Below are 54,138 nucleotides of genomic sequence, written 5' to 3' on the forward strand. Positions count from 1 at the left end.
AAGACACTGCTCGAGACCGGGCAGACATTCGCGATCACGGCGCGGCGCTGGGAGCACCCGCCCGAATAAGCGGCGTCGCGGCCGTATAATGCCGGCATGGATACCCTCGCCCCGCCGTTCGCCGGCCTCACGCCCGACTGCCTGCTCACCGCGCTGGAGACGCTCGGCCTGCCGGTCAGCGGCCAGCTGTTGGCGCTGAACAGCTACGAAAACCGCGTCTACCAGGTCGGCGTCGACGACGCGCCGCCCGTCGTCGCCAAGTTCTACCGCCCGGCGCGCTGGACGGATGAACAGATTCTCGAGGAACACAACTTTGTTCTTGAGCTCGCCGAGCGCGAGATCCCGGTGGTCGCGCCGTTGTCCTTCTGCGGCAAGACCTTGTCGGAACATGCGGGTTTCCGCTTCGCCGTCTATCCGCGGCGGGGCGGCCGCGCGCCCGAAACCGACCGCCCCGACGTGCTCGAATGGCTCGGCCGTTTCCTCGGCCGCATCCACGCGGCAGGCGCCATAAGGCCGTTCGCGACTCGGCCGACCTTGAACATCGACAGCTTCGGCGCCGAGCCGATCGCCTTCCTGGAGAACAGCGACTTCGTGCCGCAAGAATTGCGCGAGGTCTATTTCGGCGTCGCGCGCCAGGCGCTGGACGGCGTCGCGCGCGGCTTCGAGCGCGCCGGTGACGTAAACACGCTGCGCCTGCACGGCGACTGCCACGCGAGCAACGTGCTGTGGACCGACGCCGGCCCGCACTTCGTCGACTTCGACGACGCGCGCATGGGCCCGGCGGTGCAGGATCTGTGGATGTTGTTGTCGGGCGAAAGGGACGAGCAGAGCCGGCAGTTGGCCGATTTGCTCGCCGGCTATGAGGACTTCTGCGAATTCGACACGCGCGAGCTGTACCTGGTCGAGGCGCTCAGGACGCTCAGGCTGATCCACTACAGCGCGTGGCTCGCGCGGCGCTGGAACGACCCGGCCTTCCCGGCCGCCTTCCCGTGGTTCGGCACGCAGCGCTACTGGCAGGACCGCATTCTGGAACTGCGCGAGCAGATCGCGCTGATGGACGAGCCGCCGCTGTGGCCGGTGTAAGCCCCTGAAACGACGACGCCCTGGAAACCTCCGGGGCGTCGTCGCATTCGACGTTGGCTGAGCCGTCCTCGCCGGGCTCGGCCAACGTTCATTCCGGACCGGACAGCCGGTCGCGGTGCGCCAGCGATGGGAAGCACTTCATCCAGATCGCCACCACCGCCAGCGTCCCCAGCCCGCCCGCCACCACCGCCGGCACCGTGCCCATCAGCGCCGCGGTCGCCCCCGACTCGAATTCGCCGAGCTGGTTCGACGCGCCGATGAACAGCGAATTGACCGAGCCGACGCGGCCGCGCATCGCGTCGGGCGTTTCCAGCTGCACGAAGGATGCGCGGATCACCACGCTGACCATGTCCGACGCGCCGAGGATGACGAGCACCGCCATCGACAGCCAGAACGACGTCGACACGCCGAACACCACCGTCGCGACGCCGAAGACACCGACCGCAGCGAACATCACGCGGCCAACGCGGCGCCGGATCGGATGCCGTATCAGCCACGCCGACATCGCCAGCGCGCCGAGGGCCGGCGCCGCGCGCAACAGCCCCAGCCCCCACGGCCCGGTGTGCAAAATATCGCGCGCGTACACCGGCAACAGCGCGGTCGCGCCGCCGAGCAGCACCGCGAACAGGTCGAGCGAGATCGCGCCGAGGATGTCCGGCCGGCTCCTGATGAAGCGCACGCCGGCGAACAGCGAATCGAGCGTCAACTTCTCGTCGCGCGGCGTCTGCGGGCGCGCGGAGATGTTCAGCACCAGCAGAGCCGCGATCAGATAGACGACCGTGCCGACGCCGTAGGCGACCGGTGCGCCAGCCGCGTAGAGGAAGCCGCCCAGCGCCGGCGCGATGATGGTCGCCGCCTCGGTCGCCGCCGCCGCCGCGGCGATCGCCGGCGAGAGCAGCTTGGGTGGCACGACGTTGGGCAGCAACGCCTGCATCGTCGGCATGTCGAACGAGCGCGCGGTGCCGATCACGGCGGCCAGAAAGAAGATCAGCTCGCGGCTGACGCTTAAGCCCGCGCTGCCCGCCGCGAGCCAGAAGGCCACCGCCGCCTGCACCAGCAGGCTGACGCCGAGCACACGGCGCCGGTCGAAACGGTCGGCGACGTCGCCGGTCACCAAGACCAGCAGCACGCGCGGCAGGAACTGCACCAGGCCGACGAGGCCGAGGTCGAGCGCGCTGCCGGTCAGCGCGTACATCTGCCAGCCTATCGCCACCGACAGCATCTGGAAGCCGCCGGTGGTGAACACGCGCGCGAACCAGAAGGCGAGGAAGGGACGGTGGTGACGCAGCGCGGGCGTGTCGGCGGGGAGTTCGGCGGTCATGGCTTCGAGGCCTGGACGGAAAAAAGCGGCCGCATCGAGCTTACGCCGAAAACGCGCGTTCCGCCTTCGGGGCGACCCGCCCCGACTTATCATGTAAGCATCGTCCCCCCCGCGAGAGCGTTCGCCATGTCCCCTCTTCTGCTCGCCATCGACCAGGGCACCACCAGCACGCGCGCGATGGTGTTCGACAATACCGGCCGCGTGATCGCGCGCGCTCAAGAAGAACTGCCGCAGTTTTTCCCGCAACCGGGCTGGGTCGAGCACGACCCGAACATCATCTGGCAGCACACGCTCGAGGTGTGCCGCGCGGTGCTCGCGCGGCCCGAGGTCGGCGGCGCGGGCCAGATCACCGCGATCGGCATCACCAACCAGCGCGAGACGACGGTGCTGTGGGACCGCACCAGCGGCGCGCCGCTCGCGCCGGCCATCGTCTGGCAGGACCGGCGCACCGCCGCGCGCTGCGCCGAGTTGTCGAGCCCGGCCAACGCCGCGCTGGTCGCCGAACGCACCGGCCTCGTCATCGACCCGTACTTTTCGGCCACCAAGCTCGCGTGGCTGCTCGACACCGTGCCCGGCGCGCGCGACCGCGCCGAGCGCGGCGAGCTCGCGTTCGGCACGATCGACTGCTTCCTGTTGTGGCGGCTGACCGAGGGGCATGTACACGCTACCGACGCGAGCAACGCCGCGCGCACGCTGCTATTCGACATCCGCCGCCAGCAATGGGACGACGAGCTGCTCGCGCTGTTCGACATCCCGGCGAGCCTCTTGCCCGAGGTGTTCGACAACGCCGGCTACTTCGGCGAAACGACGCTGTTCGGCCAGCCGATACCGATCACCGGCATGGCCGGCGACCAGCAGGCCGCGACCGTCGGCCAGGCGTGCTTTTCGCCCGGCGACATCAAGTCGACCTACGGCACCGGCTGCTTCGTCGTGCAGAACACCGGCAGCGAGCTGATCGCATCGCGGCACAAGCTCTTGTCGACCGTTTGCTACCGGCTCGACGGCCAGACCACCTACGCGATCGAGGGCAGCATCTTCGTCGCCGGCGCGGCGGTGCAGTGGCTGCGCGACGCGATCAAATTAATCAACAACGCCGGCGACACCGAGGCGCTGGCGCGCGAGGTGCCGGACACCGGCGGCGTGTATCTGGTGCCGGCGTTCACCGGACTGGGTGCGCCGTACTGGGACCCGCTCGCGCGCGGCGCCATCCTTGGGCTGACGCGCGACTCGGGCATACGCGAGATCGTGCGCGCCGCGCTCGAATCGGTGTGCTACCAGACGCGCGACCTCCTCGACGCGATGCAGGCGGACGGCGCGCCGAAGCCCGCCGCGCTGCGCGTCGACGGCGGCATGGTCGGCAACGACTGGCTGATGCAGTTCCTCGCCGACGTGCTCGCGGTGAGTATCGAACGGCCCGAGGTCACCGAGACGACGGCGCTCGGCGCGGCCTATCTGGCTGGCCTCGGTGCGGGCGTCTACGGCGGGCTAGACGAGCTCGCCGAGAACTGGCGGCTGAACCGGCGCTTCAAGCCGCAGATGGACGAAGCAAGGCGGGACGCGCTCTACGCCGGCTGGCACGCCGCCGTGAAACGGACGCTGAGCCACGGATAGCCCCGCACCGTCGCGGGGCTATCGGCGCATCGCCGGTTCGGGACCGGACACGGCTTCAGCGAGCCGCCGGCAACAGCCTCAGCGCTTCGTCCAGGCTGACGTGCCCCATGAATCCACCGCTACCCACCGGCTGCACCTGCTTTTCGATCGCGTGCGCGAACTTCACGGCGGGATCGGCTTCCAGCCTGTCGTAGAGCCGCTGCAGCTTCGGATAATCGCGGCGATCGAGAACGGCATGGTATTTCGTCCAGCGCGCGATGCCGATGAAATAGGCGTCGGCCAGCGTCTTGTGCTCGCCGAGCAGCCAAGGGCTCTCGCCCAGCATGGCCTCCAGCTCGGCGTGCACGTTCACGACCTCCGCAGCGCCGTATCGGGTGAGCGCCGTCTTGTCCGCGCCGTCGGCGCCATGCTCGAGCGCGTACCAGAGCGGGGCGAACGCGCCGAAGAAGCTGGTGTTGAGGTAGGCCAGCATCTGGTTCAGCCGGTCGAAGTCGCGGCTGCCCTGCGCGAAGCCCAGTTTCTTGTCGATGCCGCGGGCGCCGATGTGGTTGAGGATCGCCAGGCTTTCGCTGATGAGCTGGCCGTTTTCGTCCATCAGCGTCGGGGTTTCGCCGACCGGGTTGATGCGCCGGTAGGCATCGCCGGTCACGACTTCGGGCATCTCGATGCGGCTGAGCCGGTAGGGCGCGCCGAGCCATTCGAGCGCGACGATGGAACCGAACGAGCAGCCGGACGGCACGCCGTAGAAGAGGATGGGATGCATGGTGTTCTCCTGGTGGGACCCGTTCAATCGGGCACAGGCGAACTATAGGTTTGTGGACTTTAGCCGAGTAGTCGGCAAAAATTGGACTCATCATCCACAAATGTAGACTTTGCTGCGCGATGCTGAACCTGAACGATCTCCGCTTCTTTGTGGCCGCCGTTTCGCACGGCGGCTTTGCCGCCGCCTCGCGCGGCCTGGGCGTGCCCAAGTCGACCGTCAGCAAGCGCGTGGCGGAACTGGAAGAGAGCCTAGCGGCGCGGCTGATCTATCGCAGCTCGCGCAGCTTCACGCTGACCGATGTCGGGCGCGATTTCTACGAACACGCCCGCGCCGCGCTGATCGAGGCGGAGGCCGCCGAAGACGCCGTGCACAGGCGCGTCGCGGAGCCGAGCGGCACGGTGCGGATGACCGCCTCTGTGCCGACGGCGCAGTGGTACCTGGCCGAGCACCTGCCCGCGCTCGCGCGCGCCTACCCGCGGCTGCACATCCAACTGGAAGTGTCCGACCGGATGGTCGACGTGGTGCAGGAGGGTTTCGATATCGCGGTCCGCAGCCATTTTGCGCCGCTGCCGAACTCGGGGCTGGTGCAGCGCCAGCTCGCGGTGGAACCGATCATCCTGGTGGCCGCGCCGGATTATCTGAGCCGGCACGAGGAAGTCCGATCCCCAACGCAACTGGCGACGCACAACGGTCTGATGACCGGCACGGCGGCCGGCACTTGGCAGCTGACCGGTCCGGCGGGCGCGACGTTTCGGGTTTCGCCCGTCGCCCGCATGACGGTCAACGAGTCGATGGTGCTGACCGGCGCGGCCATCGCCGGCCTCGGCATCGTCCCCTTGCCCGAGAAGATGTGCCGGCCGGCCTTACAGGCCGGGCAATTGATCCGCGTGCTCCCGGACTGGACCGCAGGGACGGTCACGACCACGATGTTGATGCCCGCGCGCCGCGGCCAGCTCCCCAGCGTGCGGGCGACCGTGGAATTCCTGGTGCAGTGCCTCGGTAATCCGTGAGGAACAAAAAAAGGGCCGGTCGTCGACCGGCCCATCAATCACACAACACGGAGAGGAGAAACTGCAATCGAACAGGGTGCTACGGGTAATGCGGGACTGACTTCGGTGGGGATCAGAAGCGCGCGGTCACGCCGACGTTGTACGCGTTCATGTCGGTCTTCAGCGCCTTGTCGCCGACGTTCATGATGCGGTCGTAGCCGGCGCGCACGCCGACGCGGTCGGTCAGCTTGTAGCCGACGCCGACGCCGACGCCGGGTGCCCAGTCGTTGGCGGTTCTGGACACGCCGTTCACCGTGCCCTTGGTATGGACGTAGTTGGCCGACGCCGAACCGTACACGTCGACCTTGTCGTTCAGCGGCAGGATGCCGAGCGCCGCGACCCGCGCGCCGTCGCGCTTGATCTCGCCGTTGTTCGCCTTGGTCTTGCCGTAGTTGGCGTAGCCGCCTTCGACCGCGAAGTTGTCGTTCACGCGGTAGCCGAGGCCGAGGCCGCCGGAGCCGTCGCGGTCCTTAGCATTTTTCAGGCCTTCCGGCTTCTGGTCGGTGTGGCCGAGGTTGCCGTAGCCGTACAGGCCGGTGTCGGCCGCCTGGGCGGCGCCGGCGGCGGCGATGAGCGTCGATGCGATCAAGAGGGTGCGAGTCAGTTTCATGGTCGTGTCCTTTGCTTAAGGTTGACTGCCAAGGCTGGCTGCCCGTGACGAGAGCGCCTTGTCGATGAATGCCAGTCTAGGGGGCGACGACCAGCGGATCTGTGGGCGCTGTGTGCGCGAAAGGTGGGACTTATATGACCTTGTGTGACGGTCTGTGACGAGGGCGGGGGAAGCCGTTAACGGGTGTTGCGGTTTAACGGGCGGTTAACAGACGAAGGGCTCGGCCAAGCCCGCAAAGGTTGGCCGAGCCCTGCTCGTTGGGGTCGATGCGGTTCAGGCGTCAGGTTCGGACCGCGTGGCGGCCTTACGCTTTTTCGCGACCGGCCGTGCCGCCAACCAGTCGAGCACGCCGCGCGCGGCGGCACGGCCGGTCGCAAAGCACGCGGTCAACAGGTAGCCGCCGGTCGGCGCCTCCCAGTCGAGCATCTCGCCGGCGCAGAACACGCCGGGCAGCGCCTCGACCATCAGCTTCGCGTCGAGCGCGCCGAAGGTGACGCCGCCGGCGCTGCTGATCGCCTCGTCGAGCGGCCGCGGCGCGGCGAGCGTCAAGGGCAGCGCCTTGATCGCGGCGGCGACGCGGGCCGTGTCGTGCATGCCGTCCTTGCCGAGCACTTCCCACAACAGCCCGACCTTCGCGCCCTTCAGGCCGAGCCGGCTCTGCAGGTGGCTGGACAGCGAGCGCGATCCGCGCGGGTGGGCGACCTCGGCGGCGACCCATTCGGCCGTGCGGTCGGGCGCGAGGTCGAGCGTCAGCGTCGCGCGGCCCTTTGCGGCGATTTCGTCGCGCAGGCTCGCCGACAGCGCGTAGACCAGGCTGCCCTCGACGCCGCCCGCCGTCACGACGAACTCGCCGCGACGCGACAGCGTGTTGCCGTCTGTGTCGGTGCAGCTCGCGATCACCGCCTTCAGCGGCTCGCCGGCGAACTTGGCAGAAAAGTGCTCGCTCCAGCCGATGTCGAAGCCGCAGTTGGCCGGGGCTAGCGGTGCGATGTCGACGCCGCGCTCGGCCAACGTTGTCACCCACGCGCCGTCCGAGCCGAGCTTGGCCCAGCTGCCGCCGCCCAGCGCCAAGAGCACCGCATCGGTCTTGGCGGTTTTCCTGCCGGCGGGGGTCGCGAAGCGCAAGGCGCCTCTGCTGTCCCAGCCTAGCCAGCGGTGGCGCACATGGATGCGTAAGCCCGATTCGCGCAGCCGCGCGAGCCACGCGCGGAGCAGCGGCGCCGCCTTCATCTCGGCCGGAAACACGCGGCCGGACGAGCCGACGAAGGTCTCGATGCCGAGGCCGTGCGCCCAGTCGCGCAAGTCGGGGCCGCAGAACTCGGCCAACATCGGCTGCAGTTGACCGCTTTTCGCGCCGTAGCGCGCGAGAAAAGGCGCGAACGGCTCGGAATGCGTGAGGTTCATGCCGCCGACGCCGGCGAGCAGGAACTTGCGCCCGACCGACGGCATCGCGTCGTACAGGTCGACCTGCAAGCCTGCTTCGATGAGCACCTCGGCCGCGGTCAGGCCGGCCGGCCCGCCGCCGACGATGGCGACGCGGGGTGTATGACGAGGTGCGGGCATGGGGACTCCTGGGGCGGGTGGGCAGCCGGCGATGTTAGCAAGAATGACGGCGTCGCGCGGCACCGATGCGGATCAGGACTTGAACGCCTGCCGGTATTGCTTAGGCGTGTAGCCGGTCAGCTGGCGGAACGCGCGGCGCAGGCTCGATTCGTCGGAAAAGCCGAGCGCGTCGCTGATCCGGCCGACCGAATCGCCCGTCAGCAGCAGCCTCTCGCTGACCTGGTTCATCTTCACCAGCCTCACCTGGCTCGCGACGCTCTCCCCGGTTCCCTCCTTCACGCGCCGCGACAGCGTGCGCGGAGACGTCGCCAACAGGCTCGCAACGCGCTCTACGGTCGCCTCGCGCGCCGGCAGCCGCTCGACCTCGAGCTGCAGCCGGCGCAACAAGGGCTGCTGCTGGAACAGAAGCTGCAGGCCCTGGAACACGGGCAGCGTGTGTGAAGGGCGCGGCAACACCATCCACTGCCGGATGTCCTGGAAGACCTGCGCGCCGCAATGCCGCTCGACGAAGGCGCGCACGATCGCCAGGTGGCCGTTGGCGCCGGTCGCCGTCGCCAGCGTCGGCGTGAAGAGCGCGTTGTGGTGGAACTGCCAGTCGACATCGCCGAAGCGCTCGCGCATCGCGTCGGCCAGCCACCAGGTCGTCGTCGCGGCCGCGCCGTCGAGCCTTCCGGCGCGCGCCAGCAGCGCGACGCCGGTGCAGTAACTGCCCAGCGCGACGTGCGCCGGCAGCCGCGCGAGCGTCGCCGCGAGCGCCGCGTTCGCGTCGAGCACGCGCCACACCTGCTTGATCGTATAGGCCCAGAAGTCGGGCACCAGCACCGCGTCGCAAGCGGCCTCGGCCAACGTCTGCTCGGGCGTCAGCGTGACGCCGTGCGCGCACACGACGGGCTCGCGGCTCTCGGCGACCCACACCGTCTTGAACAGCTCGCGGCCGCAGCGCAGGTTGGCCGCGTGCAGGATGTCTGCGACGGCGAACAGGCCGGACGGCATGCAACCGGGGACGAGCAAAAGACCGACGCGCAACGTTGGCATGATTTGTCCGGAAATTGTCGATTCCCGCCAGTGTAGGCGGCCGCGCGCGCGACGACAATCGTGTTGTCATATCACGGGACACCGCCATGAAGCTCACCCAATTACGCAACGCGACCGTCGTCGTCGAGGTCGGCGAATCCGTCATCCTCGTCGACCCGATGCTCGCGCGCGCCGGCCGCCTGCCGCCGCTCAGGTGGCTTGCGCGACACCGCCGCGCCAATCCGCTCGTCGAGCTGCCGGACAGCGCCGATGCCTTGCTCGACCGGGTCACGCACTGCCTGGTCACCCACTGCCGCAAGGGCCACTTCGACCACCTCGACCGCGCCGCCGTGCGCTGGCTGCGCGAACGCAACACCCCGGTGATCTGCATGCCCGACGACGCAGCTTATCTCGGTCGCCGCGGCCTCAACGTCAAGCCCTTGAACGTCGAGACGGTGAACCACGAAAAAATCGCCGACTTCCTCGACGGCACGATCCGGCCGGTGCCGTGCCGCCATGGCCACGGCTGGGTCGGCCGGCTAATGGCGCACGGCCACGGCTACTGCATCGAGCTGGCCGGCGAACCGCGCGTGTACCTGGCCGGCGACACGGTGCTGACCGACGAGGTCAGGCAGTTCCTGACGCGACACCAGCCCGACGTCAGCGTGATCCCGGCCGGCGGCGCGCGCTTCGACGTCGGCCGGCCCATCATCATGGGGGCCTGCGACGCGATCGAGGTCGCGCGGCTGACGCGCGGCGTGGTCGTCGCCAACCATCTGGAGGCGCTCGACCACTGCCCGGTCGGGCGCGACGAACTGCGGGTCGCCGCCCGCCTCTACGGCGTCGCCGAGCGGCTCCGCGTGCCGCAAGACGGCGAGACGCTGGTCTTCGCTTGGGGCTCGGCCGACCTTGCCGACGACGACGTTGCGCCGCGCACACAGCCCGCCGTCGCTTTCGCATAAACCTATTGCGCCGCAACAAAAGCCGCGTAGAGTGGGCCGACTGACTCGTCTTCCCCGGAGGTCCGCATGTCGTCGCAACCCGCCGCTTTTCCGTTCATCCCGACGCCGATCCAGCAGGCGCTCGACTACTGGACCGACGCCTGGCAGCGCGGCGTCCTGTTCATCGACGTGCTGCGCGAGCGCGGCAACGTCTATCTCGAGCACTCGCGCTCGGGCAAGCCGCCGGTGCTCGTGTTCGACTATGAGATCATCGTCGACGGCCGCACGCTCGAGCGCCCGGTCAACTACGCACTGGCGGCGATCCAGGCGCCGGCCGGCTGCCCGGCGACCGACGCGAAAAAGCGCCCGTTCGTCGTGATCGACCCGCGCGCCGGCCACGGCCCGGGCATCGGCGGCTTCAAGATGGACAGCGAGATCGGCATCGCGCTGCAACAAGGCCACCCGTGCTACTTCGTGATGTTCTTCCCGCAGCCGGTGCCGGGACAGACGATAGAATGCGTCGCGCGCGCCGAGGCGGCCTTCCTCGCGAAGGTCAACGCGCAGCACCCGGAAGCGGCCGGCAAGCCGTTCGTGATCGGCAACTGTCAGGGCGGCTGGGCGCTGGCGATGCTCGCCGCCGCCGCGCCCGAGTTGGTCGGCCCGCTGCTTCTGGCCGGCTCGCCGCTGTCGTACTGGGCCGGCGAGCGCGGCAAGAACCCGATGCGCTATTCGGGCGGCCTGATGGGCGGCACCTGGGGCGCGTCGTTCGCCGGCGACCTCGGCCACGGCAGCTTCGACGGCGCCTACCTCGTCAACAACTTCGAGCAGCTCGACCCTTCCAACACCTACTGGAACAAGCTCTACCACCTGTACGCCTCGGTCGACACCGAGCGCGAGCGCTTCCTCGAATTCGAGCGCTGGTGGGGCGGGCACTATCTGCTCAACAAGGCCGAGATGGAATGGATCACGCAGAAGCTGTTCGTCGGCAACCGGCTGACGGCCGGCGAGGTGACCACCGAGGACGGCTCGGTACGCATCGACCTCAGGAACATCCGCTCGCCTATCGTCGTGTTCGCGTCGTGGGGCGACAACATCACGCCGCCGCAACAGGCGCTGAACTGGATCCCCGACCTGTACGACAGCGCGGAGGACATCCGCGTCAACGAGCAGACCATCGTCTACTGCCTGCACGAGCAGGTCGGCCATCTGGGCATCTTCGTGTCGGCCGGCGTCGCCAATAAGGAACACAGCGAATTCGCCAGCGCGCTGGATCTCATTGACGTGCTGCCGCCGGGCCTCTACGAAGCGGTCATCGAGGACACGCACCCGGAAACGCCGGGCCTCGAGTACGTAGAAGGCCGCTACGTGATCCGCTTCGAGCCGCGCGACGTCGCCGACATCCTCGCGCTCGACGACGGCCGCGATGACGAATGCGCGTTCGAGGTGGTGCGCCGCGTCGCCGAGATCAACCAGAGCGTCTACGACGCCTTCGTGTCGCCGTGGGTACGCGCGTTTTCCAACGACTACAGCGCCGCGTTCTGGCGCCACCTGAACCCGGCGCGTTTCGAGCGCGCGTTCTTCTCCGACCTCAACCCGGCGGTCGCGGCAGTCAAGCCCTTGGCCGAGTCGGTGCGCTCCGCGCGCGCGCAGCTAGCCGACGACAACCCGCTCTTGGCCGCGCAGCAGCAGGTATCAGACGCCGTCGTGCGCACGCTCGACGCCTGGCGCGACGCGCGCGACGCGGCCCAGGAACGCACCTTCTTCTCGATCTACGATGCGCCATGGCTGGCTGCGCTCACGGGCCTCAAGCCCGCCGCCGAGCGCGCGCTGAGGGCACGCGAAAAGGACTGGGACCAGGAAGAGCGGCTGCGCCTGAAGCACGCGGCGCTCGACGCCTACTACGAAAAAGGCTCGCCGGTGGTCGGTTTCCTGCGGCTGTTGATCTACGTCGCGATCGGCACCGGCGTCGTCGACGAGCGCGTGTTCAACGGCATCCGCCGCGTGATGCGCGACGTCGGCCTCGAGGAAAAGATGACGCTGGCCAAGCTCAAGGACATCATCAAGCGCCAGACCTTCCTCGTGCGCCAGGACGAGGAGCGCGCGCTCAATGGCCTGCCCTCACTCTTGCCCGAAGCGCACTATCGTCGCCAGGCGCTCGATCTGGCGCGCGAGTTGCTGGCGCTGCCGGGCAAGATCAGCGACGAGAAGGAGGCGCGGCTCGCGCGCGTCGCCGACGTGCTGGGGCTGACGGCGGTAGAAGCGCCGGCCACCGAAACGCCGGCGCCGGTCGAGGCCGCACCGGCAGAACAGCCGGCCCCCGCCAAGCCCACGATCGAAGCCATTGAGACCGCCGCGCCTGCCGACCCCGTCAAGGTCGAAACGGTCGCGTCTGCCGAAATCCCCACCCCCGCCGCCAAACCGGCGCCGCGCAAGCGCCGCGTGACGCCGAAGAAGGCGTGACGCGCATAGCCCGAGACGGCGCACCGCGCCGTCTTTTTTTGCGCGCGGCTCGGCCAACCTTGGGCGAGGCCGCGCTACACTAACGCCCTTTCCGATCACAAGGCTGCACCCATGGCGCTGTCCGCCACCATCTACAAAGCCAACCTCAGCATCTCCGACATGGACCGCGGCTACTACGCCGAGCACGGTCTGACCATCGCGCAGCACCCGTCCGAAACGCTGGAACGCATGATGCTGCGCGTCGCCGCGTTCGCGCTGCACGCGAGCGAAACGCTCGCCTTCACCAAGGGCCTGTCGGCCGACGACGAGCCCGAGCTGTGGCAGAAGAGCTACAGCGACGAGATCGAGCTGTGGATAGACCTGGGCGAGCCCGACGAGAAGCGCGTGAAAAAGGCGTGCGGCCGCGCTAACGAGGTGTGGCTGTACTGCTACGGCGGACGCGCCGCCGAGATCTGGTGGCAGGGCCTCAAGGGCAAGACCGGGCGCTTTGCCAACCTGAACGTGATCAATATCGCGCCGGCGACCTTGGCCGGGCTGGTCGCGCTGGTCGAGCGCAGCATGCAGCTGACCGCCACCATCCAGGACGGCCAGATGTGGCTGTCGAGCGGCGAGCAGTCGGTGCTGGTCGAGGGCGAACGCTGGCAGTAGGACGGCCCGGATCGCGCGATGAAAAAAGCTCGGCCAACCCCTTAAGGTTAGCCGAGTTTTTTCGTGCCGAGCGGTGCGCGCTACAGCGCCCACCGGTAGCGCATCGTCACGAGGTTCGCGCCCGGGTTGGGCTGGGTCAGGCCGGCGTTCGAGAAGTGCCGGAAGTCGACGCTGACTTCGTGTGCGCCGAAGGCGTAGCCGGCGGACAGGCGCGACGCGAAATGCCAGCGGGAGTTGAGGTCGTGCCCCGACCCCCAGCATTTATCCGACACCCAGGAGGGGCCGACGCCGACCTCGACGAACGGCCCCCAGCCGGTGCGCGCCCCCTTGAACTGGTAGTGCAGCAAGGGCTCGGCGGTGACGCTCCACACCGAGTCGCGCGCGGTGTCGCTGTAGCCGGCTCCGAGTTCGAAGCGGCTCTCGAGCACGCCGGTGTCGTTGTCGGCCCAGCGCCAGGGCAGGATCCAGTCGACGCCGACGCGCACGTCGCCCGACCCGGAAGGACGCGTCACCTTGCCGAGCGACAGCACGAACCCGTCCACCGCCCACGCGGGCAGCGCCAGGCTCCACAGTAGCGGCAAGCACGATGCACGGCGCATGAGGTCCCCCTTCCTGTCTGCGGCCAGCGATAAAGCTTATGTCTTAAAATTAGCCATTACAGGATTCTAAACAAGCCATATAAGACATCCGTTACATGGGCTACGTAAAAAACATAGCCATCAGGGCGCTAAAACACAAAACACGTAATCATCGGGCCGGGAGTCCCCGCCGCTCGGCACAACGGCAAGAACCCGCCGGCGGAATACACCCGCCCGACCGCCGCCAGCGGCGGCGCGGCGAGCCAGACCGGCTTCTTCTTGAAGCGGCCGGCGATCGACGAGATCAGGATCGCGATCTGCAGGAAGATCACCACGACGCCGAACGGCCGCGCGTGAATCCTAAGCTTGGCCGGGCCGCAAACGCAAAAAGGGCGCCGCGACGGCGCCCTTTTCCTGTGCCGGCGTGAACCGGCAGCGCAACTCAACGCGCGACCGGCTCGGCGCTCACGCGCATTTCCAGGCGTTTACCCGGGTTGGCCGGCAGCGTCACCGTGTCGCGGTGGCCGCGGTAGTCGTAGGTCACCGAGTAGCCGGCCAGCTGCTTCTGGATCACCGGGCGGCATTCCTGCGCGACCGGCGTCGGCTTGGCGCCGACGGTCTGCGCGATCTGGCGGCCGGCCATCGCGCCGCCGATCGCGCCGACCACGGTCGCCACCGTCTTGCCCCTGCCGCCGCCGACCTGATGGCCGGCGAGGCCGCCGATCAGGCCGCCGAGCACCGCGCCGCCGTTCTCCGCGGTCATGACGTCCTGCAGGCCGCCGGTCGACGTCGGGTTCTGCGCCGTCGCGTTGCAGCCGGACTGGATCTGCTCGTACACCGGCTCGCTCTTCACCACCGTCGCGTAGTCGGTATAGCTGGCGGCGTTCGCGGCGCCGGCGGCGAGCATCAGGAGGGGGAATACGATGTTCTTGTTCATGGTGTGGAGTTCTCGGTTGATCGCAGCAAGCCCTGCTGACGCCGAGTATAGGAGCGCACCCGCTTCGCGCTCTGTGAAGAACTGTTAGCAAATTTGAAGCGCGCGGCCCGCCCGCTTTCGTCCCAGGGACATCGCCGTCGCCGAACCCCGCCGCCGGTTTTCCCACCTTCACCCCGCTCCCGTGCGTGAGGTCGACAGTGCCGATAGCGGCATCTAGACTCAACGAACCGATTCCCAAGCCGGGGATCGCGCGACAAGGATGGCGAATTCACAGGGGCGCTATCGATATGAATAAGAACAAAGCCGTTTATCGGTGCCACGATTTGCTCTCCGACGTCGATGGGCGGCGGGTCATTGTCGACGCCATCGACGACCCCGCCGACCAGATTGCCGACCTCAGGGACGGACTGCTCGGCCGGCCGGCCCGGATTTCCCCGAAGTTCTTCTACGACGCGCAGGGCTGCGCGCTCTACGGCGCCATCTGCGCGCTGGCCGAGTATTACCCGACCCGAACCGAAGCGCTGATCTACGAGCGCTGCCGCGACCCGATCGCCGAGCATCTGCCGCACGGCGGGCAATGGGTCGACCTGGGCTGCGGCGACGGGGCGAAATCGCGGCAGTGGCTTAAGCCTGCCGGTGTGCGGCGGTATATCGGTGTGGACATCGCCGCCGACTGGTTGCAGGCGACGCTGGAGGCGACCGAGAGGCAGTTCCCCGAGGTCGACTGTCTGGGCGTGGTGACCGACTTCACCCGGCCGTTCCACATCCAGCCCGTCCTGAACGACTGTCCGGGCTCGCCGCCGATCTTTTTCTACCCCGGCTCGTCGATCGGCAATTTCACGCCGGAACAAGCGCTGGCGCTGCTGCGCTCGATCCGCGCCCATCTGGGCCGTGACGGGCGATTGCTGATCGGCGTCGATCTGGTCAAGGACGCCGCCACGGTGGAAGCCGCTTACGACGACGCGCTCGGCGTGACGGCCGCGTTCAATCGCAACGTCTTGCGTGTCGCCAACCGGCTGCTGGACGCCGACTTCGACCCGGGCCGCTTCGGCCATAAGGCGTTCTTCAACGCGGCCGAGAGCCGGATCGAGATGCACCTTATGGCACTTGCGGCCCATAGCGTGCGGATCGGCGACGTCCAACGACGGTTCGACGCCAGCGAGACCATCGTGACCGAATACTCGTACAAGTACACGCCGGAGCGCTTCAAGGCGCTGCTGGCCGCGGCCGGTTACGGCGAAACGCACCACTGGACCGACGATCGCGCGTGGTTCGGCGTGTTCGTCGCCGGCCCGGCCCGTGAATAGCATGCGCGACCCACGCCAAGCCGCGCTGCTGGCCGCCTTCGAGCGGACGCGACGCCAGACGATGGCGCTGGTCGACGGGCTCACGGCGGAGGACTGCATGGTGCAGTCGATGCCGGACGCCAGCCCGGTCAAATGGCACCTCGCGCACGCGAGCTGGTTTTTCGAGACCTTCGTGCTCGAGGCGGTTCGGCCGGACGTGCCGCCGTTCGATCCGGCGTTCCGGGTGCTGTTCAATTCCTACTACGTCGGCGTCGGCGAGCGGCACCCGCGGCCCGAGCGCGGCGTGCTGTCCCGGCCTTCGCTCGATACGGTACTCGGCTACCGGCAGACCGTCGACGCGCGGATGGCGGAGCTGCTCGACGGCCCGCCGCAATCCGCCCGGCTGCTGGACCTCGTCGAACTCGGCGTCCACCACGAACAGCAGCATCAGGAGCTGATCCTGACCGATCTCAAGCATCACTTCTGGCGCAACCCGCTGCGCCCCGCCTACCGCCCGCCGCCGACCTTGGCCGAGGCGCCGGTGGCGGCGCTGCGCTTCCTGCCGTCAGACGGCGGCCTGGCAGACATCGGTCACGACGGCCCGGGCTTCGCCTTCGACAACGAAACGCCCCGGCATCGCGTCTGGCTGGAACCGTTCGCGTTCGCCTGCCGCCCGGTGAGCAATCGCGAATACCAGGCCTTCATCGCCGACGGCGGCTACGCGCGCGCCGAACTGTGGCTGTCGGACGGCTGGGATACCTGCCAGCAGGAAGGCTGGCAGGCGCCGCTGTATTGGCAGCGCGCCGACCCGGAACGATGGACTGTGTTCACGCTCCACGGCCAACGGCCGGTGCATCCCGACGAGCCCGTCTGCCACGTCGGCTATTACGAGGCGGACGCCTATGCGCGCTGGGCGGGCGCGCGGCTGCCGACCGAGCAGGAATGGGAATACGTAGCTCAATCAAATCTTGCACGAAGCGCGGCGCCGGTACGCGATGCCGCCGGTCATCCCCGCCCGCAAACGCCGGACGGCCCGGTCCACGGCGACGTGTGGGAATGGACGCAGAGCGCCTACCTGCCGTACCCGGGTTTCAAGCCCGCCGCCGGCGCGGTCGGCGAATACAACGGCAAGTTCATGATCAACCAGATGGTGCTGCGCGGCGGCTCGTGCGCGACGCCGTACGGCCACATCCGCCCGAGCTACCGCAACTTCTTCCCGCCGTCCGCGCGCTGGCAGTTCAGCGGGATACGCCTGGCGCGATAGCGCAGCGGGCCGGGCTTGGCCGAGCCTGCCGCACGCGGCTCCCGGCCAAGAGCGTCATTCATGACGCTAGTCCGACCCTTTCCGCCGATAGCTGGCCGTCATGAACCGGTGCCAGTTTCCGTCGTCGCCCAGCACGTGCGAGGTCAGGACGCGGTGGTCTTCGCTCTTGATCTCGATCTCGTCCCGGTACTTCGCCAGCTTGCCTTCCGTCACGAAGTCCGGGCCTTCGGCATTGAGCGTCAGCACCTTCTGGGCCGCATCGAGCGAGCCGTCGTACACCCACAGATAGCTCATCATCGAGCCGACCCACGTGCCGACGTAGCGTTTGTTCTGCGGGTCGTAGCCCAGCGTCATCAACGTCGTCGCCATGCCGCAGCCGGGCATCTCGCCACGGCCCTCGCACAGCACCCACAGGCCGCCCAACGATCGGACGCTTTCCGTCCCCGCGAACGTCTCCGACGGCTTGCCGGGCCCCATCCCCGCCTCGCTCTCGTACGTCCACTCGCCGACCAGTTGCTGCAGCCACTGGTGTTCCTTCAGTGCTTCGGTCTTCATCGATGCCTCCCCGGCTGCGATTCGTGGTCTGCAGTGTAGTCGCCGAAGTCCGGCCGTTCCGACTTTCCTATAGTGAGGCCATGTCTCGTGCCATAAGGGCACAGGACCGAACGGCGGGCCGTAAAAAAGCGACGCGGCCGTCGGCCCGTAAGGAGGAATCCATGTCGACTTCCATCAGCGGTGAAGCGGCCGTACCCGGTCCCGACGAGCACATCGCCGACGCCGACGAGCGCCTGTACAACCACGACCTCGCGCCCGTTCCGCTCGGCAAGCGCACCTGGACCGGCTACAGCATTTTCGCGATGTGGATGTCGGACGTGCACAGCGTCGGCGGCTACACCTTCGCCGCGAGCCTGTTCCTGCTCGGCATCTCCGGCTGGCAGGTGCTGACCGCCCTCACCGTCGGCATCCTGGCCGTCTACGTGCTGATGAACTGGGTCGGCAAGCCCAGCCAGGTGCACGGCATCCCGTTCCCGGTCATGGCCCGCGTCAGCATGGGCGTGATGGGTGCGAATCTGGCGGCGACGATCCGCGGCGTGGTCGGCATCGTCTGGTACGGCGTGCAGACCTATTTCGCGTCGAAGGCGGTCGCCACCTTGCTGGTGCTGTTCATTCCGGCGGTGGTGGCGCTGCGCGAGTTCAGCTTCGTGCGGCTCGACGGCCTCGGCTGGGTCAGCTTCCTGTTCATGTGGTTCTTCCAGCTGATCATCTTCCAGCGCGGCATGGAAACCATCCGTCGTTTCATCGACTTCTGCGGCCCGGCAGTCTACGTGGTGATGTTCATCCTGATGGGCTGGATCCTGTCGCAGGCCGGCTTCGAAAGCCTCAACCTCACGCTGGGCGGCAAGGTGCTGTCCGGCGGCGAACAGTGGCTCAGCATGGGGAACGCCACCTTGCTCGTGGTGAGCTACTTCGCCGCGCTGCTGCTCAACTTCGGCGACTTCTCGCGCTTCGCGAAGAGCGAGCGGCAGATGAAGGTCGGCAACTTCCTCGGCCTGCCGGTCAACTTCATCGTGTTCTCGCTCGTCACCGTGATCGTCACCGCCGGCAGCGTCAAGGTGTTCGGCGAAATGATCATGGACCCGGTCGAGATCGTCGCGCGCATCGACAACAAGTTCGCCGTCGTGATCGGCAGCCTGACCTTCGTCGTCGCGACGATGGGCATCAACATCGTCGCCAACTTCGTGTCGCCGGCCTACGACATCGCCAACCTGTTCCCGAAGCATGTCGACTTCAAGAAGGGCGGCCTGATCGCGTCGATCCTCGCCGTGCTCGTGTGCCCATGGATCTTCGTCGACAGCCCGAAGGCGATCACCATCTTCGTCAGCGTGTTCGGCGCCGTGCTGGCGCCGATGTACGGCGTGATGATGGCCGACTACTACCTCATCAAGAAGCAGGCGGTGAAGACGGCCGAGCTGTACACGATGTCGCCCACCGGCCACTTCCATTACGACGGCGGCTGGAACAAGATCGGCGTCTTCGCGCTGCTCTTGTCCGGCGCCATCTCGATCGGCTGGGAGATCAGCACGCAACTGTTCAAGATCCTGCCCGAGAACAACTTCGGCTGGGTCATCGGCGCGGTCGCGGGGGCGGCGATCTACCTTTTGATGATGCGCGGGGCGCATCGCAGATAGGCGGCCGAGCGGTTTTTCGGTGGTCTAACAGCTTGGCCGAGGGCTCGGCCAACGTGGGTGGCCTTATCCCCGGCAATGCCTTCTCTGACAAGACCCAGCCATAAAGAGACGGGGCAGCTTAGGCCAAGTCGTAGTGAGTTCTGCCAGCTTATAATGGCCATACGATATGACGTACGACGCTTGGGCCTTTGGCATTTTCCAGGAGGGCGTATGATGAAACGACTTGCCATGTTGACCTTGTTAGCCGCTATTGCCTCGAGTAGTACACTGGCTGCCGGTGAGACGGGGGTAACGAGTCCGGATAGTGTTGCAAGCGTGGCCGCAAACGCCGGTGCGAGGGCGGCCGGGGCGGATGCCGCTGCGGATGTCGAAGGTGTCGGTGATACCGCTACGGCTGCCGGCGTTGGTTCGGGTGCGTTTCCCGCCTCGGTGACGGCCCTTACCATTGGCGTGGGGATTGCCGGCTTGTTGGCTATCATTTCCGCCGGTGGCGGGGGCGGCGGGGGCGGCGGGTCGGCTACGCAGCACTGAGAGTCGCTGACAAAACCGCCCGGCCGATGCCGGGCGGTTTTTTGCATTTCAAGCTTCAAACGTTGGCCGAGCCGGCACACAAAAAGGGCGCCGCGATGGCGCCCTTTCTTCCGCCCTGAGCTCAGAACGTCCCCTCCCTGCAGTGCAATCTTCGACCGCCGCGTGTGCTCGGCCAACTCCGTCGCCGATCTCCCCGGCCTTTTCCGCTCGCGGGCAAAGTCCGCGCCGTACCTCTCGCCAGCGGCCCGGCTCGGCTGCCGGCCGATATCGGCATCGGCCACCGTCGGAGGCCATGCCGCTGACGCTCAATCGCTTACCGTTTTCTCGGCGTCCGCGACGTCAGCGGCGGAAGATCCAGAACAGAATCGACAGCAGCAAGGAGATGACGATGCTCGTCACGATCGGGAAGTGGAAGCTGAACCCGTCGCGGACGATATGAATGTCCCCCGGCAGGCGGCCGAACGGCAGCTTCGACAGCCAAGGCCACGCGACACCGGCGAGCATCAGGAGAAGTCCAGAGATGATGAGGAAACGTTGCATACGCGCGGGGTAGAGGGGTTCGAGGTCAACACATTGCGTTTGATGCTTCAGACGACGAATGATTCTCACGTTTGAGCCGCGTCATTCAGCCGGCCCTTTTGTAACTATATGAACGGGTTAACCTACCTCTCATAGTCGGAAGCGGCGGCTCGTGCGCGACGCCCTCCGATCACATCCCCCGAGCTATCGCAACTTCTTCCCGCCGTCCGCCCGCTGGCAGTTCAGCGGGATTCGCCTGGCTCGGGAGGGGTGTTCGGCTTGAATTGTTGCCTGCCTGGTCAGGTGGTGGCTTGGACCGACGGCGCCCTATGCACACCCGCCCTCAAGGTTGGCCGAGCCTACTCGGCCAACCTTGTCGCCGGTTTCGGTGCAAAGCCCACTTCCCCTCCGTAGAGCGATGGGACGAGAAGACCCATTTTGCCTATGACTAGTGAGTACCAGTATTCACAAAGATAGGCAGAGCAAGGCTTGGCAGCGGCTGCTTGCGTCAGTGACGCAAAAAAAATTACGTCTTTTAGGACGTCTATTTATAGTTATGTGGCGAAGTGGCCTTTGCGAGGTGTGGCCCAACGGGGGATGTGCAAACGTCAGCTTTCGGCCACGAGCAGCCATCTAGAGTACGCTCGAATACTAGTTTCAAAGAGGAGACGAACATGAGTGAACTACGGTATCCAAACGAAAGCAGAGAGTATCGCGATGCGCGCGATTTATTGCTTAAAGACGAACAAGAGCTTATCGACAAAGTAAAATCTGTGGCAGAAAGACGCCGCAATCTCCCTCCCGGGGGGGAGTTGAAAGAGGACTACGTCTTCCAATGGGCTAACGATGGGAAAGTAGGGAAGAGTGTGAAATTCTCCGAGCTATTTGCGGACAAAAACACCCTACTGCTTTACTCATTCATGTACGGTCCGAGCTGGGACAAGCCCTGTCCTTCCTGTACGTCGCTGGTCGATGGGTTTGATCGAACCTGGTATCAGGTCACTCAAGACGCCGCGTTTGTCGCAATTGCCAAGGCCCCGGCCGATCGGATCAATGCGTGGGCCAAACAACGTGGATGGTCGCAGATTGACCTGCCCCCAGGATTAGGTCCAAGACCTACTTAGTAAAGTCGGTTAAAAATTCCTGCTTTTGCTCCTGCTCCGCTAGTTCCCCCATGCGGAAGCCTGCCGCAAATGCCGCGGGTGTTTGATAGTCCAGCGAGCTGTGTGGTCTTGCTTCGTTGTAATCCCTTCGCCACACGGCAAGCTCGGCCCGAACATGCGAGAGACTCATGAACCAGTGCTCGTTCAGGCATTCATCGCGCAAGCGCCCGTTGAAGCTCTCGATGTAGGCGTTTTGCGTGGGCCTGCCTGGCTGCGTCAGTTTCAGCTGAATGCCCTTGCTGCTGGCCCACTGGTCCAGCGCATTGCCGGTAAATTCGGGCCCCTGATCCGTTCTGATCGCGGCCGGGCATCCCCGGAATCGGGCCGCCTGCTCCAGCGTTCGGACCACGTAGTGCCCCGAGATCCCATAATCGGCGACCAGGGCGATGCATTCCTTGCTGAAATCATCCACGATAGTGAGCACCTTGATGCGCCGACCATTGGCCAGCGCATCCGATACAAAGTCCATCGACCACACCGCATTGGGCCGATCTGGCCGTTCCAAGGGCTCACGTTCCACGGCCACGCCATGACGCCGCTTCCGTCGCCTAACCATCAAGCCCGCTTCACGATACAGCCGGTAGACCCGCTTGTGGTTGACCCGCACACCTTCGCGATGCAGAAGGATGTGCAAGCGGCGATAGCCAAACCGGCGCCGCTCCTGGGCTAACTCGATTAGCCGTGTCTTCAGCTGCGCATTCCTGACCGTTGTCCGTGCTTGATAGACATGGACACTGCGTGACAACCCCACCAGCCGACAGGCCCGTCGCTCCGAGATAGGGGTCATCTCGCGCATCCGCTGCACCGCCTCACGCTTCTGCTGCGGGGTTAACGCTTTACCCCGAGTGCGACTTTGAGTGCCTCGGCGTCCAAGATAGCCTCGGCCAGCAAGCGCTTCAGCCGGGCCTTCTCGGTCTCGAGCTCCTTCAGCTTCTTGGCATCCGAAACCTCCAGACCGCCGAACTTGGCCCGCCAGTTGTAGAACGACGCATCGCTAAAGCCATGCTGCCGGCACAACTCCTTCACCGCCACGCCGGCTTCGGCTTGCTTCAGAAACCCGATGATTTGTTCTTCCGTGAATCGCTTCTTCAAGTCCGTTCTCCTCGTACAAAACGAACTTTACTAAGTTTCGGATGGCCCTGTTTAGGGGGAGCAGGTCAGAGCAGGTCAAGATTGCGCTGGTTTCCGGATCGGACTCTATGTATCAGGCCGATTACAAATGCCAGGGAGACTCTGATGATATGCAATGGCCGGTGATGCATGTATTTAGGAAGCAGGGTGGAAAGATTTTTCATTTCTGGGGAACTGAACTGTCAGCGAATCATTTAGACACGGTGTGGCCGTATTGGAATCTCATGAACTTTACGCCAGAGGGTCGGCCAGATATTTCCACTCCGCCACAAAATTTCAGGTCCGAATTCTTGGAAAAACACTATCCTGAATAAGGAGTAGTTTGGCGCCCAATCGCGCGGACTTGGATAGTGAGGCGATCTGCAAAGCCCGTCATCAAGTCGTTTTCATAAAGACAGACTCCAATGTCGCCTCCGGGCCAAATGCAGACATTAAGTGCTGGACATATGGTTATGCCGCATAACAAAGCGCTGCAGCTGACGGCCAACTCGCTACGCGGCTTGTCCGCAGCTGAGCTTGGTCGTTAGGCCGACTTAATTGGATAGAGGAATGAGACGATGAGCATTACCTTTCCTGGCGAGTCCGCCGAATACCGAGCCGCCCGCGACCGCCTGCTGACGCAGGAGATCGAGCTTCGCCGCGCCATGGAAGCGGTGGCCGCCGCCCGGCGCGAGTTGCCACCGGGCGGGCTTGTCCCGGAGGACTATATTTTCGACGGCCTTGACACGGATGGTGCGCCAGCCAAGGTGAAGCTCTCGGAGTTTTTCGCCTCGGGCAAGGACGCGCTGGTCATCTACAACTTCATGTTCCCCCGCCACCCGCAGGATGACCGGCCGGGGCCCAGCGAGGGCGCGACGGCGCAGCTGACTCGGGAAGAAGGCCCGTGCCCCTCATGCGTGGCCTTCCTTGATCAGCTGGACGGCGCGGCGATGCACGTGGAGCAGCGGGCCAATTTCGCGGTGATCGCCAAAGCGCCGCTCGACCGCCTGATCGCCTTCGCCAAGGAGCGCGGATGGCGCAACCTGCGCCTTTTCTCGGCGGCCGGAAACCGCTTCAAGCACGACTATCATGCCGAGACGCCCGAAGGGTTCCAGATGCCCATGATGACGGTCTTCCTCCGCCACGGAGACGAGATTCGGCATTTCTGGAGCTCGGAGATGCTCTACGCCCCGACCGATTCGGGCCAGGATCCGCGCCACTGCGGCACCCTAGAGCCGCTCTGGAACATCTTCGACCTCACGCCCGAGGGCCGACCGTCCGACTGGCACGAACAGTTGGACTACGAGTGCTGCCACCGCGGAACGCCGCCGCGCCCGGCGGCCTAACGACCCCTGCTGCTCTATGCCGGTACCGCGGCTTCAGTAAGTCTCAAGTAAACGTGAGCCTAACAACCGCTTGCACCGGACGCGCCGCAAGCGGCGCGCCGCTGAAGCGGGGCGTTGGGCTGACCCCAAAGAAAAACCGCCCGGCCAACGCCGAGCGGTTTTTGTTTTCCTAGCCCAAGGTTGGCCGAGCCTCACGTCGCGCCGCCCTGTCTCGCCCCCAACTGGCTGACCAGCACGCTGAACACGATCAGCGCCGCGCCGCTCACCGCCAGCACCGTCAGGTGTTCGCCGGCGAGCCAGCCCACCAGCCCCGCCCACACCGGCTCCATCGCGTAGATGATCGTCGCGCGGGTGGCCGGCACGGTCTTCTGCGCCCAGTTCATCGCGATCTGGATCAGCGCGGTCGCCAGTCCCAGGCCGACCACGCAGGCGATCAGGCCGGGGTGGGCGACGGGCGGCGCTTCGCCGGTCGCGCCCATGCCGATGAAAGCGAGCAGGGAGACGACGAACAGCTGCACCACGGTGACGCGGCGCGGGTCGCATTGCGCGGCGTAACGGCCGACCAGGCAGATCTCGAGCGCGATCGCCGCCGCGCCGAAGAGCGTCAGCCATTCGCCGACGCCGAAGCTGAAGTCGAGCCCGCGTGGGTCGGCCAGCAGCGCGAGGCCGGCGAACGCGATGGCGACGCCCAGCCACGCGGCGCGCCTAGGGCGGCGGCGGAACAGGCACCACATGATGACGGGCACCAGCGGCACGTAGAGCGCGGTGAGGAAGGCCGACTTGCTGCTCTCGATGTGGCCGAGCCCTACCGTCTGCAAGGAATAGCTGAAAAACAGCACGCCGCCGATGATGACGCCGGCCTTCAGTTCTGCGCGCGTCAGCCCCTTGAGCACGCGGAAAGACACCAGCAAAGCGATCAGCCCCGCCATGCCGAAGCGCATCGCGACGAAGCCGAACGGGCCGGCCCATTGCAGCGCGGTCTGCACCGCGAGGAAGGTGCCGCCCCACAACAGCGTGATGCCGACCAGCGACGCGTCGGGCAGCAGCGATCTGCCCGCGCTCGGCGGCAGGGTGAGGGTCGGATTGGAGGCGGTCATGGCGGGCTCCGTGCGGCGCGATTGCCGTTGAGGTCGATATTGGGCAATATAATGCACACCCACACCGATGTGCAATATATTGCCCAAATGACGGACGCCGCCCCCCTGCAGGTCTTTCTCAACGTCTCGGCCAACCTGCGCGTCGCGCGCCAGCGCCTCGGCTGGAGCCAGGAGAAGCTCGCGCTCGCGGCCGGCGTCAGCCGCCGCATGCTGGTCAACATCGAGGCCGGCGAGAGTAACGTCAGCCTCGCGACGCTCGACAAGCTCGCGGTCGCGCTCGGCCTGAGCTTCGCCGAGGTGGTGCGAGCGCCCGAGGCGCCGCCGTCGCCGGTGCGCGTCTGGCAGGGCGCGTCGCCCGACAGCCACGCCAACCTGATGGAAAGCCTGACCAACAGCGGACGCACGGTCGAGTTATGGGAATGGAAGCTGGCGCCCGGCGAGCGCTACGACGCCGAGGCCGACCCGGCCGGCAGCCACGAGATGCTGTACGTGATCGAAGGCACGCTGGAGCTGGAACGCGCGGGCGGCACCGTGCGGCTGGCGGCTGGCGAGTCGCTGACCTTCGCGTCCGACTCGCCTTACGCCTACCGCAACCCGGGGCGCGCGCCGCTGCGCTTCACCAAGAACGTGATCGTGTCCGCGCCTCGCGCGAAGGACTGAGCCCGCACGGCCAGCCATTCCTCGCGAGCCTTTCCCTTCGCCCGTTTTTCCCGTGCGCGCGCCATCCGGCGGTTCTCCAGAACAGCGCGCCTCTATAGAATCCGATGTACAGGGCCGGCTCTAGCCGACGGCGAAATCGCGCCGACGTCGAATCGCACCCGATAGGCGAAGCACCGATAAAAACCAGAATCCATCCCTACAGACCCATGAAACACGTTTTTAGCGCTTTTCTCGCAGGCCTTCTCGCCGTCTCCGCCCACGCCGCCGCGCTGCCCGAATGCAACAAGCCTCACCGCAGCCATGGCGCCGTCGATGCCTGCCTGGCCAAGGCGCTGGGCTACGCGAAAATAGCACGCGCCAGGGAAGAGGCGAATACGCTGGCCAGCATGCGCGACGCCGCCGGCGGCTCGGGCAAGATCATCGACCAGCAACTGATCAGGAGCTACGGCGCCAGCAAGCTCGCCTTCGACAAATACCTTAAGTCCTATTGCGCCTGGGTTCCTAACACCTACACGCCGAAGATCGAGGCGCCGCAGGCGATGACCGCGTGCGAGGTCGATCTGTTGCGGATGCGGACGGCGCAGCTGAAGGGTTCCTACCATTGACCGGGCGGCCGCCCGTCGCGCCATCACTCGGCGAACATCGCCGAACCACCGGTTGGCCGAGGCCAGCCGGTTTGTCATTGAGAACGGCGTGGATCATGTCGTCGAAGTGCAGGGGTTCGGCCGCGCGCCGCTGCGCTTCACCAAGAACCTGATCGCATCCGCGCCGCGCGCGCAGGACGGATTCCGCTATCCGGCCGAGCCTTGCCGGCGATGCGGGACCGGGAAAGCCTGCCGTTCTTTCCTTGCAGTGTGGCCCTGCGGGGCTATAGGGGAATAGGACGCCGCGAGCTTGCGGCGGGACGGACGGGAAGGCGCGAAATGAAGACGGATTACCAGGTGCTCGAGGTCGAAGGCGGCAGGCCGATCAAGCTGTGGACCGAAGGCGTGCCGGTCGATGCGGCCGCGCGGCAGCAGTTGATGAACACGGCGAAGATGCCGTTCATTTTCGGCCATCTGGCGGTGATGCCCGACGTGCACCTCGGCAAGGGCTCGACCATAGGCAGCGTGATCCCGACCGTCGGCGCGATCATCCCGGCGGCGGTCGGCGTCGACATCGGCTGCGGCATGATGGCCGCGTGCACATCGCTGACAGCGAAAGACCTGCCGGACAACCTTGGCCCGCTGCGCCGCGCGATCGAGATCGCCGTGCCGCACGGCCGCCAGCCGGGCCACCGCGACCCCGGCGCGTGGAACAACCCGCCGCGCGAGGTGGACGACGCGTGGCAGCAGCTCGCGCCGGCTTTCAAGCGCATCACCGACAAATATCCCCATCTCGCGAAGACCCACCACCGCGTGCACCTGGGGACGCTCGGCACCGGCAACCACTTCATCGAGGTCTGCCTCGACGAGGCGGACCGCGTGTGGTTCATGCTGCACTCGGGCTCGCGCGGCGTCGGCAACGCGATCGGCACCCTGTTCATCGAGCTCGCGCAGGACGACATGCGGCAGCACCTCGCCAACCTGCCCGACCGCGACCTCGCCTACCTCGAGGAGGGCAGCCGGCATTTCGACGACTACGTCGAGGCGGTCGGCTGGGCGCAGGCGTACGCGCGCGCGAACCGCGAGCTGATGATGCAGAACGTGATCGCCGCGGCGCACAGGGTGATCACCAAGCCCTTCGACGCCCAAGTCGAGGCGGTCAACTGCCACCACAACTACGTGCAGCGGGAGACGCACTTCGGCCGCAAGGTGTTCGTCACGCGCAAGGGCGCGGTGTCGGCGCAAAAGGGCCAGCTCGGCATCATCCCAGGCTCGATGGGTGCCAAGAGCTACATCGTGCGCGGCCTCGGCAACGAGGAGAGCTTCTGTTCGTGCAGCCACGGCGCCGGCCGCACGATGAGCCGCAGCGAGGCCAAGCGCCGCTTCACGGTCGACGACCAAGTGCGCGCGACGCGCGGCGTCGAATGCCGCAAGGACGCCGGCGTGATCGACGAGATCCCGATGGCGTACAAGGACATCGACGCGGTGATGGCCGCGCAGAAGTCGCTGGTCGAGGTGGTGCACACGCTGCGGCAGGTGGTGTGCGTGAAGGGCTAGCCGTTGACGAAGCGCCCGATCGCCGCGTACGTCGCCGCGCAGTCGTCGGCGACCAGCGCTTCCAGGTTGAGGAAAGCGTGGATCAGGTCGTCGAAGTGCAGGTGTTCGGCCGGCACGCCGGCCTCGGCAAGCTGGTCGAGGTAGGCGAGTGCCTCGTCGCGCAGCGGGTCGAAGCCGGCGGTAACGACCAGCGTGCGCGGCAGGCCGGTCGAGAATTCGCCGAACAGCGGCGACGCGGTGCGGCGGTTTTCGCCGTGCTGGAAGTAGTGGTCGAAGTACCAGGCGACGCGCGACTTGTCGAGGAAGTAGTCGGCGCCGTTCTCGTCGACCGAAGGTTGGCCGAGCGTGTAGTCGAGGCTGGGGTAGATCAGCACCTGGCGGTCGACCTGCAGCGACGCGTCGAACTGCGCGCGCGCCGACACGCTGGCGGCCAGCGCGCCGCCGGCCGAATCGCCGGCCAGCGTCAGTTCGCGCCGGTAGGGCAGGGAGAGCGCGTCGAGCGCGTCCCACACGTCGCGCGCGACGGCGTCGGAGTCGGCGAGGCCGGCCGGGTAGGCGTGCTCGGGCGCGAGCCGGTAGTCGACCGACACGACGGTATGGCTAGTGGCGGCGGCGATGCGGCGGCAGATCGGGTCATATACCTCGACGCTGCCGGCCATGTGGCCGCCGCCGTGGTAGTAGACGATCACCGGCCGCGCCTCGGTCGGCGCCGGGTGGTAGACGCGCACCGGCACGTCGCGCGGGCGCGCCTTGACGACGGCGTCAGCGACGCGTGCGATCTGGGGCCCCGGCGCGACCAGCGAGCGGGTGACGCCGGCGAGCGTCTCGCGCGCGGCCGCGGCGGTGGGCCGGAAGCCGCTGGCGACCAGGATGGCGACCTGGCGGTTGAACCCGGCCAACCAGCCGGCGAGTTTGGGGCTGACTTGTCGCATGGAAAGCCTCCGCAGGGGGCGAGGGAAAAACGGCAGACGTCGCACCGACTATAGCAGTAATGCCCCTGGCATGAGACGGGGCGCCCCCGCCTTTTCGACGCGTCCGGCCGGCTGTTGAAGGCCGGCGTGCGGGCAGCAGAGGGCAGCGCGCCTTGGGCAATTCGCGATCCCGCGTTACCATCACGCCATGGCAGATTTTCCCTACCTTCACGGCTACCCGGCGCCGCTCGTCGAACAAGTGCACGCGCTGATGAGCAGCGGCGAGCTCGGCGCGGTGCTCGCGAAGAAGTACCCCGAGCGCCACGACGTGCAGACCGACAAGGCGCTGTACCAGTACGTCGCCGACATCAAGCAGCGTTATCTGAAGAACGCGCCGCAGCCGTCCAAGGTGATCTACGACAACCAGCAGCACCCGGTGAAGGGCACGCTCGGCACCAACACCTTCGTCGCGCGCGTGCAGGGTGGCAAGCTCAAGACCAAGAACGAGATCCGCATCGCCAGCCTGTTCCGCGACGCGCCCGAGGCCTTCCTGAAGATGATCGTCGTGCACGAGCTGGCGCACCTGAAGGAGAAGGACCACGACAAGGCCTTCTACCAGCTGTGCCGCCACATGGAGCCCGACTACCACCAGCTCGAGTTCGACCTGCGCGTGTGGCTGACGTGGCGCGAGGCGGAACCGGCCGCGTCGCGACGATAAGCCGATGCCGAACGGCAAAGCCGCATAGAATGGGGCTCACACTGAAAAGGACCGCCCCGCATGACGATGAAGAAAACCGACCTGGAAAAGAACAAGGGGCTGAAGATCAACGGCCAGATGAAGCGCGCCGGCATCCCGGGCCGTTTCGGCAGTGCGTCCGACGCCATCCCCGACCGCCGCGAACAGCGCAAGCTCGACCAGGCGGCGGGCCTCGTGCCGTTTGCCGTCAAACTGAACGGCGACCTGGTCAAGGAACTGCACGCGCTGGCGCAGAGCCGCGAAGTCGGCATCAACGAACTGGTGGCCGAGCTGCTGAAAAAGGGCCTGTAAGGCCCGCGCCGCGCGCCGTTAATCGTCGCGCCGGCCGAGAACACCCGCCCACGCCGCCCTTGAGCCGCGTGGGCTTTGCTTTCGGGCTCGGCCAAGCTTCATGACAGGGAAACGGCCGCCGGCCGGCCCGGGCGCGGTATCTATGTTTAAATAGGCGCGCTCGAGACAGAGCATCGATGACCCACGAGAGTCGCGCCCACGGGCAGTGGCCGTCCCATGCGTCCGAATTTCCCATCCCGCGCGGCGCACCCGCCGCGCGTCAGCCGCGTTGTCGCGCGAAAGGTGTCGCCGTGAGCGAATTCCCCCTCATCAGCTGGACCGAAGCCGGCCAGACCCACACCGCCCGCTGGCGCTCGGAAAGCGACGCGCCGCCGCCCAAGAAGGTGATGATCGCCGACGACACGCTCAGCGCCGACAAGGCCTACAAGCTGGTCTGCGAGGGCACCGCGCTGTTGTGGCGCGGCGACTACCACAACGCCCGCCAGCTGCTGTCCGCGCTCGCGCGCCGCGCCGGTCGCAAGCCGCGCAAACCGGCGAGTTCGCCGACCGAGGCGTTCAACTTCCACCGCCAGACGCAGGCGCAGCGCGCGCGCCTCCTCGGCATGCTGCTGTTGCCGTTCAACGCCGACTACAGCATCCCGCTGCGCCGCGCGCCCGACGTGCGCCAGGCCTGCGAAGAGGCGTACGGCCCGGCGGGCGTTGCCTTCGTCGCGTCGCTGCGCGAGCTGCAAGGCCTGGTCGGCTCGCACGAATGGCGCAAGAAGGGCGTCGAGATCACCGCGCTAGGCGGAGAACACATCCACCCGCATTACGGCGTGTATTCGCCGATCCGCGGCGAATATCTGGATCTGGTCGCCGAGGCGCCGCTGCCGTCGACGACGCTCGCGTTCGACATCGGCACCGGCACCGGCGTGCTCGCCGCCGTGCTGGCGCGCCGTGGTGTCGAACGCGTGATCGGCACCGACCAGGACCCGCGCGCACTCGCCTGCGCCCGCGAAAACCTCGACCGCCTCGGCCTTTCCGGCAAGGTCGACGTGGTAGAGGCCGACCTGTTCCCCGAGGGCCGCGCGCCGCTGATCGTCTGCAACCCGCCGTGGCTGCCGGCCAAGCCGACCTCGCCGATCGAAAACGCGGTGTACGACCCGGACAGCCGCATGCTGAAGGGCTTCCTCGACGGCCTGGCCGCCCACCTCGAACCGGGCGGCGAGGGCTGGCTGATCCTGTCCGACCTCGCCGAACACCTCGGCCTGCGCTCGCGCGACGCGCTGCTGGCGCTGTTCGACGCCGCCGGGCTGAAGGTGGTCGACCGGCTCGACATCCGGCCGCGCCACCCCAAAGCCGGCGACGCGTCCGACCCGCTGCACCAGGCGCGCGCGGCCGAAGTCACCTCGCTGTGGCGGCTCGCGGCGCGCTGAGCCCCTAAGCTCGGCCAACCCTGAGCCTGCAAGCCCCGCCAAAAGACCGGGCCGGGCGCGTCTCCCGACGACCACCCGGCCCTTGCAAACACCGGCCGCCGCGATCACACGGCGGCCGGTTCGTTTCATCAGATTCAAGCCGGCTGCTTCACCATCCTCTCGATCGTCATCGTCGCCTCGTGCGTGCGCTCGGCCAACTTCCTCACCTCGTCGGCGACCACCGCGAAGCCACGCCCGGCCTCGCCGGCGCGCGCCGCCTCGATCGCCGCGTTCAGCGCCAACAGATTGGTCTGGTTGGCGATCTGCTGGATCGTCTCGACGATGCCGGTGATCTCGGACAGGCTCTTCTCCAGCTGCTGCCGCTGCAGCTTCGCCTCGTTGTTCTCGGCGGCGTCCTTCTCGGCGTGGATGTCGATCAGCGCGCCGACCACGCGCAGCGGCGTGCCATCTGTGGCGCGGCGCGTCTGGCCGACCGCGCGGAACCAGTTGTAGCGGCCGTCCTTGCACTGCAGCCGGTATTCGACGTCGTACGGCGTGCGGCCGCTCTTGTCGATCAGGTGCGCCTCGAAGGCGGCGAGCGTCGCCGCCTTGTCGTCCGGGTGCAGTCGCGACGCCCAGCTGTCGAGCACGTTCGGAAAGTCCGACTCGTCGGCAAAACCGAGCAGCTGGCGGAACTGGCGCGACCACCAGAACGCATTCTTCGGGTTGACCGGGTCGCCCGCGACCACCTCCATGTCCCACAGCCCCTCGACCAGCAGTTCGCCCGACAGCTCGAAACGCGCCAGCGTCTTGTCGAGCTCGGCGTCGCGCCGGCGCTGGTCGGTGATGTCGGCCAAGGACCCGGCCACGCGCAGCGGCACGCCGGCGACGTCGCGCCGCGTGGCGCCGCGCGCGCGGAACCAGCGGTATTCGCCGCTTTTGAGCTTCAGCCGGTAGATCACGTCGTACGGCGTGCGGCCGCTGCGGTCGTTAAGGTGCGCGGCGAAGGCGGCGAGCGTCGCGTCGCGGTCTTCGGCGTGCAGGCGGTCGGCCCAGCTGCCGAGCACGTTGGGGAAGTCGCGCTCGTCGTTGAAGCCCAGCATCCGCCGGAAGGGCGGCGACCACCAGAACGCGTTGGCCGGGTTGACCGGGTCGCCGGCCACCACCGTCATGTCCCACAGCCCCTCGCTGGCCGCGGCGTTCACCAGGTCGAAGCGCGTCTGCAGCACGTCGATGTCGCCCTGCAGCTCGGCCAAGCTGGCGTTCGACTCACGCTCGGCCGCGCGCGACGGCGAGCTGCGTGGCCAGCGTCTCGCGATCCTGCCGCAACGCATCCACCAGCGCGCGCTCGTGCGCCTGCTTGGGCTCGGGCCAGCGCGGCGGCGACGCCGACGACGCCTGCGCCACGGCGTCGGTCAAGGCGATGAGAAAGGAATTGCGGGCAAACCATGCCATGTCGGACCTCCGATCGAGAGGGGAGCGGCCGCGCCAACGCGCGCGGCCCGGTCCGCATACCATACCAAACGAATATAAAGCGTGCCGTTAAGATGCTTTATCATTTCATCCGATAAGCGCTGATGACGAGCAAAACCGGGGCCTGGCGCGCATCACGCGCAACGCGCCGCATGTTGCGTCGCTGCATTAACCGTCGTCGTCCACCGCGACGCACATCAGCCGCATTGCGCCGTAGGGCCGTCCTCATCGAGGCCGCCCCAAGGCAATGCGAAGCAGGCCATGCCAAAAGTATATTCTCCCGCCGCAACCCGCTAAACTCTCAACCCCATTGCATAAAATGGCTCACCTGCCCACTTCACAAGGATACCCCATGTACCGCAAAGCCCTGTCATGCGCCGCCCTGCTCGCCCTCGTCACCCTGGGTGGCTGCGGCACCACCCGGCACACCGGCGTCGCGCTGAACTGGAAACCGACCAACCTCGCCTACAACCCCGACACCCGCCTGGACCCGGCCCAGGCCAAAACCATCGGTATCGGCCGCCTCGGCGACACCCGCAAAAACCCGCAGGAAATCGGCAAATCGATCGAAGACGGCGGCAACAAACCGGTCACCACCAAGGATGACGTCGCCGCCTGGAGCAGCGACAAACTCAAATCCACTCTTGCCGAGCTCGGCTTCAAGCTGGTGGACCACAACCCGCAACTGCTGATCGGCGGCGAAGTACAAAACTTCTACGTTCTGGAGAACACCTCCTACAAGTCTAATGTGCGCATCAAGCTGAGCGCCTCCGACCCCAGCGGCAAGGTGCTCTGGCAAGGCTTTGCGGTGGGCAATGCCAGCCGCTTCGGACGCTCCTACAAACTGGAGAACTATTACGAAGCGCTCAGCGACGCCTATCTCGACGCCGTGCAAAACCTGCTCAAAGACAAGGAATTCATCGCCGCCGTCAAATAGGCGCAGGCCCGCCCGCTTGGACTGTGCCGCACACCGCATCGCTGCATTGCGCCGGATGTTCGGTCAGCGCGCCCCGTCCGGCGCGTTACGGCCTTTTCCTCCGGCCGAGCCCCGCGAACGAAAAAACCGCCCGATCGAGCAACCGGGCGGTTTTTGCTTCGGACGGCAGGCTCGGCCAAGCCAGTGCGCAATTGCACGCCGGTTTGCATTCGATTTGAACATCCGTTGGGCTTGCCCCTGAAAGGGGCGAAATGATGCGCCATGCAAGCCCAAAGCCTGCTGGCGGTAAGCCCGAATAAGAATACTGGCCCCGATTACCGTGGAGCAGGGCTCATGGCGCCCGCCGGGAGGTGCTGCGCCAGGAAGCCCCCCAGCGCCTCGCGCCATGCCTCACGCGAGAACAGAAAGCCGTCGTTATGGCCGCCGGCCAGCTCCAAAAACGCTTTCGGCCCCTTGACGGCGGCAAACAGCCGCTCGCCGTGGCTGAACGGCACGATGTCGTCCTGGCGGCTGTGGGCGATGAGCACCGGGCTCGAGACGCGCCCAAGGGCCTCCAGCGCGTCGTAACGGTAGCGCGCCAGCCACCGCGCCGGCAGCCAGGGATAGAGCTCCGCCGCGAGTTCGGGCACCGAGACGAAGCTCGATGCGAGCACCAGCGCCCCGGGGCGCTCGTCCGCGGCGAGCCGGGCGACGACGGCGCCGCCCAGCGACTCGCCCACCAGCACGATGCGCTCGGGCGGGAAGCCCCGTTCCGCCACGAGGTAGCGCCAGGCGGCGCGGGCATCGGCGTAGGTGCCCTCCTCGCTCGGCCTGCCTTCGCTGCGGCCGTAGCCGCGGTATTCGAAGAGCAGCAGCGAGTAGCCGAGGCGGTGGAACATCGGGGCGTAGTCCATCCGGTGCGAGATGTTGCCGGCGTTGCCGTGGGCGAGGAGCGCCACCCCGCGCGCCGCCGGCGCGGGGAGATACCAGGCCTCGATCCGGATCCCGTCTTCGGTCGTCAACCACACCGCCTCGTAGGCTAGCCCGGCGTCCCTGGGCGTCTGCACGATCTGCCTGCCCATGTCGGGGAAGTAGACGAGGTGCCCCTGCAGCACGAACACGAGGCCCAACAGCGCGGCATATGCCGCGCCGCCCACGGTCAACATTTTTAGCAAGACTTCCATCGCCCGCGCCGAAATATGGGGTCAGACTTCATTGATCTTGATCCCGACTAACGAACACATCGCGTCCGACCCCATTCATCGCCTCCTCGTCCGTGGAAAGGCTGGATGAGCATACTGCCCCCCTATGTGCGCCCCCTTGATGCAACGGTCAGAATCCGTGCGGCTCTCGGGCGAGCCTCATGCCATCGTTCGCAGGTACTCTTCGAGACGATCGAAGCTCGCGGACGCGCCTTCCTTCATCCCCGTTTTGAGCGCCGCGTCGCGAGCCGCCTTCGACGGGTAGCGTATCCGGCTCGTGATCGTCGTCTTGCCGTCCTCCTCAGAGAGAAGCAGCGTATTGAGCGTTTCGGGCCAGTCGCCGCCCCACGACTCGGTGCTGACGATCCGCTCGGGCGGCACGATCTCCTGATACACGCCGCGCATCCCCATCTCGGAGCCGTCGGAACGGCGCCAGACGAAGTGCCACGCCCCGCCCGGACGGTAATCGATTTCGCAGACGGGCATGGCCCAGCCTTCCGGGCCGAGCATCCAGTGCGGCGGGTGCTCGGGGTGGGTCCAGGCCTCGAAGACGAGCCTGCGCGGCGCGTCGACGACGCGCGTCATGACGATCTCCTGATCCGACGGCATCGAGAACGTCGTGGCACTGACCCTATTTGCCGCAGTCATGACTCCTCTCCTTCTCTTCAGGTGTTGCAGGGGCTCACCCAACGGTAGGATGCGTGCCGCTGCGCGGCAAGGCCCCTTCGCGACGTCGTCCGCGCCACGTCCCTGTCGCACCCTCGCGCCGATTCCTATTCGCAAAGCCGGCTTGCATCACGCCTAGCCCGCCATGATCCGCCAGCGCTCCGGTCCAGCCCCACTCGCCCGGCAACGCCAACGTCATTAGAATGGCTAGAACACCATTCCGGATACCACCATGACGCAGTGGACCCGCGACGAGGTACTGGTCGCGCTCAACCTCTACACCCGGCTGAACTTCGGCCAATTCCACGCCCGCCAGCCGCTGGTAATCGCCGCCGCGACCGCGCTCGGCCGCACGCCCGGTTCGGTCGCGATGAAGCTGGGCAACCTCGCCAGCCTCGACCCCGCCATCGTCGACACCGGCCGCGCCGGCCTCGCCAAGGCGTCCAAACTCGACCGCGACGTGTGGGCGGCATTCCTCGACGACAGCGAAAGCGTCGGCCTGGAAAGCGAACGCATCACCGCCGCGCTCGCTCCGACGTTGGCCGAGCCTGTGGATCAACCCTCGGCCAAGCTTGGGCACGTCGTGCAAGACATTCCGGCCGACTACCTCACCAGCCGCACCACGATGGTCGAGACACGCGTCGGCCAACGTTTCTTCCGCCGCGCGCTGCTGAGCAGCTACCGCGGCCGCTGCTGCATGACAGGGTTGGCCGAGCCTAAATTGCTGGTCGCCAGCCACATCAAACCGTGGGCGCTCGACAAGCGGCACCGCCTCAACCCGAGCAACGGCCTGCTGCTATCGGCGCTGCACGACAAGGCCTTCGACACGGGGCTGATCTCGCTCGACGACGACTTGCGCGTACTGGTTTCGGACCGGATCAAAAGCTTGGCCGAGCACGGCTTCGCGCGGGACAGCCTGATCAGGCTGGAAGGGCGGCGGATAGACCTGCCGGAGAAATGGCGGCCGGATGCCGGGTTGGTGCAGTGGCATCGGGAAGAGTGGTTTGAATGCGCCGCCGTGGCCGACCCTCGCCGGGCGGCCGGCCTACCCGACAAGTCGGGCCGGCTTCCTTGAGCGCCACCAGCGCCTCGTTCGTCTGCTCCTGCAGACAAGGGCACGACGCTGACCGTGATCGCCACCCGCTCGGCCAACTTGATGAATGCCTCGCCGTCGGCGCGCGTGAGGTTGGCGGCCGAGCACAGCGCAGCAGCGCGTAGGGGAAGGGCGGGATGTCGCACATGGGGATGCCGGCGCACACCACGGTGCCGCCCTGACTAACCCTGGCGGACCTCGGCGCCGGCCAAGCTGTTACCATCGCGGCTTCTTCACTGGATGTTCCCGCATGACGCGCGCCGTACCGCCTCTTCCCGCCCGCGACGGCGTCGCCGCCAGCCGCCTGTGGCTGCCGGCCGGCGACTGGCCCGACCTGTTGAGCTTCCTCGTCGCGCGCTTCGCGCACCTGGATGCCGACGTGTGGGTGCGGCGCTTCGCCAACGGCGAGGTGCTGGACGAACTCGGCCAACCTTTGAGGGCCGACACGCCGTACAAGGCCGGACGCTGCCTGCACTACTACCGCGACGTGCCGCCCGAGCGCGTCGTGCCGTTCGCCGAAACCGTGCGCTACCGCGACGCGCGGCTCTTGGTGGTCGACAAGCCGCACTTCCTGGCGACGATACCGTCCGGCAAGCATCTGCACCAGACGCTCTTGATGCGGCTGCGCACCTCGCTCGATCTGCCCCAGCTCACGCCCATCCACCGGCTCGACCGCGAGACCGCCGGCGTGATGCTGTTCTGCGTCGATCCGGCCAGCCGCGGCGCCTACCAGACGCTATTCGCCGAGCGCCGCGTTGCCAAGACCTACGAGGCCATCGTCCACCACCGCGCGCGTCTCTCGCTGCCGTATGTGCACCGGAGCCGGCTCGTCGAGCGCGACGACAGCTTCGTGATGCACGAGGTGGACGGCGAGCCGAACAGCGAGACGCGCGTCGAGCTGATCGAGGCGATGGGCGGCACGGCGCGGCTGCGCCTCATGCCTTTGACCGGCAAGAAACACCAGCTGCGCGCGCACCTGGCGGCGCTCGGCGTGCCTATCGTGAACGACCGCTGGTATCCGCGCCTGTTGCCCGACGGCCCGGACGACTACGACAGGCCGCTGAAGCTGTTGGCGCGGTCGATCGCATTCACCGACCCGTTCAGCGGCGTGGCGTGTCGCTTCGAGAGCGGGCTGTCGCTGTAGGCACTGAGCACGACCGACCTTGTTCTGCGCCAACGCGATCGGCGCGCGCGATGGTCATACTGGAGCGAGGGCTGCGGGGATGACAGCGCGCCTTTGCTTTATCATGCCTGCTTGTTGAAACGGGCCGTCCGCCCCCTCGAAAAGACCACCATGACCGAATCCGCCCCGCTCGCTCCCAAGCCCTGTCACAAATGCGGTTCGGCCGCCGAAGTGATCAAGTCCGGCTCGCGCCGCTTCTGGGTGCAGTGCAGCCGCTACGCCGACCAGGGCAACTGCAACGCGATCGGCCCGCAGACCGACAACCGCAAGGAAGCGATCTTCCGCTGGAACGCGACGCGCTGAGTGCCACGCATAGGGCCGCGACGTTGGCCGAGCCCAGACAAGCGAAAACCGCCGGGGTCGACCCGGCGGTTTTGTTTGCCCGGCGCGCGGCGGGGCGGGCGGCTCGGCCAACCTGGGTGGCCCGATCGCTACGAGGCGCGCTTTTGCGAGGCGATCGACGAGAAGGTGTTGATCACCTCGACCACCTGATGGGTACTGTCGCGGATCTTGTTGATCGCGTCGCCGGCGTCGTTGGCGTGCGCCACGCCTTGTTCAGCCTGCTTGAGCATGGCGCTCATGCTGACGATGGCGGTGTGCGTGCCCTCGCGAATGGTTTCGATCATGCCGGAAATCTCGGCGGTGGAACGGGTGGTGCGCTCGGCCAGCTTGCGCACTTCGTCGGCCACCACGGCGAAACCGCGCCCCTGTTCGCCGGCGCGCGCCGCCTCGATGGCGGCGTTGAGCGCCAACAGGTTGGTCTGGTCGGCGATGTCGTGGATGGTGTTGACGATGGAGGTGATCTGGGACGACTGCGTGCCGAGCGCTTCGATCAGTTGCGTCGAGACGCGCGCGCTGTCGGCGATGCGGCGCATCTCGGCCGCGGCGGTCTCGATCACGCTGGCGCCCTGCCGCGAGAGCGCTTCGGTGCTTTCGGACAGCTTGTACGCCTCCGTGGCGTGTTCGATGTCGCGGTTGACGTTGAGCACGCTCTCGGTGACATCGGTGGCGAACTTGATCACCTTGTAGATCACGCCGTCGGCGTCGAACATTGGGTTGTACGAGGCCTCGAGCCACAACACGGCGCCGCCGCGCCCGCGCCGCTGGAACTGGCCGGCCATGTATTCGCCGCGGTTGAGCCGTTGCCAGAACGCGGCGTACTCGGGACTCTTCATGTAGGCGTCGTCGCAGAACAGGCGGTGATGCTGGCCCTGGATGTCGGCGAGCGAGTAGCCCACGGCGGCGAGAAAGTTGTCGTTGGCGGTGAGGATGGTGCCGTCGGGCGCGAACTCGATCACCGCCATCGAGCGGCTGATCGCCGTGATCTTGTTATCCTGCTCATGCGCCTCGCGGGTGTGCCGGGTGATGTCCTGCGCGAACTTGATGACCTTGAGCAGCCTGCCGTCCTTGCCGAATACCGGATTGTACGAGGCTTCGAGCCAGATCGGCTGGCCGTCGCGGCCGACGCGCTTGAATTCGCCGGAAACGAATTCGCCGCGGTTCAGTCGTTGTCAGAACTCGGCGTATTCAGCGCTGAACGTATAACCTTTTTCGCAGAAGATGCGATGGTGTTTGCCGACGATGTCCGCACGCTGGTAGCCGACGGTAGCAAGGAAATTCTCGTTGGCGTCGATAATGGTGCCGTCCGGCATGAATTCGATCACCGCCATCGAACGCTTGATCGCGGCGAGCACCGCTTGCTGCGTATCGATGAGTTCTTGTTGCGCCGACACTTGCTGCTTGAGCTTGTGATTGAACATGCTTGCCCTCCCCAGGCGATCAATCCCTACGTAATTTTATTTTTAATGCAATAGCACAAATGAATATAGCCGATATGTTCCCGGCTTTCCTGCCAGGCGGGTCCGGCATGCCGTGCCCACGGGTGCGGCACTCATGACGCAAAGCGGGATCGGCAGGCGCAAATCCCCGCCGGGCAGCGCGGGGCAGCCCTCTCCCTCCGGAAGGGGCAAGGGGAAAAAGGCGGACAAAACGGCCGGCTGGCCTATGCTGGGGTTAAGTTGCGGCGGGGGCTGCGACCGCAGGAAGGTACCTGCCCCATCCCGGATGCCGCGCCGCCGGCCGGGCGGCACGACGAGGAGTCAGACCATGGCCAAACACCAATTGCGCAGTACGAAAGAGCCCAAGAAACCCAAAAAAGCGAAACAGGTGACCGTCGTTTCCACGACCATCAGCCCGCTGGTCACGCCGGCCAAACCCAGCCTCGGCCACAAGACCCGGCATTAGTCCGGGGCGCGGCGATAGGAAAAAGGCTGACTGCGATCGCGCAGTCAGCCTTTTTTCATTGATGGACAGGCTAGGCCCGGGCCGCCGCGCATCGTCCTCAGAATTCCACCGTCACCTTCTTGGCGCCCAGCATCTTGGCGCGTGCGATCAGTTGTTCGAGCGTGGCCTCGGAGAGCAGGACGTCGGGCACGGCGGCCGGGGCGGGGGCGGGGGCGGCCACCGCCTGCGGCGCCGGGGCCGGCGCGGCGGGGGCGCGCACCGGTTCGGCCGGCGACTCGGCCAACAGGCCCGACAACGCGGCGCACAGCCTTTCGTAAGCTTCGCGACTGGGCTTGATGTGGCTGCCATCCTGCGCCTCGTAACGCTGGATCGCGGCGGTGGACAGCTGCACTTGCTGCGCGAGCGCGGTGCGCGACAGGCGCAGCTGCTTCCGCATGGCTTTCAACGCCGGAGGGAACTCCGCGCTTTCAAAGTCGGGCAGGACAGGCATGTGGGGCACCGCGTGAATGAGGGTAGACCGGCAGCATCATACACCACACCCCACAAATACACACAAATCATACATCGCGCGCTGCCTGTATGTATTAATTTTGCAACATACGAAAATCAACACCATCACGACGGCAGGAAGTTTGCCATTTAATTACAGAACACTGCACTGCGTCGTGCGTCGCGTATTAAAGAAACACACACTCAATACATACAAGCGCATAAACGATACATCAGCCCTATCCGCATAAAATCATACAACAATACATTTAATACTTAGGGGAAATACGCGTCGCGCCTTGCCAGCCAACGATTCCCGCGCGACGAGATCGCGCGCAAGACGGGCGTCAGCGGCTATGTATGTGGCATGTATTTTTCGGACGCCGGCGATGAGCACACAAGTACGGCGCCCGGATATTGAGGCCTCGTGACACGCGGCCTAACCGGGAGGCGGAGGAGGGCGGGGCGCTTGCAGGGCGGCGCCGGCCGGACACGGTCTGGCAGGGCACGAGGCCAAAATTGGTGGTCGCCCTCGCCGCCGGCCATAATGCGAAGCGTCACCTTGCCCTGGATGGGAGAAACGTCGATGAGAACAATCGCACTGGCCCTGTGCCTTGGCGCCTGGCTCGCGAGCGGCATCGCGTCGGCCGCCGGACGCGTATATGGACGCGTCTATTTCGTCGAGCCGGACAACGGCGCCACGGTACAAAGCCCGTTCAAGGTGCGCTTCGGCGTGGAAGGCCTGCGCATCGCGCCGGCCGGCGACGCGACGCCCGGCACCGGCCACCATCACCTGATCATCGACGGCGACCCCATCCCGCAGAAAGAGGGGGTGCCGAGCGACGAGCGCCACCTGCACTTCGGCAAGGGGCAGACGAAAACCGAGTTGGCGCTGCCGCCGGGCGAGCACACGTTGACGCTGCAGTTCGCCGACGGCGCGCATCGGTCCTACGGGCCGGAGCTGAGCAGCAGCATCAGGGTGAAAGTCGCGCCGTAACGTAAGGCAGACCATCCCACCCGACGCAAAACGGGCGAAGCGCCATCAAGCGCTTCGCCCGCTTCGTTTTTGTTCCAACCGTCTTATCCACAGCCCCAACTTGTCCACAAGCCGGCGCGGGCGGCGGCGCCTCAAGGTTGGCCGAGCAGCCCGTCGAGCAGCGTGTGCAGGCCGTCGGTCAGCGCCCGCACCGAACCTTCGAGGTCCCAGTCGTCGTGGCCTTGGCGCACAACGTTCGAGATCGCGCGCAACTCCAGAAAGCGCACACCTTCCTCGCGGCACACATGGAAGAACGCCGCGCCCTCCATGTTCTCGATCTCCACCTCGCGCGCGTCGACGAAGGGTGCTAGCGCCGCGTTCAGCGACAGGCTGCGCGCGCGCTTGAAAGGCGTGTCATCGGGCAGGTGAGGGCAGGCGAGCGTGTGGCGGCGCGCGAAGTCCATGTCGAGCGGCAGGTGCGCCAGATGCGTGAAACCGTCCGGCGTGAAGAAGCCCAGATCGCCCTCGACCTCCGACTCGACCAGCACCACGTCGCCGACCGACAGCTGCGCGTGCGGGTACATGCCGGCCACGCCGGCGAGGATGATCCAGTCGGGGCGCTCCTTGAGGATTTCCTTGGTCGCGGCGTGCGCGGTGGCGGTCAGGCCGACGCCGGAAACCAGCGTCTTCACGCCGTCGCGCTGGAACAGGCTGGCTTCGGTGGCGGTGGGGAAGAGGAGGGTGATGTTCATGGTGGGCAAAGAAGAAGGCAACCGATAACCATTATACGTAGCAAGAAATGTTCCGAAGCATCGGAAACAACTGCTGGCATGTTTCACTCAGGCGTTCGATGAATCGTAGATTCAGTAGCACAAACATTCATGCAAAATGGATTGTCATGTAAAATGGTTAAACCAATATTTGATCCTCACCTCACCTTGAGGCCGAGTTGGAACACCATGTATTTGAGCAAGTTTGATAGGGCCACAATGCTGCAACAAATAGGCTCCGCGACACTGCTCACATCTCACCTCCCTAACGACCATACACAGAAAAGCTACATCTTAATATGGCTTATAAAAGATCAAGATACTATCTAAATAGAGTGGTTAAACTTGGGGAGTTACATGGCAACAAGACTGCCATGATGGATGCCTTAGTCAATTCAAACTTTATCTCCTATGGCCAATTCAAATGGAACATCACTGATACAGCCACAGGAAAAGCCAACAATCATGACTTTATATTTGGACGGCTTTCTAAATTTAGAGACGATTATGTCAAGCTAGTAGACAATAAATCAACGATAGAAGCCGAAGCGCAAAACTTACTTATCGCCAGCGTTCCATTTGTCTATTTCCCCGACTACTCTGGAATTGCACACTCTCACACTTGGAACAATATCGATGCATCTACATTTTGTGAACGATTCAGAAACATAGTTATAAATTATTTTGATGGTTTTTTTGTCGACTGTCAGCTTGACCCCATTGCAGACTATCGAAGTTTCATCAAAAAAGTCTCTACTCTTGACCGAGTGAAAGAGATTGAAACAAAGATATTCCCGCCCAATCCTTTGTTTGGCCGACTCTGGGGGAAGCTATTAAACTACATAGAGTCAAGAAATGCCCAACAGATTAACATAAAAGAGAAAAGTGAGATCGGACTCAACACCGAGATCATTCGACTGATGCGCGAGATACTAAAAGACAAAAACTTCCAGCCTGAGAACGAGCCGGCCATTACTGATGCAGCTCTACTGATGGCTGCAGATGGATACGGCACGGCTACGGTCGAGGGCATTCAAGATGGTGAAATAACAACCATTAAAACCTCTGACACACAACTCAGCTTTCTGTTTGACAAGGACCCGAGCCCTCAGCTCCTTGCCGAAGAGGCAGAAAAATGGTTAGCACGCACCAGTTCTGAACGCGACATGGAGCACAAATGAACCGAAAGATCATTTTATTTTTAAGGATCTTTTTTATTTCCCCAGAATTTATTCTATTGCTTTTACCCTTCGCACTTTATCAAAATGAGATTTTTCTTATGGACTGGGCACAACAAAAACTCGCCCAAAATGGAGAAACTGCGAAATACCTTGGAGGGATTCCTATCGCTTTACTAGCTTGGACAGCCAGCACTGGAGTGAAAATAATTAACCCTGGAGGAGAAAAAACCACCACACTCAAAGAATGGCCCGAGTATATAGAGTGGCGAATTACTTTTTATGTGGCAATAATTTATATTTTTGTTTTTTGTCTTGGCGGATTATATTTTTCCACGGCACAGCCAGTCGACAGATTCACTAGTAGCATATTAATCTCCTCCGTAATCGGTTCAATGCTTTGCGCTGGGTCTATTTTTTTCTATAGCAACGAATTAGATATCCTACTGTCATCCACGAATAAAAAATAAAGGTTGGCAAAAGCCAACCTTTATTTTTAGACATACAAATTATTACGTGTCATACCCCAAATTCGGCGCGAGATCGCGCTCGGCCTGTGCCAGCGTCACGCCGCGGCGCTCGGCGTAGCTTTCGACCTGATCGCGATCGAGCTTGCCGATGCCGAAGTACTGCGCATCCGGGTGCGCAAGGTAGAAGCCGGACACCGCCGCCGCCGGCGTCATCGCGTAGCCCTCGGTGATGTCCATGCCGATGTTGCGCGCGCCGAGCACGTCAAACATCGCCGGCTTCACCGTATGGTCCGGGCACGCCGGGTAGCCGGGGGCAGGGCGGATGCCGCGGTATTGCTCGTCGATCAGTTCGTCGTTGGACAGGTCCTCATCAAACGCGTAGCCCCAGAACTCCTTCCTCACGCGCTCGTGCATCAGCTCGGCGAACGCCTCGGCGAAGCGGTCGGCCAGCGCCTTGAGTAGAATCGCCGAGTAGTCGTCGTTGGCGTCCTCGAACGCCTTCACCCGGTCGTCGATGTTAAGGCCGCCGGTGACGGCGAACATACCGACGTAGTCCTCAACGCCGGAATCCTTCGGCGCGACGAAGTCGGCCAGACACCAGTTCGGCTTGATGTCGTTCTTCTTCATCTGCTGACGCACGCCGACCCAGGTCAACAGCTTCTCGCCGGTTTCGGGGTCGTAGACCTCGATGTCGTCGTCGTTCACGGTGTTGGCCGGGAACAGGCCGATCACGCCGTTGGCGGCAAGCCAGTTCTCGCTGACGATCTGCCCCAGCATCGCCTGTGCATCGGCCCACAGCGCACGCGCCGATTCGCCTACGACCTCGTCGTCGAGGATGCGCGGGAAGCGGCCGGCCAGCTCCCAGCTCTGGAAGAACGGCGTCCAGTCGATGCACTTGGCGATGTCGGCGAGCGGATAATTGCGGAACTCGCGCACGCCGAGCCATTGCGGCTTCACCGGGCTGTACGTCGCCCAATCGGTCTTGTGCTTGTTGGCGCGGGCCTCGGCCAAGGTAGCGAGCTTGCCCTCGCGGCGGTTGGCGTGGCCTTCGCGTGCGCGCTGGTATTCGTCGGCGACGCCTTTGACGAAGTCGTCTTTCAGCGTGTCCGACAACAGGTTCGAGCACACGCCGACCGCGCGGCTGGCGTCGGGCACGTAGATCACCGGGAGCTGGTAGTTCGGCGCGATCTTGACCGCAGTGTGCACCTTGGACGTCGTCGCGCCGCCGATCAGCAAGGGGATGTCGAAGCCCTGGCGCTGCATTTCCTTGGCGACGTGCGCCATCTCCTCGAGCGACGGCGTGATCAGGCCGGACAGGCCGATGATGTCGGCGCCCTGTTCGATCGCCGCGTCGAGGATCTTTTGGCAAGGCACCATGACGCCGAGGTCGATCACCTGGTAGTTATTGCAACGCAGCACCACACCGACGATGTTCTTGCCGATGTCGTGCACGTCGCCCTTCACCGTCGCCATGATGATCACGCCCTTGGCCGGCGCGTCCTTGAGGCCCATGCGAATCTTTTCTTCCTCGATGAACGGTTCGAGGTGGGCGACGGCGGCCTTCATCACGCGCGCCGATTTCACCACCTGCGGCAGGAACATCTTGCCGGCGCCGAATAGGTCGCCGACGACGTTCATGCCGTCCATCAGCGGGCCTTCGATCACGTGGATCGGCCGCGCGCACTTTTGCCTGACTTCTTCGGTGTCTTCGACAATGTAAGTCGTAATGCCCTTGATCAGCGCGTGTTCAAGCCGTTTTTCCACCGGCTGGCTGCGCCACGCGAGGTCTTCGCCCTTGGCCTCCTTCGCGTCGCCGCGGAAGCTCTCGGCCAACGTTATAAGGTGCTCGTTCGCATCGCCGCCGTCGCGCGGCGTGCGCATCAGCACGACGTCTTCGATGCGCTCGCGCAGGTTCGGGTCGACCTCGTCGTAGACTTCGAGCGCGCCGGCGTTGACGATGCCCATCGTCATGCCCTGCTTGATCGCGTGATACAGGAAGACCGCGTGGATCGCCTCGCGCACCTTATTGTTGCCGCGGAAGCTGAAGCTGACGTTCGACACGCCGCCGGAAATCTTCGCGTGCGGCAGGTTCTGTTTGATCCAGCCGGTCGCCTCGATGAAGTCGAGGCCGTAGCGCGCGTGCTCGTCGATGCCGGTGGCGACCGCGAACACGTTCGGGTCGAAGATGATGTCCTCGGGCGGGAAGCCGACCTCGTCGACGAGGATGCGGTAGCTCTTCTCGCAGATCTCGACCTTGCGCGCGAAGGTGTCGGCCTGGCCGACCTCGTCGAACGCCATCACGATCACCGCCGCGCCGTAGCGGCGCACCAGCCGCGCCTGTTCGACGAACTTGTCGCGGCCTTCCTTCATCGAGATCGAGTTGACGATGCCCTTGCCCTGAATGCACTTCAGGCCGGCCTCGATCACGTCCCACTTACTCGAATCGATCATGATCGGCACGCGCGAGATGTCGGGTTCGGCGGCGATCAGGTTCAAAAAGCGCACCATCGCGGCGTGCGCGTCGAGCATGCCCTCGTCCATATTGATGTCGATCACCTGCGCGCCGTTCTCTACCTGCTGGCGCGCGACGTCGAGCGCGGTCGCGTAGTCGCCGTTCAGGATCAACTTGGCGAACGCGCGCGAACCGGTGACGTTGGTGCGCTCGCCTACGTTGACGAACAGATCCTTGTCGCCGATGTTGAACGGCTCGAGGCCCGACAGCCGGCACTTCTTCTCGATCTCGGGCAGCTTGCGCGGCGGCACGTCCTTCACCGCCTGGTAGATCGCGCCGATGTGCTCGGGCGTGGTGCCGCAGCAGCCGCCGATGATGTTGACCAGCCCCGACACCGCCCATTCGCTCACCTGCTCGGCCATCTCTTCCGGTCCGAGGTCGTAGCCGCCGAAGGCGTTCGGCAGGCCGGCGTTGGCGTGCACCGACACATAGGTGTCCGAGATGCGCGCCATCTCCTCGACGTAGGGACGCAACAGGTCGGGGCCCAACGCGCAGTTCAGGCCGAACGAGATCGCGTCGGCGTGGCTCAAGGAATTGTAGAACGCCTCGGTGGTCTGGCCGGTGAGGGTCCGCCCCGACTGGTCGGTGATCGTGCCCGAGATCATGATCGGCAGGCGCGGCGTTTCCGGGCGGTCGTCGAAATACTTGTGGATGGCGAAGACGGCCGCCTTGGCGTTCAGCGTGTCGAAGATGGTCTCGACCAGCAACAGGTCGGCGCCGCCCTTCACCAGGCCGTCGATCGCTTCCGTATAGCTTTCTACCAGCGCGTCGAAGGTGACGTTGCGGTAGCCCGGGTCGTTCACGTCCGGGCTGATCGAACAGGTGCGGTTGGTCGGGCCGAGCACGCCGGCGCAGTAGCGCGGCTTGTCGGCCGAGGTCTTCGCGACGCACAGGTCTTTGACGAGTTTGGCGGCGGCGTGGTTGATCTCCCATACGAGACTTTCCATCTCGTAATCGGCCATCGCGATCGACGTCGCGTTGAAGGTGTTGGTCTCGACGATGTCGGCGCCGGCGTCGAGGTAGGCCTGGTGGATGCCGGCTATGATGTCCGGCCGGGTCAGCACCAACAGGTCGTTGTTACCCTTGACGTCGCAATGCCAGTCACGGAAGCGCTCGCCGCGGTAGTCGGCCTCTTCGAGCGTGTGGCGCTGGATCATGGTGCCCATGCCGCCATCCAGGATCAGGATGCGGCGCTCGAGCTGGGCGGCGAGGGAGTGATGCAATGCGTTCGTCATGGCTTGGGATTGACAAATAGACTAAATACGGATTCGGAAGAATAATGGGGTCGCAGCCATCTTATCACGACGCGCCTTAGCCTCCGTTCCGGCACGGCTTATAACAAGAAAGCATCCGGTTATGCCAAAACGCCCGATATTCAGTGTCTGCCTGTGGGTCGCGTGTTCGCTCCCGCCCGCCGCCGCCGTGGCCGCCCCGGTCCTGCGCATCGGCGTGGGCGCCTCGGACAGCCCGCCGATCGTGATGCTCGCCAAGGGCTCCGACATGGAGCTCGTCGGCGGCCTGTACAAGGAACTGGGCGACGCGCTCGCGAAACAACTGGGCGCGACGCCCGAGTACGTCGTCGTGTCGCGCAACCGCGTCGAGAGCAACATCGAGCGCAACAAGGTCGACATCCACTGCAACGCCAACCCCAGGTGGTTCGGCAACGCCGCCCGCCTCGGCTGGACGCGCGAGCTCTACCCGCAGATCGAGCGCGTCGTCACGCTGAAGGGCGAGCCGGACATCACGGCGGTCGACCAGCTGGCCGGCAAGCGCATCGGCGCCATCCTCGGTTTTCATTATCAGCCACTCGAACCGATGTGGAAGGCGCGGCGGTCGAGCCGCGTCAACGAGACCCGGCTCGACCTGATGCTGAAGGCGGTGCTGATGCGGCTGTCCGACGCCGCCATCCCGTCCGAGCTCGAGTACGTCGCGTGGGCGCGCGCCAACCCGCTCGAGGCGCGCGCGCTGAAGGTGCACCCGATGGTGTTCACCAGCCTGCCGACCATGTGCGCGGTCGCCCCCAAGGGCGGCTTCGGCGTCGGCGAACTCAACCGGGCGATCGACCGGCTCGAGAAAAACGGCCAGATCAAGGCCATCCTGTCGCGCTACCAGTGGCAGGGCAGCTAAACTCGGGGTTTCCCCTTACCGGAATACTGGAGGGCTTCGGCCCTTCACGACCATGCCCGACATCGTCTACCTGCACGGCTTCCAGTCCGGCCCCGGCTCGGCCAAGGCGCGCGAAACGCGCGACTGGCTCGCCGCGCGCGGCCTGGCCGACACCTTCCACGCACCGCAACTGCCGCCGCACCCGGCCGACGCGCTTCGCGCCGCGCGCGACCTCGTCGAAAAGCTGCCGGCCAACACGCTGTTGATCGGCAGCTCGCTCGGCGGCTTCTACGCGACCTATCTGGCCGAAACGCTGGACCGGCGCGCGGTGCTGATCAACCCGTCGACGCGGCCTTTCGACTTGTTCGGCACGCGCTGCGGCGAGCACGTCCACCCTCACACCGGCGAGACCTTCACACTCGGACAGCCGGACGTCGACGCGCTCCGTGCGCACTTCATCGCCAGACCCGACCCGCGCCGCTACTGGCTGGTGCTCGGCAGCCACGACGAAGTGCTCGACTGGCGCGTCGCCGCGCGCGACTTTTCCGGCTGCCGCCAGACGGTGTTCGCCGGCGACGACCACAGGCTGCAACGCTGGCACGAATGCCTGCCCGATCTCTTGGCGTTCGCCGAAGGGCGCTGACGACGCGGAGGGATAAAAAAAGGCTCGGCCAACCTTCAGGGGTTGGCCGAGCCTTTTTCGTGGCGGCGCCTCTGGCGTCAGGAAGACGAGAGGGCGGGCGGCGACGGCGCGCGACCGAGCGGCAGCCGCACGCGGATCGCGAAGCCGCCCTGCGGCGGGTCGATAAAGAGCAGCATGCCGCCGTGCTGCTGCACCACGCGCGACACGATCGCCAGGCCGAGCCCGCTGCCGCCGTCGTGGCCGCGCTGCGGCGCGAGCCGTTCGAACGGCGCCAGCGCCGCCTCGCGCGCGCCCGGCGGGATGCCGCGGCCGCGGTCGTGCACCGTCAGCTCGGCCATGCCGGCGCCCTCGGCCAGCGTGACCGTGATCGGCGTCGCGCCGTAGCGGCGCGCGTTGTCGATCAGGTTGGACAGCATGCGCTCGAGCGCCAGCGCGTCGGCCAGGAGTTCCGGCTCGGCCTCGCGTTCGAAGCGCACGGCCAGCCCGCCGCGCACGAAGCGGGCGACGACGCTGTCGGCGAGCTCGGCCAAGGTGACCGGCTCCATGCGGCCGCCTTCCTCGCTGCGCGCGAAGTCGATGAACTGGTTGACGATGCGCGACAGCTCGTCGATGTCGGCGAGCATGTCGGGACGGTCGGGGTTGTCCGGCTGCAATTCGAGCGTCAGCTTCAGTCGCGTCAGCGGCGTGCGCAGGTCGTGCGACAGGCCGGCGAGCATCAGCCGGCGCTCGCTCGCGGCGACGTCGAGGTGCGCGACCATGCGGTTGAACTGCGCGGTGAACGCGCGGATCTCGCGCGGGCCGGCCGGCTCGATCGGCGCGGGCGTGCCGCCGGCGCCGAGTTCGCGCGACGCGTCGGCCAGCTTCGACAGCGGCCGCGTCACGCGCCAGGCGAGCGCGAACGCCGCCAGCAACGCGACGAAGGCGACCACCGCCGACGCGATCAGCGTCGGCGACAGCGGCGGGCCGAGGAAGCGGCCGAGCGGCATCACCAGCCAGTAGCGCGCGTCGACCACCTGCACCGCCAGCCACAATTCGCGCCGCTCGCCGACCTGTCGCCAGCGCACCTCGACCGGTTCGGACAGGTTCGCCGCGAGCCGGCCGGCGAGCTGCATGCCGAGCCTCGGCACCTGGGCGTTGAACGCGAAGCGCCGGGCGGCGTCGAGCGGCAACAGCTGCGGCAGGCCGGGGCGGTTGTACGAACCCAGGAAGGCGGTGCGGTCGTCGCGCGGGATGGTGTCGAGCATGCCTTCAAGGTCGGCCAGCGTGTCGACCACCTGCGCGTACAGCTGCTCGGCCAACAGGTCTTCGCGCTGGCGCACGGTCAGCCACAGCGTGAACGCCTGGCTCGCCAGCACGGCGGCCACCAAGAGGAGCGCGATGCGGCCGAACAGGCCGCCGCCGGCCGGGCTGAAGCGCACCGACGGCAGCGAACCGAGCCGCGCCGCCGCCAGCGTGGCGGTGCCGACGCGCCTGAGCGCGCCCTCGACGAAGGGTTTATTCACCGCCGACGCCGTCGGGCAGGAAGACGTAGCCGTAGCCCCACACCGTCTGGATGAAGCGCGGGCCGTCGGCGCCGAGCGCCTTTCTGAGGCGCGACACGTGCACGTCGATGCTGCGGTCGAGCGACTCGCCGCCGCCCTTGCCGAGCGCGAGCTCCATGATCTGCTCGCGCGTCAGCGGCCGGCGCGGATGGCGCGCGAGCACGGCCAGCACCGCGAATTCGGCGCTGGTCAGCGGGATGGTCTCGTCGCCGCGGGTCAGCGTGCGCTGCTCGAAGCGCAGCATGAAGGGGCCGAACTCGGAAGGCGCGGTGTCGGTGAGGCTCTCGGACAGCACCGGCGTCGCGTGGTGGCGGCGCAGCACCGCCTGGATGCGCGCGGTCAGCTCGCGCGGGTTGAACGGCTTGGCGAGGTAGTCGTCGGCGCCCATCTCGAGGCCGAGGATGCGGTCGATGTCTTCGCCGCGCGCGGTCAGCATGATCACCGGCACCGGCTCGCCCTGCGCGCGCAGCCGGCGCACGACGGCGAGGCCGTCCTCGCCGGGCATCATCACGTCCATCACCAAGAGGTCAGGGCGGTTGCGCGCGAGCTTGCGGTCGATGTCGCGCGCGTCGGGCAGGCTGTCGACCGTGTAGCCCTGTTGAGAGAGGTAGCGGATCAACAGATCGCGCAGCTTGGCGTCGTCGTCGACGATGAGGATTTTGGCTTGTTCCATGCGGCAAGAGTAGCGTCTGGCGCGCCGCCGGTCAGCAGCCGCGTTCGAGAAAGTGTGAAGGAATCGTACCGATTCACAGTCTTTAACACTTGCCGCCGTCCGGCACAAGATTGGGCAACAGCCGGCGCCTACAGTGGTGGCATCCCCCTCCACCCCCAAGGAGTCCGCCATGCCCCGCACCCTGAGCGCCCTCGCGCTGGGCCTCGTCCCGCTCTGGGCCTTCGCCGCGCAGACGGCATCCGCGCCGGCCTTCGATGCGAACCCGACGCAGCACGGCGCCACCGTCAGCGCCCACCCGACGTCGATGCGCGAGGCGATCCTGTCCGGCGCGCTGACCTCGGCCGAACTCAGGACGCTGGCCAGCGAGCGCGCCGCGCTCAAGGCGCGCCACGACGCGCTGCGCGACCGGGGCAAGCTCGACGATGCCGCGCAGCAACGGCTGCAGGCCGAGCGTCTGGCCTACGCCGACAGGGTGCGGGCGCTCGCCGAAAACGACGTGAAGGGCCCGCCTCGCAAGACGCCGCCCGAGGGCTGGCGCCAGCACGGCACACTCGAATCCCCCACCGGCACGGCGCGCCCCTGATGGCCGCGCACGGGCGACGCACGATGCGATTCATCGCGCTCCGGACACCGTCGCCCGTATCGGGTACGCCACGGTCCAACGCCGAGGTCCCCCGCAGCCAGGCAACTCGCTCTACAATACAAGCATGATGTCCCGCTTTATTTCAGTCTGCTGTCTTTTGGTCTGCCTCGCGCTGCAAGCCGGGGAGGTCGCCGCGCGCGAGCGCGGGGGGCCGCACGACCGCGAATACGCCGAAAGGCAGGATGAACCACCGCGCCGCCTGCGCGATTTGCGAATGAAAGAAGCGATCCGCTACGGCGACCTCAGCCCCGAAGAGGCCAGGTCGCCGAATCGCGATTACCGCAGGCTCTCGCCGCCTGGCGCCATGCAGCGGGACGACGATCGCGGCCGGCAGCGCTGGCGCGACACGCAGCGACGCTCGCTCGAAGACCGCGACTAGCCGCGAGAACTGCCGCTTGTAGACATAGGGGAGGGACGCCATGGGCGTGTCGGTCTGGATACGCGTGCTCATCGCTGCGGCGGGAGGGTTCCTGCCGGTCGGCGCCGCTTTGGCCGCCCCGGCTCCCGACTGCCTCGACAGCGCCGCCCCCTTGCGTTGCGAAGCCTACCGGCAGGGCGCCTTGTCCTGCCTCGACCTCTCCGGCGGCCAGCGCCGCGCCTGCGTCGAAGAATTCACCCCCACGCTGAGTTGCCGCGGCCGTCCCGAACGCTGCCGCGCGCTGCCGGCCGCGCAGAAACAGTGCGACACGCTGCAGGGCGCCGGGCGCCGCCAGTGCGTGCTCGCCTCGCTGCCGGCCGCCGCCTGCAAGACGCACGCCAACCCGGTGCAATGCCAGCGCCGCGACGAGGCCGAGCGCGCGTGCATCGCCGAATCCGGCTCGGCTAACCGGCTGTGCGTGGCCGGAAAGCTGCGCTGAACCACTTCCCGCAGCGACTTCGATTCCGGCTCGGCCAACGTTGGCCGAGCCTCCCCAACTTTCCTAGTCCCCAGAAAACGCCCCACCGGCGCCGCCTTGCCATGCCGCGTACCGGCCCGCGCTAGCTCCCCGCCTTCTCGGCACCGGTCCGGCCGATGTTGGCCAAGCGCTTGTACTGCAGGAATCCGACGCCGGCCAGGATCAGCGCCGCGCCGGCCAGCATCGACAGTCCGACCGGCTCGCCGAGCAGCCATGCCCCCCACAACACGCCGAACAGCGGGATCAGATAGGTGACCGCGCTCGCGCGCGTCGCGCCGAGCGACGCGATCAGCCGGTAGTAGAGCAGGTAGGCGAGCGCGGTCGACAGCGCCGCCAGCGCCAGCACCACGCCCCATTCGACGACGCCCGGCATCGTCGCCGGCCACGTCCACAGCGCCAGCGGCGCCAGCAGCAGCGAGGTCGACGCGAGGCTGCCGCCACTGACGATCAGCGGCGGCACGCCGGTCAGCTCGCGCCGCGCGTAGTGGGCGGCCAGGCCGTAGCTCGCGGTCGCGGCGAGCATCGCCAGCACCGGCAGCACGCCGGCGGCCGAACCGTCGATCTTGCCCATTGCCAGGACGGCGACGCCGGCCAAGCCCAGCCCGAGGCCGGCAAGCCGTTGCGCGGACAGCCTCTCGCCGGCCAGCGGCATCGCCCACAGCGCGGTCATCAAGGGCGTGGTCGCGTTGAGCACCGATGCGATCCCCGCCGGCAGCGTCAGCGTCGCCCACGAGATCAGACAGAAGGGCAGCGCCGAGTTGATCACGCCGACGACGAAGATGGGCCGGGCGTTCGCGCGCCACGCCGGCGCGCCGCCCTGCCAGACGATGAGCGGCACGAGGATGGCCCCGGCGAGCGCGAGGCGCAGCCAGACGAGCGCGAACGGGCCGAACGCCGGCGTGGCGACGCGCATGAACAGGAAGGACGCGCCCCACAGCGCGGCCAGCACGACGAGAGTCAGCGCGTCACGCATGGTGGATCCCCTTGTCGGCGTGCCGGCTGTGCGCCGCTTCCCGGCCGAGCAGCGCGCCGGGCTCGGCCAACCTCGCCTTCGCGGCGGTCACCGTCAGGTGCAGCAAGAAACGCTTGGGGCTGACGCCGGCGTGCCGCATCAGCCACACGATGGCGCGCGCGGCGCGCCGGTAGTCCCGGGCTTCGCTGTCGGACGCCGAAACGGAGAAGTCGCTCATGGCCGGCTCCCTGATGGAGATGCTAAGAGTGTACGCC

The 54,138-nt window shown here is 66.1% G+C and carries 58 protein-coding genes and 1 pseudogene (1 of these 59 running past the window's edge); 32 read left to right on the plus strand and 27 right to left on the minus strand.

Annotated elements, in window-relative coordinates; all coding sequences use genetic code 11:
* Positions 1-69, plus strand: the end of a protein-coding gene (locus tag DWG20_RS04940) for an SRPBCC family protein (RefSeq protein WP_115432764.1). 402 nt of this gene lie to the left of the window's left edge; the window shows 69 of its 471 coding nt (coding positions 403-471); its start codon lies beyond the left edge, outside the window; its stop codon occupies positions 67-69.
* 27 nt (positions 70-96) lie between these two features.
* Positions 97-1,083, plus strand: a complete 987-nt coding sequence (locus tag DWG20_RS04945) for a serine/threonine protein kinase (RefSeq protein WP_115432765.1) — start codon at positions 97-99, stop codon at positions 1,081-1,083.
* Between the two features lie 88 nt (positions 1,084-1,171).
* Here DWG20_RS04945 and DWG20_RS04950 read toward each other — a convergent pair whose 3' ends face one another.
* The gene (locus DWG20_RS04950) at positions 1,172-2,404 is read right to left on the minus strand and encodes an MFS transporter (RefSeq protein WP_115432766.1); all 1,233 of its coding nucleotides are present in this window, start codon (positions 2,402-2,404) and stop codon (positions 1,172-1,174) included.
* Positions 2,405-2,530: 126 nt separating this feature from the next.
* Between DWG20_RS04950 and glpK the strand changes: the two genes are divergently transcribed.
* Positions 2,531-4,015, plus strand: coding sequence for a glycerol kinase GlpK (gene glpK / locus DWG20_RS04955; RefSeq protein WP_115432767.1), 1,485 nt, complete (start codon positions 2,531-2,533; stop codon positions 4,013-4,015).
* A 55-nt stretch (positions 4,016-4,070) separates the two neighbouring features.
* On the opposite strand, the gene DWG20_RS04960 is transcribed toward glpK, so the two are convergent.
* Positions 4,071-4,778 (minus strand): glutathione S-transferase family protein, encoded by a 708-nt coding sequence (locus DWG20_RS04960; RefSeq protein ID WP_115432768.1) that lies wholly within the window; start codon positions 4,776-4,778, stop codon positions 4,071-4,073.
* 119 nt (positions 4,779-4,897) lie between these two features.
* Here DWG20_RS04960 and DWG20_RS04965 point away from each other — a divergent pair, with 119 nt between their 5' ends.
* Positions 4,898-5,788 carry a LysR substrate-binding domain-containing protein gene (locus DWG20_RS04965; RefSeq protein ID WP_115432769.1) on the plus strand — a complete coding sequence of 297 codons (891 nt, stop codon included), beginning with the start codon at positions 4,898-4,900 and terminating at the stop codon, positions 5,786-5,788.
* A 112-nt stretch (positions 5,789-5,900) separates the two neighbouring features.
* Here the strand turns inward: DWG20_RS04965 and DWG20_RS04970 are convergent, their stop codons facing one another.
* From DWG20_RS04970 to DWG20_RS04980, 3 genes are all read right to left on the minus strand, one after another.
* Complete coding sequence (locus tag DWG20_RS04970) at positions 5,901-6,437, minus strand: porin family protein (RefSeq protein WP_115432770.1); 537 nt, start codon at positions 6,435-6,437, stop codon at positions 5,901-5,903.
* A gap of 273 nt (positions 6,438-6,710) precedes the next feature.
* A complete protein-coding gene (locus tag DWG20_RS04975; protein WP_115432771.1) occupies positions 6,711-8,000 on the minus strand; it encodes a TIGR03862 family flavoprotein in 1,290 nt (429 codons plus the stop codon).
* A 72-nt stretch (positions 8,001-8,072) separates the two neighbouring features.
* Positions 8,073-9,035, minus strand: a complete 963-nt coding sequence (locus tag DWG20_RS04980; protein ID WP_220272011.1) for a GlxA family transcriptional regulator — start codon at positions 9,033-9,035, stop codon at positions 8,073-8,075.
* Between the two features lie 86 nt (positions 9,036-9,121).
* Between DWG20_RS04980 and DWG20_RS04985 the strand changes: the two genes are divergently transcribed.
* From DWG20_RS04985 to DWG20_RS04995, 3 genes are all read left to right on the plus strand, one after another.
* On the plus strand, positions 9,122-9,976 hold the full coding sequence (locus tag DWG20_RS04985) for an MBL fold metallo-hydrolase (RefSeq protein ID WP_115432773.1): 855 nt from the start codon (positions 9,122-9,124) through the stop codon (positions 9,974-9,976).
* A gap of 66 nt (positions 9,977-10,042) precedes the next feature.
* The gene (locus tag DWG20_RS04990; protein ID WP_115432774.1) at positions 10,043-12,415 is read left to right on the plus strand and encodes a DUF3141 domain-containing protein; all 2,373 of its coding nucleotides are present in this window, start codon (positions 10,043-10,045) and stop codon (positions 12,413-12,415) included.
* Positions 12,416-12,526: 111 nt separating this feature from the next.
* On the plus strand, positions 12,527-13,063 hold the full coding sequence (locus DWG20_RS04995) for a YaeQ family protein (RefSeq protein ID WP_115432775.1): 537 nt from the start codon (positions 12,527-12,529) through the stop codon (positions 13,061-13,063).
* 80 nt (positions 13,064-13,143) lie between these two features.
* Here DWG20_RS04995 and DWG20_RS05000 read toward each other — a convergent pair whose 3' ends face one another.
* The 3 genes from DWG20_RS05000 to DWG20_RS05010 all read right to left on the minus strand — a co-directional run bounded on the left by DWG20_RS05000 (position 13,144) and on the right by DWG20_RS05010 (position 14,578).
* Positions 13,144-13,662: an acyloxyacyl hydrolase gene (locus DWG20_RS05000; protein ID WP_115432776.1), complete on the minus strand. Its 519-nt coding sequence runs from the start codon at positions 13,660-13,662 to the stop codon at positions 13,144-13,146.
* A gap of 128 nt (positions 13,663-13,790) precedes the next feature.
* Positions 13,791-14,087: a DUF4337 family protein gene (locus DWG20_RS16555; protein ID WP_115432777.1), complete on the minus strand. Its 297-nt coding sequence runs from the start codon at positions 14,085-14,087 to the stop codon at positions 13,791-13,793.
* Complete coding sequence (locus DWG20_RS05010) at positions 14,084-14,578, minus strand: glycine zipper 2TM domain-containing protein (RefSeq protein ID WP_115432778.1); 495 nt, start codon at positions 14,576-14,578, stop codon at positions 14,084-14,086. The genes DWG20_RS16555 and DWG20_RS05010 overlap by 4 nt, the downstream gene beginning before the upstream one ends.
* 323 nt (positions 14,579-14,901) lie before the next feature.
* Here DWG20_RS05010 and egtD point away from each other — a divergent pair, with 323 nt between their 5' ends.
* Complete coding sequence (gene egtD / locus DWG20_RS05015; protein WP_220272012.1) at positions 14,902-15,885, plus strand: L-histidine N(alpha)-methyltransferase; 984 nt, start codon at positions 14,902-14,904, stop codon at positions 15,883-15,885.
* Between the two features lies 1 nt (position 15,886).
* On the plus strand, positions 15,887-17,128 hold the full coding sequence (gene egtB / locus DWG20_RS05020; protein WP_115432780.1) for an ergothioneine biosynthesis protein EgtB: 1,242 nt from the start codon (positions 15,887-15,889) through the stop codon (positions 17,126-17,128).
* 66 nt (positions 17,129-17,194) lie between these two features.
* Here the strand turns inward: egtB and DWG20_RS05025 are convergent, their stop codons facing one another.
* A complete protein-coding gene (locus tag DWG20_RS05025; RefSeq protein ID WP_115432781.1) occupies positions 17,195-17,683 on the minus strand; it encodes a DUF1579 domain-containing protein in 489 nt (162 codons plus the stop codon).
* Between the two features lie 161 nt (positions 17,684-17,844).
* Between DWG20_RS05025 and DWG20_RS05030 the strand changes: the two genes are divergently transcribed.
* On the plus strand, positions 17,845-19,317 hold the full coding sequence (locus tag DWG20_RS05030) for an NCS1 family nucleobase:cation symporter-1 (protein ID WP_115432782.1): 1,473 nt from the start codon (positions 17,845-17,847) through the stop codon (positions 19,315-19,317).
* Between the two features lie 870 nt (positions 19,318-20,187).
* Here the strand turns inward: DWG20_RS05030 and DWG20_RS05040 are convergent.
* A complete protein-coding gene (locus DWG20_RS05040) occupies positions 20,188-20,388 on the minus strand; it encodes a DUF2905 domain-containing protein (protein WP_115432784.1) in 201 nt (66 codons plus the stop codon).
* A gap of 653 nt (positions 20,389-21,041) precedes the next feature.
* Between DWG20_RS05040 and DWG20_RS05045 the strand changes: the two genes are divergently transcribed.
* A complete protein-coding gene (locus DWG20_RS05045) occupies positions 21,042-21,491 on the plus strand; it encodes a DUF899 family protein (protein WP_220272014.1) in 450 nt (149 codons plus the stop codon).
* On the opposite strand, the gene DWG20_RS05050 is transcribed toward DWG20_RS05045, so the two are convergent.
* Positions 21,484-22,622 (minus strand): IS3 family transposase gene (locus DWG20_RS05050; protein WP_425451601.1). Its coding sequence is split into 2 segments (ribosomal slippage): positions 21,484-22,370 and positions 22,370-22,622, totalling 1,140 coding nucleotides; the frame shifts between segments, so codons are not numbered across the junction. The two genes, DWG20_RS05045 and DWG20_RS05050, sit on opposite strands and share 8 nt — an antisense overlap.
* A gap of 41 nt (positions 22,623-22,663) precedes the next feature.
* Here DWG20_RS05050 and DWG20_RS16700 point away from each other — a divergent pair.
* Both DWG20_RS16700 and DWG20_RS05060 read left to right on the plus strand, forming a co-directional pair.
* Positions 22,664-22,975: a DUF899 family protein gene (locus DWG20_RS16700; RefSeq protein WP_425451602.1), complete on the plus strand. Its 312-nt coding sequence runs from the start codon at positions 22,664-22,666 to the stop codon at positions 22,973-22,975.
* A gap of 243 nt (positions 22,976-23,218) precedes the next feature.
* Positions 23,219-23,986 (plus strand): DUF899 family protein, encoded by a 768-nt coding sequence (locus DWG20_RS05060; RefSeq protein ID WP_115432786.1) that lies wholly within the window; start codon positions 23,219-23,221, stop codon positions 23,984-23,986.
* Between the two features lie 191 nt (positions 23,987-24,177).
* Here the strand turns inward: DWG20_RS05060 and DWG20_RS05065 are convergent, their stop codons facing one another.
* Positions 24,178-25,083 carry a DMT family transporter gene (locus DWG20_RS05065; RefSeq protein WP_115432787.1) on the minus strand — a complete coding sequence of 302 codons (906 nt, stop codon included), beginning with the start codon at positions 25,081-25,083 and terminating at the stop codon, positions 24,178-24,180.
* Positions 25,084-25,170: 87 nt separating this feature from the next.
* On the opposite strand from DWG20_RS05065, the gene DWG20_RS05070 reads away from it, so the two are divergent.
* The 3 genes from DWG20_RS05070 (at position 25,171) to DWG20_RS05080 (ending at position 27,884) form a co-directional block, all read left to right on the plus strand.
* On the plus strand, positions 25,171-25,743 hold the full coding sequence (locus DWG20_RS05070; protein WP_115432788.1) for a helix-turn-helix domain-containing protein: 573 nt from the start codon (positions 25,171-25,173) through the stop codon (positions 25,741-25,743).
* 206 nt (positions 25,744-25,949) lie between these two features.
* Entirely contained in the window at positions 25,950-26,348 is a 399-nt protein-coding gene (locus tag DWG20_RS05075; protein WP_115432789.1) for a hypothetical protein, read from the plus strand.
* A gap of 318 nt (positions 26,349-26,666) precedes the next feature.
* Positions 26,667-27,884 carry an RtcB family protein gene (locus DWG20_RS05080; protein WP_115432790.1) on the plus strand — a complete coding sequence of 406 codons (1,218 nt, stop codon included), beginning with the start codon at positions 26,667-26,669 and terminating at the stop codon, positions 27,882-27,884.
* Here DWG20_RS05080 and DWG20_RS05085 read toward each other — a convergent pair.
* Entirely contained in the window at positions 27,881-28,816 is a 936-nt protein-coding gene (locus DWG20_RS05085) for an alpha/beta hydrolase (protein WP_115432791.1), read from the minus strand. The genes DWG20_RS05080 and DWG20_RS05085 overlap by 4 nt on opposite strands.
* Before the next feature lie 187 nt (positions 28,817-29,003).
* On the opposite strand from DWG20_RS05085, the gene DWG20_RS05090 reads away from it, so the two are divergent.
* The 3 genes from DWG20_RS05090 (at position 29,004) to DWG20_RS05100 (ending at position 31,258) form a co-directional block, all read left to right on the plus strand.
* A complete protein-coding gene (locus DWG20_RS05090; protein WP_115432792.1) occupies positions 29,004-29,513 on the plus strand; it encodes a M48 family metallopeptidase in 510 nt (169 codons plus the stop codon).
* Between the two features lie 60 nt (positions 29,514-29,573).
* The gene (locus DWG20_RS05095) at positions 29,574-29,843 is read left to right on the plus strand and encodes a hypothetical protein (RefSeq protein WP_240674212.1); all 270 of its coding nucleotides are present in this window, start codon (positions 29,574-29,576) and stop codon (positions 29,841-29,843) included.
* A gap of 290 nt (positions 29,844-30,133) precedes the next feature.
* Positions 30,134-31,258, plus strand: coding sequence for a N5-glutamine methyltransferase family protein (locus tag DWG20_RS05100; protein ID WP_181880976.1), 1,125 nt, complete (start codon positions 30,134-30,136; stop codon positions 31,256-31,258).
* Between the two features lie 134 nt (positions 31,259-31,392).
* Here DWG20_RS05100 and DWG20_RS16710 read toward each other — a convergent pair whose 3' ends face one another.
* Positions 31,393-32,493 (minus strand): PAS domain-containing protein, encoded by a 1,101-nt coding sequence (locus tag DWG20_RS16710; protein ID WP_220272016.1) that lies wholly within the window; start codon positions 32,491-32,493, stop codon positions 31,393-31,395.
* A gap of 13 nt (positions 32,494-32,506) precedes the next feature.
* Complete coding sequence (locus DWG20_RS05110; protein WP_115432795.1) at positions 32,507-32,692, minus strand: hypothetical protein; 186 nt, start codon at positions 32,690-32,692, stop codon at positions 32,507-32,509.
* A 370-nt stretch (positions 32,693-33,062) separates the two neighbouring features.
* On the opposite strand from DWG20_RS05110, the gene DWG20_RS05115 reads away from it, so the two are divergent.
* Positions 33,063-33,647, plus strand: a complete 585-nt coding sequence (locus tag DWG20_RS05115; RefSeq protein WP_115432796.1) for a DUF4136 domain-containing protein — start codon at positions 33,063-33,065, stop codon at positions 33,645-33,647.
* Positions 33,648-33,961: 314 nt separating this feature from the next.
* On the opposite strand, the gene DWG20_RS05120 is transcribed toward DWG20_RS05115, so the two are convergent.
* Together DWG20_RS05120 and DWG20_RS05125 are read right to left on the minus strand one after the other, a co-directional pair.
* On the minus strand, positions 33,962-34,810 hold the full coding sequence (locus tag DWG20_RS05120) for an alpha/beta hydrolase (RefSeq protein ID WP_115432797.1): 849 nt from the start codon (positions 34,808-34,810) through the stop codon (positions 33,962-33,964).
* 177 nt (positions 34,811-34,987) lie between these two features.
* Entirely contained in the window at positions 34,988-35,413 is a 426-nt protein-coding gene (locus tag DWG20_RS05125) for an SRPBCC family protein (protein ID WP_220272017.1), read from the minus strand.
* Positions 35,414-35,726: 313 nt separating this feature from the next.
* Between DWG20_RS05125 and DWG20_RS05130 the strand changes: the two genes are divergently transcribed.
* The 3 genes from DWG20_RS05130 to DWG20_RS05140 all read left to right on the plus strand — a co-directional run bounded on the left by DWG20_RS05130 (position 35,727) and on the right by DWG20_RS05140 (position 38,073).
* Positions 35,727-36,569: an HNH endonuclease gene (locus DWG20_RS05130; protein WP_115432799.1), complete on the plus strand. Its 843-nt coding sequence runs from the start codon at positions 35,727-35,729 to the stop codon at positions 36,567-36,569.
* Positions 36,570-36,837: 268 nt separating this feature from the next.
* The gene (locus DWG20_RS05135) at positions 36,838-37,731 is read left to right on the plus strand and encodes a pseudouridine synthase (protein ID WP_115432800.1); all 894 of its coding nucleotides are present in this window, start codon (positions 36,838-36,840) and stop codon (positions 37,729-37,731) included.
* 150 nt (positions 37,732-37,881) lie between these two features.
* A complete protein-coding gene (locus tag DWG20_RS05140) occupies positions 37,882-38,073 on the plus strand; it encodes a Lar family restriction alleviation protein (protein ID WP_115432801.1) in 192 nt (63 codons plus the stop codon).
* A 128-nt stretch (positions 38,074-38,201) separates the two neighbouring features.
* Here the strand turns inward: DWG20_RS05140 and DWG20_RS16375 are convergent, their stop codons facing one another.
* The 3 genes and pseudogenes from DWG20_RS16375 to DWG20_RS16720 form a co-directional block, all read right to left on the minus strand.
* Entirely contained in the window at positions 38,202-39,074 is an 873-nt protein-coding gene (locus DWG20_RS16375; protein WP_281269959.1) for a methyl-accepting chemotaxis protein, read from the minus strand.
* A gap of 69 nt (positions 39,075-39,143) precedes the next feature.
* A pseudogene (locus DWG20_RS16715) lies at positions 39,144-39,275 on the minus strand (PAS domain-containing protein); the annotation flags it as partial.
* Positions 39,276-39,281: 6 nt separating this feature from the next.
* Positions 39,282-39,530: a PAS domain-containing protein gene (locus DWG20_RS16720; protein ID WP_425451603.1), complete on the minus strand. Its 249-nt coding sequence runs from the start codon at positions 39,528-39,530 to the stop codon at positions 39,282-39,284.
* A 346-nt stretch (positions 39,531-39,876) separates the two neighbouring features.
* Between DWG20_RS16720 and DWG20_RS16100 the strand changes: the two genes are divergently transcribed.
* Positions 39,877-40,014 (plus strand): hypothetical protein, encoded by a 138-nt coding sequence (locus tag DWG20_RS16100; protein WP_166726942.1) that lies wholly within the window; start codon positions 39,877-39,879, stop codon positions 40,012-40,014.
* A 97-nt stretch (positions 40,015-40,111) separates the two neighbouring features.
* Here the strand turns inward: DWG20_RS16100 and DWG20_RS05150 are convergent, their stop codons facing one another.
* Positions 40,112-40,450 (minus strand): helix-turn-helix domain-containing protein, encoded by a 339-nt coding sequence (locus DWG20_RS05150; protein ID WP_245944774.1) that lies wholly within the window; start codon positions 40,448-40,450, stop codon positions 40,112-40,114.
* Between the two features lie 639 nt (positions 40,451-41,089).
* On the opposite strand from DWG20_RS05150, the gene DWG20_RS05155 reads away from it, so the two are divergent.
* Positions 41,090-41,500, plus strand: a complete 411-nt coding sequence (locus DWG20_RS05155; RefSeq protein WP_115432803.1) for a DUF4399 domain-containing protein — start codon at positions 41,090-41,092, stop codon at positions 41,498-41,500.
* 131 nt (positions 41,501-41,631) lie between these two features.
* On the opposite strand, the gene DWG20_RS05160 is transcribed toward DWG20_RS05155, so the two are convergent.
* On the minus strand, positions 41,632-42,231 hold the full coding sequence (locus tag DWG20_RS05160; protein ID WP_115432804.1) for a phosphorylase family protein: 600 nt from the start codon (positions 42,229-42,231) through the stop codon (positions 41,632-41,634).
* Between the two features lie 392 nt (positions 42,232-42,623).
* Here DWG20_RS05160 and DWG20_RS15895 point away from each other — a divergent pair, with 392 nt between their 5' ends.
* On the plus strand, positions 42,624-43,430 hold the full coding sequence (locus tag DWG20_RS15895) for a DUF4747 family protein (RefSeq protein WP_147289915.1): 807 nt from the start codon (positions 42,624-42,626) through the stop codon (positions 43,428-43,430).
* Positions 43,427-43,897: a hypothetical protein gene (locus DWG20_RS15900; RefSeq protein WP_147289916.1), complete on the plus strand. Its 471-nt coding sequence runs from the start codon at positions 43,427-43,429 to the stop codon at positions 43,895-43,897. The genes DWG20_RS15895 and DWG20_RS15900 overlap by 4 nt, the downstream gene beginning before the upstream one ends.
* 42 nt (positions 43,898-43,939) lie before the next feature.
* Here DWG20_RS15900 and metH read toward each other — a convergent pair whose 3' ends face one another.
* Positions 43,940-47,644: a methionine synthase gene (metH, locus tag DWG20_RS05170; protein WP_115432806.1), complete on the minus strand. Its 3,705-nt coding sequence runs from the start codon at positions 47,642-47,644 to the stop codon at positions 43,940-43,942.
* Positions 47,645-47,831: 187 nt separating this feature from the next.
* Here metH and DWG20_RS05175 point away from each other — a divergent pair, with 187 nt between their 5' ends.
* On the plus strand, positions 47,832-48,536 hold the full coding sequence (locus DWG20_RS05175; RefSeq protein ID WP_245944775.1) for a substrate-binding periplasmic protein: 705 nt from the start codon (positions 47,832-47,834) through the stop codon (positions 48,534-48,536).
* Positions 48,537-48,588: 52 nt separating this feature from the next.
* Positions 48,589-49,158, plus strand: a complete 570-nt coding sequence (locus DWG20_RS05180; RefSeq protein WP_115432808.1) for a YqiA/YcfP family alpha/beta fold hydrolase — start codon at positions 48,589-48,591, stop codon at positions 49,156-49,158.
* Positions 49,159-49,235: 77 nt separating this feature from the next.
* On the opposite strand, the gene DWG20_RS05185 is transcribed toward DWG20_RS05180, so the two are convergent.
* The gene (locus DWG20_RS05185; protein WP_245944776.1) at positions 49,236-50,660 is read right to left on the minus strand and encodes an ATP-binding protein; all 1,425 of its coding nucleotides are present in this window, start codon (positions 50,658-50,660) and stop codon (positions 49,236-49,238) included.
* The gene (locus tag DWG20_RS05190) at positions 50,653-51,372 is read right to left on the minus strand and encodes a response regulator (RefSeq protein WP_115432809.1); all 720 of its coding nucleotides are present in this window, start codon (positions 51,370-51,372) and stop codon (positions 50,653-50,655) included. The genes DWG20_RS05185 and DWG20_RS05190 overlap by 8 nt, the downstream gene beginning before the upstream one ends.
* A 169-nt stretch (positions 51,373-51,541) precedes the next feature.
* Here DWG20_RS05190 and DWG20_RS05195 point away from each other — a divergent pair, with 169 nt between their 5' ends.
* The 3 genes from DWG20_RS05195 to DWG20_RS05205 all read left to right on the plus strand — a co-directional run bounded on the left by DWG20_RS05195 (position 51,542) and on the right by DWG20_RS05205 (position 52,872).
* The gene (locus tag DWG20_RS05195; RefSeq protein ID WP_115432810.1) at positions 51,542-51,955 is read left to right on the plus strand and encodes a hypothetical protein; all 414 of its coding nucleotides are present in this window, start codon (positions 51,542-51,544) and stop codon (positions 51,953-51,955) included.
* 124 nt (positions 51,956-52,079) lie between these two features.
* Positions 52,080-52,394, plus strand: a complete 315-nt coding sequence (locus tag DWG20_RS05200) for a hypothetical protein (RefSeq protein ID WP_147289917.1) — start codon at positions 52,080-52,082, stop codon at positions 52,392-52,394.
* Between the two features lie 40 nt (positions 52,395-52,434).
* Positions 52,435-52,872, plus strand: coding sequence for a hypothetical protein (locus tag DWG20_RS05205; protein WP_115432812.1), 438 nt, complete (start codon positions 52,435-52,437; stop codon positions 52,870-52,872).
* Positions 52,873-52,993: 121 nt separating this feature from the next.
* On the opposite strand, the gene DWG20_RS05210 is transcribed toward DWG20_RS05205, so the two are convergent.
* On the minus strand, positions 52,994-53,884 hold the full coding sequence (locus DWG20_RS05210; RefSeq protein WP_115432813.1) for a DMT family transporter: 891 nt from the start codon (positions 53,882-53,884) through the stop codon (positions 52,994-52,996).
* Positions 53,877-54,101 carry a hypothetical protein gene (locus tag DWG20_RS05215; RefSeq protein ID WP_115432814.1) on the minus strand — a complete coding sequence of 75 codons (225 nt, stop codon included), beginning with the start codon at positions 54,099-54,101 and terminating at the stop codon, positions 53,877-53,879. The genes DWG20_RS05210 and DWG20_RS05215 overlap by 8 nt, the downstream gene beginning before the upstream one ends.
* Positions 54,102-54,138: the final 37 nt, after the last annotated feature.

Origin of the sequence: Crenobacter cavernae (assembly GCF_003355495.1) — a bacterium.
Lineage (GTDB): Bacteria > Pseudomonadota > Gammaproteobacteria > Burkholderiales > Chromobacteriaceae > Crenobacter > Crenobacter cavernae.

Excerpts from the sequence above, each read along its gene's own strand:
- DWG20_RS04945 (WP_115432765.1), top strand. The coding sequence starts at position 97 with ATGGATACCCTCGCCCCGCCGTTCGCCGGCCTCACGCCCGACTGCCTG.
- DWG20_RS04950 (WP_115432766.1), bottom strand. The coding sequence starts at position 2,404 with ATGACCGCCGAACTCCCCGCCGACACGCCCGCGCTGCGTCACCACCGT.
- glpK (WP_115432767.1), top strand. The coding sequence starts at position 2,531 with ATGTCCCCTCTTCTGCTCGCCATCGACCAGGGCACCACCAGCACGCGC.
- DWG20_RS04960 (WP_115432768.1), bottom strand. The coding sequence starts at position 4,778 with ATGCATCCCATCCTCTTCTACGGCGTGCCGTCCGGCTGCTCGTTCGGT.
- DWG20_RS04965 (WP_115432769.1), top strand. The coding sequence starts at position 4,898 with ATGCTGAACCTGAACGATCTCCGCTTCTTTGTGGCCGCCGTTTCGCAC.
- DWG20_RS04970 (WP_115432770.1), bottom strand. The coding sequence starts at position 6,437 with ATGAAACTGACTCGCACCCTCTTGATCGCATCGACGCTCATCGCCGCC.
- DWG20_RS04975 (WP_115432771.1), bottom strand. The coding sequence starts at position 8,000 with ATGCCCGCACCTCGTCATACACCCCGCGTCGCCATCGTCGGCGGCGGG.
- DWG20_RS04980 (WP_220272011.1), bottom strand. The coding sequence starts at position 9,035 with ATGCCAACGTTGCGCGTCGGTCTTTTGCTCGTCCCCGGTTGCATGCCG.
- DWG20_RS04985 (WP_115432773.1), top strand. The coding sequence starts at position 9,122 with ATGAAGCTCACCCAATTACGCAACGCGACCGTCGTCGTCGAGGTCGGC.
- DWG20_RS04990 (WP_115432774.1), top strand. The coding sequence starts at position 10,043 with ATGTCGTCGCAACCCGCCGCTTTTCCGTTCATCCCGACGCCGATCCAG.
- DWG20_RS04995 (WP_115432775.1), top strand. The coding sequence starts at position 12,527 with ATGGCGCTGTCCGCCACCATCTACAAAGCCAACCTCAGCATCTCCGAC.
- DWG20_RS05000 (WP_115432776.1), bottom strand. The coding sequence starts at position 13,662 with ATGCGCCGTGCATCGTGCTTGCCGCTACTGTGGAGCCTGGCGCTGCCC.
- DWG20_RS05010 (WP_115432778.1), bottom strand. The coding sequence starts at position 14,578 with ATGAACAAGAACATCGTATTCCCCCTCCTGATGCTCGCCGCCGGCGCC.
- egtB (WP_115432780.1), top strand. The coding sequence starts at position 15,887 with ATGCGCGACCCACGCCAAGCCGCGCTGCTGGCCGCCTTCGAGCGGACG.
- DWG20_RS05025 (WP_115432781.1), bottom strand. The coding sequence starts at position 17,683 with ATGAAGACCGAAGCACTGAAGGAACACCAGTGGCTGCAGCAACTGGTC.
- DWG20_RS05030 (WP_115432782.1), top strand. The coding sequence starts at position 17,845 with ATGTCGACTTCCATCAGCGGTGAAGCGGCCGTACCCGGTCCCGACGAG.
- DWG20_RS05040 (WP_115432784.1), bottom strand. The coding sequence starts at position 20,388 with ATGCAACGTTTCCTCATCATCTCTGGACTTCTCCTGATGCTCGCCGGT.
- DWG20_RS05045 (WP_220272014.1), top strand. The coding sequence starts at position 21,042 with ATGAGTGAACTACGGTATCCAAACGAAAGCAGAGAGTATCGCGATGCG.
- DWG20_RS16700 (WP_425451602.1), top strand. The coding sequence starts at position 22,664 with ATGGCCCTGTTTAGGGGGAGCAGGTCAGAGCAGGTCAAGATTGCGCTG.
- DWG20_RS05060 (WP_115432786.1), top strand. The coding sequence starts at position 23,219 with ATGAGCATTACCTTTCCTGGCGAGTCCGCCGAATACCGAGCCGCCCGC.
- DWG20_RS05065 (WP_115432787.1), bottom strand. The coding sequence starts at position 25,083 with ATGACCGCCTCCAATCCGACCCTCACCCTGCCGCCGAGCGCGGGCAGA.
- DWG20_RS05070 (WP_115432788.1), top strand. The coding sequence starts at position 25,171 with ATGACGGACGCCGCCCCCCTGCAGGTCTTTCTCAACGTCTCGGCCAAC.
- DWG20_RS05075 (WP_115432789.1), top strand. The coding sequence starts at position 25,950 with ATGAAACACGTTTTTAGCGCTTTTCTCGCAGGCCTTCTCGCCGTCTCC.
- DWG20_RS05080 (WP_115432790.1), top strand. The coding sequence starts at position 26,667 with ATGAAGACGGATTACCAGGTGCTCGAGGTCGAAGGCGGCAGGCCGATC.
- DWG20_RS05085 (WP_115432791.1), bottom strand. The coding sequence starts at position 28,816 with ATGCGACAAGTCAGCCCCAAACTCGCCGGCTGGTTGGCCGGGTTCAAC.
- DWG20_RS05090 (WP_115432792.1), top strand. The coding sequence starts at position 29,004 with ATGGCAGATTTTCCCTACCTTCACGGCTACCCGGCGCCGCTCGTCGAA.
- DWG20_RS05095 (WP_240674212.1), top strand. The coding sequence starts at position 29,574 with ATGACGATGAAGAAAACCGACCTGGAAAAGAACAAGGGGCTGAAGATC.
- DWG20_RS05110 (WP_115432795.1), bottom strand. The coding sequence starts at position 32,692 with ATGGCATGGTTTGCCCGCAATTCCTTTCTCATCGCCTTGACCGACGCC.
- DWG20_RS05115 (WP_115432796.1), top strand. The coding sequence starts at position 33,063 with ATGTACCGCAAAGCCCTGTCATGCGCCGCCCTGCTCGCCCTCGTCACC.
- DWG20_RS05120 (WP_115432797.1), bottom strand. The coding sequence starts at position 34,810 with ATGGAAGTCTTGCTAAAAATGTTGACCGTGGGCGGCGCGGCATATGCC.
- DWG20_RS05125 (WP_220272017.1), bottom strand. The coding sequence starts at position 35,413 with ATGACGCGCGTCGTCGACGCGCCGCGCAGGCTCGTCTTCGAGGCCTGG.
- DWG20_RS05130 (WP_115432799.1), top strand. The coding sequence starts at position 35,727 with ATGACGCAGTGGACCCGCGACGAGGTACTGGTCGCGCTCAACCTCTAC.
- DWG20_RS05135 (WP_115432800.1), top strand. The coding sequence starts at position 36,838 with ATGACGCGCGCCGTACCGCCTCTTCCCGCCCGCGACGGCGTCGCCGCC.
- DWG20_RS05140 (WP_115432801.1), top strand. The coding sequence starts at position 37,882 with ATGACCGAATCCGCCCCGCTCGCTCCCAAGCCCTGTCACAAATGCGGT.
- DWG20_RS16375 (WP_281269959.1), bottom strand. The coding sequence starts at position 39,074 with ATGGCGGTGATCGAGTTCGCGCCCGACGGCACCATCCTCACCGCCAAC.
- DWG20_RS16720 (WP_425451603.1), bottom strand. The coding sequence starts at position 39,530 with ATGTTCAATCACAAGCTCAAGCAGCAAGTGTCGGCGCAACAAGAACTC.
- DWG20_RS16100 (WP_166726942.1), top strand. The coding sequence starts at position 39,877 with ATGGCCAAACACCAATTGCGCAGTACGAAAGAGCCCAAGAAACCCAAA.
- DWG20_RS05150 (WP_245944774.1), bottom strand. The coding sequence starts at position 40,450 with ATGCGGAAGCAGCTGCGCCTGTCGCGCACCGCGCTCGCGCAGCAAGTG.
- DWG20_RS05155 (WP_115432803.1), top strand. The coding sequence starts at position 41,090 with ATGAGAACAATCGCACTGGCCCTGTGCCTTGGCGCCTGGCTCGCGAGC.
- DWG20_RS05160 (WP_115432804.1), bottom strand. The coding sequence starts at position 42,231 with ATGAACATCACCCTCCTCTTCCCCACCGCCACCGAAGCCAGCCTGTTC.
- DWG20_RS15895 (WP_147289915.1), top strand. The coding sequence starts at position 42,624 with ATGATGGATGCCTTAGTCAATTCAAACTTTATCTCCTATGGCCAATTC.
- DWG20_RS15900 (WP_147289916.1), top strand. The coding sequence starts at position 43,427 with ATGAACCGAAAGATCATTTTATTTTTAAGGATCTTTTTTATTTCCCCA.
- metH (WP_115432806.1), bottom strand. The coding sequence starts at position 47,644 with ATGACGAACGCATTGCATCACTCCCTCGCCGCCCAGCTCGAGCGCCGC.
- DWG20_RS05180 (WP_115432808.1), top strand. The coding sequence starts at position 48,589 with ATGCCCGACATCGTCTACCTGCACGGCTTCCAGTCCGGCCCCGGCTCG.
- DWG20_RS05190 (WP_115432809.1), bottom strand. The coding sequence starts at position 51,372 with ATGGAACAAGCCAAAATCCTCATCGTCGACGACGACGCCAAGCTGCGC.
- DWG20_RS05195 (WP_115432810.1), top strand. The coding sequence starts at position 51,542 with ATGCCCCGCACCCTGAGCGCCCTCGCGCTGGGCCTCGTCCCGCTCTGG.
- DWG20_RS05200 (WP_147289917.1), top strand. The coding sequence starts at position 52,080 with ATGATGTCCCGCTTTATTTCAGTCTGCTGTCTTTTGGTCTGCCTCGCG.
- DWG20_RS05205 (WP_115432812.1), top strand. The coding sequence starts at position 52,435 with ATGGGCGTGTCGGTCTGGATACGCGTGCTCATCGCTGCGGCGGGAGGG.
- DWG20_RS05210 (WP_115432813.1), bottom strand. The coding sequence starts at position 53,884 with ATGCGTGACGCGCTGACTCTCGTCGTGCTGGCCGCGCTGTGGGGCGCG.
- DWG20_RS05215 (WP_115432814.1), bottom strand. The coding sequence starts at position 54,101 with ATGAGCGACTTCTCCGTTTCGGCGTCCGACAGCGAAGCCCGGGACTAC.